46 protein-coding genes (2 of these 46 cut by a window edge) are annotated in these 57,671 nt (G+C 47.8%); 16 read left to right on the forward strand and 30 right to left on the reverse strand.

Annotation, left to right across the window (positions count from 1 at the left end; genetic code table 11):
- The 16 genes from HHL16_RS03150 to HHL16_RS03225 all read right to left on the reverse strand — a co-directional run.
- On the reverse strand, window positions 1-174 hold the 5' portion of the coding sequence (locus HHL16_RS03150) for a hypothetical protein (protein ID WP_240965748.1). Its footprint begins 1,215 nt before the window's first position; the window shows 174 of its 1,389 coding nt (coding positions 1-174); its start codon is at window positions 172-174; the stop codon falls past the left edge of the window.
- 224 nt (window positions 175-398) lie between these two features.
- Window positions 399-857 (reverse strand): hypothetical protein, encoded by a 459-nt coding sequence (locus HHL16_RS03155; RefSeq protein WP_169423689.1) that lies wholly within the window; start codon window positions 855-857, stop codon window positions 399-401.
- Window positions 858-875: 18 nt separating this feature from the next.
- The gene (locus tag HHL16_RS03160) at window positions 876-1,457 is read right to left on the reverse strand and encodes a DUF420 domain-containing protein (RefSeq protein WP_169423690.1); all 582 of its coding nucleotides are present in this window, start codon (window positions 1,455-1,457) and stop codon (window positions 876-878) included.
- A gap of 3 nt (window positions 1,458-1,460) precedes the next feature.
- On the reverse strand, window positions 1,461-2,276 hold the full coding sequence (locus tag HHL16_RS03165; protein WP_169423691.1) for an SCO family protein: 816 nt from the start codon (window positions 2,274-2,276) through the stop codon (window positions 1,461-1,463).
- 156 nt (window positions 2,277-2,432) lie between these two features.
- A complete protein-coding gene (locus HHL16_RS03170) occupies window positions 2,433-2,888 on the reverse strand; it encodes a cytochrome C oxidase subunit IV family protein (protein WP_169423692.1) in 456 nt (151 codons plus the stop codon).
- 36 nt (window positions 2,889-2,924) lie between these two features.
- A complete protein-coding gene (locus HHL16_RS03175) occupies window positions 2,925-3,602 on the reverse strand; it encodes a cytochrome c oxidase subunit 3 (protein WP_169423693.1) in 678 nt (225 codons plus the stop codon).
- 42 nt (window positions 3,603-3,644) lie between these two features.
- Window positions 3,645-4,205: a heme-copper oxidase subunit III gene (locus tag HHL16_RS03180; RefSeq protein ID WP_240965751.1), complete on the reverse strand. Its 561-nt coding sequence runs from the start codon at window positions 4,203-4,205 to the stop codon at window positions 3,645-3,647.
- A 17-nt stretch (window positions 4,206-4,222) separates the two neighbouring features.
- Window positions 4,223-5,116 (reverse strand): heme o synthase, encoded by an 894-nt coding sequence (cyoE, locus tag HHL16_RS03185; RefSeq protein WP_169423695.1) that lies wholly within the window; start codon window positions 5,114-5,116, stop codon window positions 4,223-4,225.
- Window positions 5,117-5,181: 65 nt separating this feature from the next.
- Window positions 5,182-7,005 carry a cbb3-type cytochrome c oxidase subunit I gene (locus HHL16_RS03190; protein WP_169423696.1) on the reverse strand — a complete coding sequence of 608 codons (1,824 nt, stop codon included), beginning with the start codon at window positions 7,003-7,005 and terminating at the stop codon, window positions 5,182-5,184.
- Window positions 7,006-7,043: 38 nt separating this feature from the next.
- Window positions 7,044-8,210 (reverse strand): cytochrome c oxidase subunit II, encoded by a 1,167-nt coding sequence (locus HHL16_RS03195; protein WP_169423697.1) that lies wholly within the window; start codon window positions 8,208-8,210, stop codon window positions 7,044-7,046.
- Between the two features lie 67 nt (window positions 8,211-8,277).
- Complete coding sequence (locus HHL16_RS03200; protein ID WP_169423698.1) at window positions 8,278-9,504, reverse strand: quinol:cytochrome C oxidoreductase; 1,227 nt, start codon at window positions 9,502-9,504, stop codon at window positions 8,278-8,280.
- 37 nt (window positions 9,505-9,541) lie between these two features.
- Window positions 9,542-10,240, reverse strand: a complete 699-nt coding sequence (locus HHL16_RS03205; RefSeq protein WP_169423699.1) for a c-type cytochrome — start codon at window positions 10,238-10,240, stop codon at window positions 9,542-9,544.
- A 17-nt stretch (window positions 10,241-10,257) separates the two neighbouring features.
- Window positions 10,258-10,845, reverse strand: a complete 588-nt coding sequence (locus tag HHL16_RS03210) for a DUF3341 domain-containing protein (RefSeq protein WP_169423700.1) — start codon at window positions 10,843-10,845, stop codon at window positions 10,258-10,260.
- A 27-nt stretch (window positions 10,846-10,872) separates the two neighbouring features.
- The gene (gene nrfD, locus HHL16_RS03215; protein WP_169423701.1) at window positions 10,873-12,324 is read right to left on the reverse strand and encodes an NrfD/PsrC family molybdoenzyme membrane anchor subunit; all 1,452 of its coding nucleotides are present in this window, start codon (window positions 12,322-12,324) and stop codon (window positions 10,873-10,875) included.
- Window positions 12,325-12,386: 62 nt separating this feature from the next.
- The gene (locus tag HHL16_RS03220; protein ID WP_169423702.1) at window positions 12,387-15,572 is read right to left on the reverse strand and encodes a TAT-variant-translocated molybdopterin oxidoreductase; all 3,186 of its coding nucleotides are present in this window, start codon (window positions 15,570-15,572) and stop codon (window positions 12,387-12,389) included.
- A gap of 62 nt (window positions 15,573-15,634) precedes the next feature.
- A complete protein-coding gene (locus HHL16_RS03225) occupies window positions 15,635-16,891 on the reverse strand; it encodes a c-type cytochrome (RefSeq protein WP_169423703.1) in 1,257 nt (418 codons plus the stop codon).
- 335 nt (window positions 16,892-17,226) lie between these two features.
- Here HHL16_RS03225 and HHL16_RS24935 point away from each other — a divergent pair, with 335 nt between their 5' ends.
- The 6 genes from HHL16_RS24935 to HHL16_RS03255 all read left to right on the forward strand — a co-directional run bounded on the left by HHL16_RS24935 (window position 17,227) and on the right by HHL16_RS03255 (window position 23,679).
- Window positions 17,227-18,180: a phosphoribosylglycinamide formyltransferase gene (locus HHL16_RS24935; RefSeq protein WP_240965754.1), complete on the forward strand. Its 954-nt coding sequence runs from the start codon at window positions 17,227-17,229 to the stop codon at window positions 18,178-18,180.
- Between the two features lie 57 nt (window positions 18,181-18,237).
- Window positions 18,238-19,005 carry a hypothetical protein gene (locus HHL16_RS03235; protein WP_169423704.1) on the forward strand — a complete coding sequence of 256 codons (768 nt, stop codon included), beginning with the start codon at window positions 18,238-18,240 and terminating at the stop codon, window positions 19,003-19,005.
- 9 nt (window positions 19,006-19,014) lie between these two features.
- Window positions 19,015-19,557: a hypothetical protein gene (locus HHL16_RS03240; RefSeq protein WP_169423705.1), complete on the forward strand. Its 543-nt coding sequence runs from the start codon at window positions 19,015-19,017 to the stop codon at window positions 19,555-19,557.
- A 169-nt stretch (window positions 19,558-19,726) separates the two neighbouring features.
- Window positions 19,727-20,908 (forward strand): dipeptidase, encoded by a 1,182-nt coding sequence (locus HHL16_RS03245; protein ID WP_169423706.1) that lies wholly within the window; start codon window positions 19,727-19,729, stop codon window positions 20,906-20,908.
- Window positions 20,909-20,918: 10 nt separating this feature from the next.
- Entirely contained in the window at window positions 20,919-22,082 is a 1,164-nt protein-coding gene (locus tag HHL16_RS03250; RefSeq protein ID WP_169423707.1) for a heparan-alpha-glucosaminide N-acetyltransferase domain-containing protein, read from the forward strand.
- A gap of 19 nt (window positions 22,083-22,101) precedes the next feature.
- Window positions 22,102-23,679 (forward strand): D-aminoacylase, encoded by a 1,578-nt coding sequence (locus HHL16_RS03255; protein ID WP_169423708.1) that lies wholly within the window; start codon window positions 22,102-22,104, stop codon window positions 23,677-23,679.
- A gap of 5 nt (window positions 23,680-23,684) precedes the next feature.
- Here HHL16_RS03255 and HHL16_RS03260 read toward each other — a convergent pair whose 3' ends face one another.
- From HHL16_RS03260 to HHL16_RS03285, 6 genes are all read right to left on the reverse strand, one after another.
- The gene (locus HHL16_RS03260) at window positions 23,685-29,459 is read right to left on the reverse strand and encodes an alpha-2-macroglobulin family protein (RefSeq protein WP_169423709.1); all 5,775 of its coding nucleotides are present in this window, start codon (window positions 29,457-29,459) and stop codon (window positions 23,685-23,687) included.
- Window positions 29,460-29,587: 128 nt separating this feature from the next.
- Window positions 29,588-31,579 (reverse strand): dehydrogenase E1 component subunit alpha/beta, encoded by a 1,992-nt coding sequence (locus HHL16_RS03265; protein ID WP_169423710.1) that lies wholly within the window; start codon window positions 31,577-31,579, stop codon window positions 29,588-29,590.
- Window positions 31,580-31,614: 35 nt separating this feature from the next.
- Window positions 31,615-31,977, reverse strand: coding sequence for a phage holin family protein (locus HHL16_RS03270; protein ID WP_169423711.1), 363 nt, complete (start codon window positions 31,975-31,977; stop codon window positions 31,615-31,617).
- Between the two features lie 65 nt (window positions 31,978-32,042).
- The gene (locus HHL16_RS03275; protein WP_169423712.1) at window positions 32,043-33,329 is read right to left on the reverse strand and encodes a pitrilysin family protein; all 1,287 of its coding nucleotides are present in this window, start codon (window positions 33,327-33,329) and stop codon (window positions 32,043-32,045) included.
- Window positions 33,330-33,331: 2 nt separating this feature from the next.
- Entirely contained in the window at window positions 33,332-34,570 is a 1,239-nt protein-coding gene (locus HHL16_RS03280) for a pitrilysin family protein (RefSeq protein ID WP_169423713.1), read from the reverse strand.
- 84 nt (window positions 34,571-34,654) lie between these two features.
- Entirely contained in the window at window positions 34,655-35,854 is a 1,200-nt protein-coding gene (locus HHL16_RS03285) for an aspartyl protease family protein (protein WP_169423714.1), read from the reverse strand.
- Window positions 35,855-36,052: 198 nt separating this feature from the next.
- On the opposite strand from HHL16_RS03285, the gene mqnC reads away from it, so the two are divergent.
- The 3 genes from mqnC (at window position 36,053) to HHL16_RS03300 (ending at window position 41,129) form a co-directional block, all read left to right on the forward strand.
- On the forward strand, window positions 36,053-37,177 hold the full coding sequence (mqnC, locus tag HHL16_RS03290) for a cyclic dehypoxanthinyl futalosine synthase (RefSeq protein ID WP_169423715.1): 1,125 nt from the start codon (window positions 36,053-36,055) through the stop codon (window positions 37,175-37,177).
- Window positions 37,178-37,260: 83 nt separating this feature from the next.
- On the forward strand, window positions 37,261-40,785 hold the full coding sequence (locus HHL16_RS03295) for a response regulator (protein WP_169423716.1): 3,525 nt from the start codon (window positions 37,261-37,263) through the stop codon (window positions 40,783-40,785).
- A gap of 56 nt (window positions 40,786-40,841) precedes the next feature.
- Window positions 40,842-41,129 carry a hypothetical protein gene (locus tag HHL16_RS03300; protein ID WP_169423717.1) on the forward strand — a complete coding sequence of 96 codons (288 nt, stop codon included), beginning with the start codon at window positions 40,842-40,844 and terminating at the stop codon, window positions 41,127-41,129.
- On the opposite strand, the gene HHL16_RS03305 is transcribed toward HHL16_RS03300, so the two are convergent.
- Together HHL16_RS03305 and HHL16_RS03310 are read right to left on the reverse strand one after the other, a co-directional pair.
- Window positions 41,092-41,787, reverse strand: coding sequence for a response regulator transcription factor (locus HHL16_RS03305; protein ID WP_169423718.1), 696 nt, complete (start codon window positions 41,785-41,787; stop codon window positions 41,092-41,094). The two genes, HHL16_RS03300 and HHL16_RS03305, sit on opposite strands and share 38 nt — an antisense overlap.
- Window positions 41,784-43,571: a HAMP domain-containing sensor histidine kinase gene (locus HHL16_RS03310; RefSeq protein ID WP_169423719.1), complete on the reverse strand. Its 1,788-nt coding sequence runs from the start codon at window positions 43,569-43,571 to the stop codon at window positions 41,784-41,786. The genes HHL16_RS03305 and HHL16_RS03310 overlap by 4 nt, the downstream gene beginning before the upstream one ends.
- Before the next feature lie 126 nt (window positions 43,572-43,697).
- Here HHL16_RS03310 and HHL16_RS03315 point away from each other — a divergent pair, with 126 nt between their 5' ends.
- The 4 genes from HHL16_RS03315 (at window position 43,698) to HHL16_RS03330 (ending at window position 47,721) form a co-directional block, all read left to right on the forward strand.
- Window positions 43,698-44,516 carry a GLPGLI family protein gene (locus HHL16_RS03315; protein ID WP_169423720.1) on the forward strand — a complete coding sequence of 273 codons (819 nt, stop codon included), beginning with the start codon at window positions 43,698-43,700 and terminating at the stop codon, window positions 44,514-44,516.
- Window positions 44,517-44,595: 79 nt separating this feature from the next.
- Window positions 44,596-45,345 (forward strand): hypothetical protein, encoded by a 750-nt coding sequence (locus HHL16_RS03320; RefSeq protein WP_169423721.1) that lies wholly within the window; start codon window positions 44,596-44,598, stop codon window positions 45,343-45,345.
- A 120-nt stretch (window positions 45,346-45,465) separates the two neighbouring features.
- Window positions 45,466-46,662 (forward strand): multidrug effflux MFS transporter, encoded by a 1,197-nt coding sequence (locus HHL16_RS03325; protein WP_169423722.1) that lies wholly within the window; start codon window positions 45,466-45,468, stop codon window positions 46,660-46,662.
- Window positions 46,663-46,695: 33 nt separating this feature from the next.
- A complete protein-coding gene (locus HHL16_RS03330; RefSeq protein ID WP_169423723.1) occupies window positions 46,696-47,721 on the forward strand; it encodes an LLM class flavin-dependent oxidoreductase in 1,026 nt (341 codons plus the stop codon).
- Between the two features lie 3 nt (window positions 47,722-47,724).
- On the opposite strand, the gene HHL16_RS03335 is transcribed toward HHL16_RS03330, so the two are convergent.
- The 5 genes from HHL16_RS03335 to HHL16_RS03355 form a co-directional block, all read right to left on the reverse strand.
- A complete protein-coding gene (locus HHL16_RS03335) occupies window positions 47,725-47,943 on the reverse strand; it encodes a general stress protein CsbD (protein ID WP_169423724.1) in 219 nt (72 codons plus the stop codon).
- A gap of 115 nt (window positions 47,944-48,058) precedes the next feature.
- Window positions 48,059-48,625 (reverse strand): hypothetical protein, encoded by a 567-nt coding sequence (locus HHL16_RS03340; RefSeq protein ID WP_169423725.1) that lies wholly within the window; start codon window positions 48,623-48,625, stop codon window positions 48,059-48,061.
- Between the two features lie 25 nt (window positions 48,626-48,650).
- Window positions 48,651-49,376: a head GIN domain-containing protein gene (locus HHL16_RS03345; RefSeq protein WP_169423726.1), complete on the reverse strand. Its 726-nt coding sequence runs from the start codon at window positions 49,374-49,376 to the stop codon at window positions 48,651-48,653.
- 37 nt (window positions 49,377-49,413) lie between these two features.
- Complete coding sequence (locus HHL16_RS03350; protein WP_169423727.1) at window positions 49,414-50,283, reverse strand: DUF4249 family protein; 870 nt, start codon at window positions 50,281-50,283, stop codon at window positions 49,414-49,416.
- An 11-nt stretch (window positions 50,284-50,294) separates the two neighbouring features.
- A complete protein-coding gene (locus HHL16_RS03355) occupies window positions 50,295-52,682 on the reverse strand; it encodes a TonB-dependent receptor (protein WP_169423728.1) in 2,388 nt (795 codons plus the stop codon).
- 184 nt (window positions 52,683-52,866) lie between these two features.
- On the opposite strand from HHL16_RS03355, the gene HHL16_RS03360 reads away from it, so the two are divergent.
- Window positions 52,867-53,772: an EamA family transporter gene (locus HHL16_RS03360; RefSeq protein WP_240965756.1), complete on the forward strand. Its 906-nt coding sequence runs from the start codon at window positions 52,867-52,869 to the stop codon at window positions 53,770-53,772.
- A gap of 259 nt (window positions 53,773-54,031) precedes the next feature.
- Window positions 54,032-56,281 (forward strand): PAS domain S-box protein, encoded by a 2,250-nt coding sequence (locus tag HHL16_RS03365; protein WP_169423729.1) that lies wholly within the window; start codon window positions 54,032-54,034, stop codon window positions 56,279-56,281.
- Window positions 56,282-56,481: 200 nt separating this feature from the next.
- On the opposite strand, the gene HHL16_RS03370 is transcribed toward HHL16_RS03365, so the two are convergent.
- Complete coding sequence (locus HHL16_RS03370; protein WP_169423730.1) at window positions 56,482-56,952, reverse strand: acyl-CoA thioesterase; 471 nt, start codon at window positions 56,950-56,952, stop codon at window positions 56,482-56,484.
- A gap of 400 nt (window positions 56,953-57,352) precedes the next feature.
- Between HHL16_RS03370 and HHL16_RS03375 the strand changes: the two genes are divergently transcribed.
- A protein-coding gene (locus tag HHL16_RS03375; protein WP_169423731.1) for an MATE family efflux transporter crosses the window boundary here: on the forward strand, window positions 57,353-57,671 show its 5' end (the start). It continues 1,106 nt past the right edge of the window; 319 of the gene's 1,425 nt are visible here — the first part of the coding sequence; its start codon is at window positions 57,353-57,355; its stop codon lies off the right edge, out of view.

Below are 57,671 nucleotides of genomic sequence, written 5' to 3' on the forward strand. Positions count from 1 at the left end.
ACGGGCCAGTTTCCTTTTCATTTTCTGCTCCTGCTTTTCGAGCCTTTTCAAAGCTTTTTCTGAACTGGCCATCAGCTTTTCTTCGAGCTCTGTAGATTTTTTTTTGATCTTATCCATAAAGCGGGAAGGAAAGCCAAGGATTTTACCGGACACACTGGTCTCATCCTGTGCCATTGCAGGCAGGCATAACATTAAGCAGATAGCCCAAAGCATATAACGAAATCGCATAAGACAGGTCATGAATAAAAGTTATTAAGCCGTTTAGGGGCGAGGTCTAAACGAATGACGAACAAAAAGTAATTCTTGTCAAAACTATGGTGGGCTGAGTAAGTAGCAGCGGGAAAAACAACCGGAAAAATCGTTTTTTTTCCCCTGTAAATATGCGGAAAAAAATGTAGTTAATCAAGAGATCCTGCACTGAGCCGAAGCAATACTGCAATATTATCTTTTCTCGGCATAAAGGCCAGTAATATCAGTAAATGTACAAAAGCCAGGGCAACAAATGAATAGTCGCCGGTTATGGCAAAAAATACAGCTGCCGCCAGTCCGGGAGAAAAGATCATTACCCACCAGAGCAGACAGGCACTGTGGTACATCCCCAACCGAAGCGCTTCACTCCCGTCGCTGTTGCGGGCCTGCATCAGCTTCTTTTTGAAGAGATTGAAACCGAGCACCAATCCGGCGATAGTATCCACTACTGCCACTACCTGCAATATCCGGTTCAACTCTGCATTACTGCTTACAGCCCCGGCCATACTCACATATGCGATGCCGCCTGCAAGCACGAAAAACAATAACAGCAGAAGAATAGTATGCTGTTGTTTCAGTTTTTTGAATATGGCGGAATTGTTCTCCATAACCGGCTGGTGTATCTGTTAATAATAAGGACTAATCAGGAGATATACAAGCACGCCTGTAATGGCTACATACAGCCAGATAGGCCATGTAATGCGCGCCAGTTTCCTGTGTTTCGGAAACTCGGCTGTGAGGCCGCGATATGCAGTGAAGAGAATAAAGGGCAGAATGATGCCCGCCAGGGGAATATGCGTGATCAGTATAACGTAGTAGACCATGCGAAGACTTCCGGCAAGGGATTTCTCATCGTCGCTCACAATATTATCGTGGTTGAGATCGCCGTATTTGGTATCGCCTGCAAAGAGGTGATGGCAGATATAGGAAACCAGGAAGAGCACACTCAGCACCATGGCCGTAATCATGATCTTCTTATGCAATTGATAATTCCCTTTCTTCACCGTTACGAAACCTGCAATCAGCAGGAGGGTTACTATGAAGTTGATCACAGCATTAGCAGTTGCAAACAAGTGCGGATCAAAGCCGAGATTTACATCGAGTGTAATTCTGTTCAGCAATACCACTGCAGCAAATACCACAAATGAAACAGTGAGAATAAGCACTCTTGCTTTCTTGTCGTTTTTCTGTAAAACCGGAGGCAGCATATATCAGGCGTTAGATTGTTTTTTGTTGGGTTTGCGCGTAATGCGAACGAAGACAGCCAGTATCACAATCGCAATCAGGTACACAGGCCAGAGGCCAAGCAGCTTGGCAAGTATGGGCGATTTCTCGCCTTTGTCTTTCTCCAGCATCAGCAGGGTGAGGTCTTCAGCGAGCTTGCTGAGTGAAGCATTGTCGAGGCCATTGTAGTAACCGCGGATCACTCCTCTCTTATCGATCATGATGAACTTCTCGGTATGGATGAATGCTGAATCTACCTGGCCACCATCCTGCAATCCGAGTTTCAGTTCGTTGAGTGCATAATCGTAGATGGTTTTCTTTGGACCGGTGAGCATCCACCACATATCGTGGTTCACTCCGTTGCGATCAGCATAGGCTTTCAGTACAGGAACTGAATCGCGTTCAGGATCTACACTGAACGAAAGCAGTTGCACAAAAGTGGTATCGATGCGTTTGGTGATGTCGCGGAGTTTGAGACCATCCTGGATCATCTTCATATTGCGGGTGAGCGCGGGACAGATGCTTGGGCAACGAGTAAAGAAGTAATTGGCGATGATGATCTTTCCGCGCATATCGTCCATTCTCACTTTCTGTCCGAGCTGATTGGTCAGTTCAAAATTCGCTACCTGATGCCAGATGGTATCGGAATGGAGTTTGCCGTTGATGAGTGTGTCTTTGGTATCTTCCGCATAGAAGTGTTTGGGCATGTGCAGGGTATCCGCACTGATGCCTTTTACCAGAAAGTAGCTCGCTACCGGAAGTATGAGCGCAACACACAATGCTAAGAGGGCTTTCTGACTCACCTTATTTCTTTTAGTTGCGCAAAGGTACCACAGGATTGGATGCAATGCCTATTCCGCCGCATTTAATTACGTATTAAATCAGGCAATTGCGGCTGCAAAAAGCAAAGGGCCTACCCGTGTGAGGTAAGCCCTTTTATTGAAATAAATTATGATCGGTTAGTGCAGAGCGCCTGGTTTCTCAGCCTCAGGAGCATGATTTGGTTTCAGGTGCTCACCGGGTTTGGTAACCTGTTTCATAGACTGCTCTTTGTAGAAAGGATCGTAGGTGTTCTTCAGGTTCTTGTAAGAGTTACCATCCCAGAGGAAGGCAGTGATGAACCAGATGAAGAGCAGGCAGGGAACCGCAATGGTCATCACCATGTTCTTGATCTCATGACCCAGGTGCATGAACTCTGCTACGATGTAGAAAGCTTTCGCCAGGGTGAAGATGATGTACAGTACGTTGAACCACAGTTTCAGGCTATGAAAATGCGGAGCGATGAACATACCCACTACCAGTTCGAGCACGGTAATGATCAGCAGCACCCAGAAAGTGCGCATTACTGCTTTCTTATCGAATCCGTGTCCATCCCCTTCGGCGTGCTTAGCCTTTACGCTTTCAAAAGTTTCCATAATATCTTTTTACAGTTGTAGGTTGATCAATGTTGTTTAGAACAGGTAGAAGCAGGTGAATACGAATACCCAAACCAGATCTACGAAGTGCCAGTACAGACCAGCCTTTTCGATCATCAGGTAGCTTCCTCTTCTTTCGAATACTCCGCGAACGGTCATTATCAGCATCACGATATTGATCACAACACCACTCAATACGTGGAAACCGTGGAAACCTGTAATGGTAAAGAAGAAGTTGGTGAAGTTGGTAGAAGACTGAGTTCCGTCGAAGTTCATGAACGGATTTCTTCCCCACCATGCACCCTGCTCATGAAGGTGATGCCATTCCCATGCCTGACAGCCGAGGAACAGGATACCTCCGATGATGGTTGCGATCATGTAGTTGATCACACCTTTTTTATTCTTGGCATGTCCTTCTCCTACCGCCAGTACCATCGTTACGGATGATGCGATGAGGATGAAAGTCATGATACTCACAAATACCAGGGGCAGATTAGCATGACCCATGAATGGCATTGAATTGAACACGTGGTTAGGGTCAGGCCATCCGTTGCTTGCAAAGCGAACGGTTCCGTAAGAGATCAGGAATGCACCGAATGTAAAAGCATCGCTCATCAAAAAGTACCACATCATCAGCTTTCCATACTCCACGTTGAAGGGACTTTTTCCCCCTTCCCACCATTTTTGCTTGCCTGCTACTGCTATTTGTGCCATGTTACTGTATTAGAAATGTTTAAGTGATATGCTTTCTTAAAATTATCTTTTGATCAGGAAAAAAACAAACAGGTAGATCCAGAGGAAATCTACAAAATGCCAGTACGTGCTGATCACTTCCACGGGTACTGAATTGTAGTTCCTGAATTTGCGGCTGAATGCTTTGAAGAACATAATCAGCAGGGCGATTGCTCCACCGAGTACGTGCACAGCATGCAGTCCGAAAATAATGTAAAGGAACTGACCTGCTCCGGTGCTGCCATTGAGAAAAACGCCACTTGCCTGCAGCTGCATAAATCCGATCACCTGCATTACGATGAACAGACAACCCAGTACTGCTGTTACAGTGAGTAATCTCCGGTAGCGGTTCATGCTTCTTTCCTTGAAAGATTTCAGGGCCATCTGCATGGTGAAGCTGCTGAGCAGCATCACGCCGGTTGAATAATAAAAGATCTGCGGCATTTCTACGGTCGACCATCCAGGTAAGCTACCCTTTACGATATACGCACTGGTCAAACCGGCGAACATCATAATGATGCTGCCTATTGCAATCCACAAGGTAAACTTGTGAGGATGTACTTTCTGTCTCTGCGAACTCACCATCTCCATTATTTACTTTTTTACAGTTTGTCTGCCAGCATTGCCAGATAAACCACAGGCAGATAAATATAGCTGCTGAACATCACACGTCTTGCAGCTTTGGCTTCCATCTCACGATACAGTCTGATACTTTGCCATACCATAAAAAGATTGGCCGCAAAAATAATCCAGAGGCTCATCATTCCGCTGATCTTGGCCAGATACGGCAGTATGCCGATCGGGATCAGCACCAATGAATACACAATGGACTGAATGGCTGAAAACTTACCCGGGCCTTCGGTCGATGGCAGCAGTTTGAATCCTGCAGTACTGTAATCCTTATGCGAGATCCAGGCGATAGCCCAGAAATGCGGGAATTGCCAGAAGAACTGGATTGCAAACAAAACCCATCCGCCGATGCCGAGGTTATCTGCACCTGCTGCCCAACCGATAAGGCAGGGAAGCGCTCCGGGTACGGCTCCCAGCAGAACAGCCATTGAACTGACTTTCTTCAGGGGAGTGTACATGAAAGCGTAGATAAACCAGCTTACGAGTGCCACTGCGGCCGACAAAATGTTAAAGAACGTAGCCAGCATTATCAGTCCGACAGACAAAGTAATGATGGCGAAAGCCCAACCTTCAGCTGCCGTCATACGGCCTGATGGTATCGGACGTTTGGCTGTGCGTTTCATCAACGCGTCGGTGTCTTTCTCCACAATCTGGTTCACTGCATTGGCGCTGCCTGTTACGAGCATGCCTGCAATAAAGAACTCCACTGCGCCCAGCCAGTACCACGAATCGAGTGCGATCAGATAACTGATCACCGCAGAGAACACTACCATGAAGCTCAGGCTGAACTTAATCAGCGCCATGTAGTCCCGCACCTTTCCACCAATGGAAGAAGAGCTGTTTTGCTTCACGGTTTCCTGCGTCATCGGGTTATGAATATTTTTTGATGATCACCGGAGAAGCGGAACTTATCCGGTGATCATTAATTGACTTAGTGATGGTTGCTCTCATCAGGGCCGATAGGCTCTGTCTGAGGAATGAAATCTCTTCCATCTTTGCTGTAGTCATACGCCCAACGGTGTACTTCAGGGATCTCACCAGGCCAGTTTCCGTGACCGGGGCGGATCGGAGTTGTCCACTCGAGGGTTGTAGCGCTCCATGGGTTGAGTGTGGTAACTTTTCTTCCCTTGAAAATAGAGTAGAAGAAGTTGAACACAAACATCAGCTGAACTGCGAATACGATGATAGCTACAGTAGAGATGAATTTATTGAGCTCAGAGAATTGTTTGAACGATTCCCAGATGCTGTAATCGAGATAACGGCGAGGCATACCCGCGAGGCCTTCGTAGTGCATTGGCCAGAAGATCAGGTAAGCGCCAACCAGGGTGATCCAGAAGTGGATGTACGCCATGGTGTTGTTCATGAAGCGGCCATACATTTTCGGGAACCAGTGGTAGATACCGGCGAACATTCCGAAGAAGGCAGACACACCCATTACAATGTGGAAGTGCGCGATCACGAAATAGCTGTCGTGCAGGTGAATATCCAGAGTAGAGTTACCAAGGAAGATACCTGTAAGACCACCGGAGATGAAGAGGCTCACGAAACCGATAGCGAAGAGCATACCGGGGGTGAACCTGATATTCGCTTTCCACAGGGTGGTAAGCCAGTTGAACACTTTGATGGCAGAAGGAACCGCAATCAGCAGGGTCAACAGTACGAATACCGATCCGAGGAAAGGATTGAGACCTGTTACAAACATATGGTGAGCCCATACGAGGAACGCCAGGATAGTGATAGCGAACAGCGAAACCACCATGGCCATATAACCGAAGATTGGTTTGCGGGAGTTCACAGAAAGCACTTCCGATGCGATACCCATCGCCGGCAACAGGATGATATATACTTCGGGGTGACCCAGGAACCAGAACAAGTGCTGGTAGAGGATGGCACTACCGCCTTCGTTAGGCAGGGCACCTACACCCGTGATGTAAATGTCGGAGAGATAGAAGCTGGTTCCACCATGACGGTCGAACAGCAGCAGAACGAAACCAGACAACAGTACAGGGAACGACAGGATACCGAGTACGGCAGTGAAGAACAGCGCCCAGATAGTGAGCGGCAGTTTGGTCATGCTCATACCTTTGGTACGCATGTTCAGTACAGTTGATACGTAGTTAAGACCACCGAGCAGTGAGCTCACTACGAACATAGCCATGGCAACGATCCACAGGTCCATACCCGTTTTGGAACCTGGTGATGCCGACCCCAGTGCACTGAGTGGCGGATAAGCCGTCCATCCACCGGAGAAAGGTCCGGTTTGAACAAACAGTGAGCTCATCATCACAACACTGCCACCGAAGAAGAACCAGTAGCTGAGCATGTTCATCATGGGAGATGCCATGTCTCTTGCACCGATCTGCAGAGGAATAAGGAAGTTGGCGAAAGTTCCGCTCAATCCACCGGTCAATACAAAGAATACCAGAACGGTTCCGTGCATTGTTACCAGTGCGTAATAATTTTCAGGAGAGATCTTTCCTCCTTTAGCCCATCTGCCCAGGATATCTTCGAGCCAGGGGAAAGCCTGGTCCGGATAACCTAACTGCAAACGGAACAATACTGACATCAGACCTCCGATCATTGCCCAGATCATACCAGTGATCAGGAACTGTTTCGCGATCATTTTGTGATCCTGACTGAAAACGTATTTGGTAATGAACGTTTCCTTATGGTGATGACCGTGATCATCTCCATGATGCACTTCATGAGAATGGGCTACCTCAGAATGGCCGTGCAGTGCTGCTTCGTTGCTCATGATAATTCTATTTTAAAAACGGGTATTAACTGGTTTCATTAATTGTGGGCCGCTGCAATAGCTGGCTTCACTTCTTTTACTGCAGCTGCTACTACCTTGGCTGTATCAGCGGTTGGTTGTGCAGGAGCTCCTGGTGTTGCAGCAGGCTCAGGTTTTGGAAAAGCAACTGCATATGCAGGCTTTTGTTTGGCTTTCCAGAGAATGAACTCTTCTTTGGTTACCACTTTGATCAGTCCCTTCATAGAGTAGTGACCGTTTCCGCACATCTGGTCGCAGGAGATTTCGTACTCAAATTTCGGATTTCCTGTGATCTTCTTCATCTCATCAGTAGTGTACTGCGGAGTGAACCACATGGTAGTGGGAGTTCCGGGTACGGCATCCATTTTGAGGCGGAAGTGAGTGAGACCTACGTCGTGTACTACGTCGCGGCTGTTGATAACCAGCTTAACCGGTTGACCAACCACCATGTACATCGCATCGTTGGTTACGATATCGTCGAAAGTTGCAGGATCGGCTTTGATTTCAACAGAACCTGCAGGGTTACCGTTATTGTCGTGCTTAACGATGGTAGTATCCATCCAGGTCATACCGAGCTGGTTGTTCTTTCCTTCGTCGATCATGCGGAAATATTTTTTACCGAAAGTGTTATCAGCACCTGGGTAGCGGTAGATCCATCCGAATTGTTTACCGGTGATCTCGATTACCAGAGAGTCTTTGGGAGCATCGCCGGTGATACGGAACCAGTAGAACAGACCAAAACCAACCAGAATACAAAGTGTAATGGCAGGAACGGTAGTCCACACAATTTCCAGTTTGTTGTTATGCGGATAGAAGAACGCGCTTCTTTTAGAACTGTATTGGTATTTGAATGCGAACCAGAACAGGAGAATCTGTGTTATAATGAACACGATACCAGTAATGGCGATGGTAATGTAGAGCATCGTATCGATGTTCTTACCATGCTCTGATGCTGCGGGGTGCGCCATCAGGGTTTTGTCGAAAAGTAGGTGATTGCACCACCATACGCCGAGAAGCCCCAGTACCAGGAATACCACCATCAGGAATGCATTGACCTTATTACTTTGCTCGAAAGCTTTCTTCTCGCCTTTCAGCACAGAAACATACTCGCTGGCCTTGGCAATCTGAAACGTAATCAGGAAGCCCAGTGCAAGGATCGTTAAAAGAAATATTCCGGTAGTTGTCATGATCTATCAATAAATTTTATTCGAACAAACAAGTTTTACTTCTTGAACTATACACACAGTTTACTGATCAGGTATGGTGTATGATACTTTCTTTTATCAGTGGGTGATTCTTCGCAATCAAAGGTGTTTTGCTCAGCGCTCTTCCCACAGAGAAGATGATCAGACCTACGAAGCCGGCTGCAACACCGAAGTCGAACAGGTTGAGAGGAACATGATCTTTTTCCACGCTTGCGAATACCATCTGATAGAAATCGAACCAGTGGCCTACCAGTATCACTATTGCCATCATAGCAATGGTTGTATAGTTTCTCTTGGATCCACGACGCATCAGAATGAGGAATGGAGCCAGGAAGTTGATCACAAAGCTGAACCAGAATACTCCGGTGTATGCACCGCTCTCATGGTCGGTAGTGATACGCGAACGGAAGTAAACAGTTTCTTCAGGAATGTTTGCGTACCAGATCAGCATGTACTGAGAGAACCACAGGTACGTCCAGAAGATAGAGAAGGCAAACATGAACTTACCAAGGTCATGCATATGCTCTTCGTTGGTGTATTCGAGGTAACCCTGATTTTTCAGGTATACCACGAAGAGTACGATTACTGCCATACCAGCAACGAATGTGCTTGCGAAAGTATACCAGCTGTACATAGTAGAGTACCAGTGAGCGTCGATGCTCATCAGCCAGAGCCAGGGTACAGTGCTCATTACAGTAAGAGCGAACCATACGATGAACACAGCTGCCCATACGGTATTCTTGAAAAGATATTTGCGTGCAGACTCAGTGCTTGAAGGAGGATTGTTTTCCAGCTCAAGATTCAGTTTGCGCATTTTAGCACCCAGAACAATCCATCCGATGAGGGTGAGGAGCGTCCAGATGATGAAAAAGCTCTTATTGAGGAATCCTGATTTTCCTTCCAGGATCTTATCTCCGTGAGGATGCAGCCAGTGGTAAATATGAACGTCGGGAATAGTTACCAGGCAGATCAGGATGATCACAGTGATGATACCGATAGGAATCACTGCGGTTGAAATGGCCTGCGTTACTCTTCCGAAAGAAAGCTGCCAGCTGCCCCATGCGAGCGTAGTGGCACACATGAAGAACATAGACGCATTTACTACCAGTAAAAAGTAGACGCTATTTTGCAACAGAGCTGCCCAAAACCTATTGGTGTGTTCCCCGGTTCCATAGAGCAGGAAGCCGATAATCACCGACAGCACACCTATTCCCATCAGGGCTAACGACCAGGTTCTGTATCGCTTCGGTATCTCAAAAAATTCTTTACTAGCCATTGTCAACAGTTTATAATTTCAATGTGTCTCTTGTCAGTTATTTTTTAGCAGTTGAATCGGTTGCTGGTTTTGCAGCTACTGCGCCGGCAGCTGGCTTTGCAGCATCAGCAGCAGGTTTTGCTTCTGCAGCAGCGCCGCCATTGGCTTCAGCCTGCTTTCCCTTGATATAGCTGATCACCATCCAACGCTGTGTAGTGCTGAGTTGTGATGCATAGCTGCCCATCATGTTCTTTCCGTAAGTAACGGAGTACATCATCTGACCAGCAGGCATGCCTGTGTAAGTTGCGTTGCTGATGAGGTTGGCAGGAGCAGCAATGTAAGGGCCGTCGGTGCCATCAGTTCTTTTGTGAAGAACGCCCTGACCATCGAGTTTAGCTCCATGGCAGATACCGCAGTTCACCAGATAGAGGCGCTCAGCTTCTTTATGCTGATCAGGTGTTAGGGCAGTGATTGGGTTGGCAACCGCTTTGGATGCTTCGTAATTCACTGTTTCTCCCTGTTTGTCTTTCGTGATTGCGAAAGGAAACAGTTCACCTCTTTTGATAGTACCGGGCACGGGTTTGGCATTGTAATTAATGCCGAGTGCCTTGAAGGTATCCAGCGGAGTATAAGATTCAATGGCCACGCTATACGCCATGTCTGGCATATAAGCTCTACCGGGCTCTCTGCGCACATCGCTACAACTCCAGGCTACAATTGCCAGTACTAAAACAGCTATGATCGATAATTTTTTCATCGTGCTCAATATTCGAATTATGCTGAAACGGTTTCGTCTGAATATAACTTTTGTTCTCTGTCGTAGCGACCGAGCCACCAGCCCGTCTCTGCGATCTGAGTATTCACATCTTCTGCTTTGAGGGTGTTGAGGAACCCGGTGATCTCTGATTCATCAGATTTTGGAGTAACCTCAATTACCATTACCATTTTGTCGTCGGTAGCTCTTGGGTGGAAGTGGTGCTTCCTTACGAATGGAGCCAGCTGACAGAGGTAGCAGAATGTGAGTACCATACCTACGGCAGCACACAATACTGTGAACTCGAACATGATGGGGATCCACGCCGGCAGTGCGAAGTGGGGCTTACCACCGATGTTCAGCGGCCAGTCCTGAGTAAAGATCCAGGCGATGCAGCTCAGTGCGATAGTGGTACCGGTGATACCATAGATAAAACCGGCAGTGTGAATGCTTGTATCGCGGAGGCCCATTGCCTTATCGAGACCGTGAACCGGGAGCGGAGTGTATACATCGTGCAGTTTGTATCCGATCTTCCGCGCTTTCTTCACAGCGTCGAACACTTGCTCTTCTTCGTTAAAACAACCAACTACAAATTTTTTAACAGCCATATAGCGACTTTGTATAAGTTAACCTAATTAGTGATGTGCAGCGTGCACTTCGTGAAACAGTGAATCAGCGCTTTCTTTTTCTACGTGACCCATTTCTTTCTTATAGCTCTCACCTGATTTCTTCAGGATATGCTTGATCTCAGCGATCGCAATAACCGGGAAGAATTTAGAGAACAGGAAGTAACAGGTGAAGAACAATCCGAATGTTCCGAGATAGAATCCAACTTCCCAGATGGTTGGGCGGTAATAAACAGCCCAGCTGGATGGGATATAATCACGGTAGATAGATGTTACGATGATCACAAAGCGCTCGAACCACATACCAATGTTCACGATCACAGACATGAAGAAGGTAACTACGATGTTTCTTCTCAGTTTGCGGAACCAGAAGATCTGCGGAGAGATTACGTTACAGGCCATCATCAGCCAGTAGCTCCATCCGTAGGGGCTGAAAAGATCCAGCCTGTTCTTCATGAACGCATAACCTTCATATGGGTTTTGACCATACCATGCGATGAACAGCTCAGTGAGGTAAGCGATACCTACGATTGAACCCGTAAGTACGATTACTTTGTTCATCACCTCGATATGCTCCATAGTGATATAATCTTCCAGTGCCAGTACTTTTCTGGTAACGAGCAACAGGGTTTGTACCATCGCGAAACCAGAGAAGATCGCACCCGCTACGAAGTAGGGAGGGAAGATGGTAGTGTGCCATCCTGGAACCACTGAGGTTGCGAAGTCGAAGGATACCACCGTGTGTACAGAAAGTACGAGTGGTGTACTCAAACCTGCCAGTACCAGAGAGAGGCTCTCATGACGTTGCCAGTGTTTGGTTGAACCGGTCCATCCGAAGGCGAGCAAACCGTAAGTGAGTTTTCTCCATTTCAGTTTGGCACGGTCACGGATTGTTGCGAAGTCAGGAATCAGACCTGAATACCAGAACAACAGTGATACGGTGAAGTAAGTAGAGATCGCGAATACGTCCCACAACAGCGGAGAGTTGAAGTTAACCCACAGCGGTCCGCGGGTGTTGGGGTAAGGCAGTACGAAGAAGGCCATCCATACACGACCCATGTGCCAGATCGGGAACTGACCCGCACACATTACGGCGAAGATGGTCATCGCTTCCGCAGCGCGGTTCACACCTGTTCTCCATCCCTGACGGAACAGCAGGAGGATCGCGGAGATCAGTGTACCGGCGTGACCGATACCTACCCACCATACGAAGTTGGTGATATCCCAACCCCATCCAATGGTTTTATGCAGGTTCCACTGGCCAACACCGTAAGTAACCTCACGGTAAATTGAATACACACCGAACAGCAGGAGTGCCACGGAGATCACGAAACCGATCCACCATGCACGGCTGGGGGGCGCTTCAATAGGACGCACAATATCTTCCGTTACCTGGTGATAATCTTTTGAACCATCCACCAACGGGGCTCTTACTTGCGATTCGTACTTGAATGATGCCATTTGATATAAGCTTTAAGCTATTAGCGTTTAGCTTGAAAAATTTTTATTCCTGTTCACTTCCCTTAGTGCGCTGGTGCTGTATGATGCTCAGCTGCAGGGGTTGCTTCTTCTTTTTTGAACACTTCGCCACTCAGGTGACCTTCGTTTGCGATCTCGTGTGAGTTGCGCACTTTAGCCAGGTAGTTGATGTTTGGCATTACGTGGATCTGCTCCAGTGCATGGTACAGACGCAGGCCATTCTCTTTTCTAACCTTGCTGATTTCGCTTTCAGGGTTGTTGGCGTTACCGAATACGATCGCATCGGCAGCACAAGCCTGCTGACAAGCAGTTTTGATATCACCATCTTCCAGAGGACGGCCGGCTTTCTTAGCTTTCAGCTTACCTTCCTGAAGACGTTGTACGCAGAATGAACATTTTTCGATCACACCACGGCTACGTACTGTAACGTCTGGGTTCAGTACCATGCGGGTGAGCTCATCGTTCATCATCAGCACCACATCATCCAGTTTGCCTTCTTCAACGAGTGGCTTCTGGTTGTTGGCAAAGCTGTCTGCTCCGGTGTAGTCGGCCCAGTTGAAGCGACGTACTTTGAACGGACAGTTGTTGGCGCAATATCTTGTACCGATACAACGGTTGTAGGTCATTTGGTTGAGACCTTCGCTGCTGTGGTTGGTAGCTGCAACCGGACAAACGTTCTCACATGGAGCGTTATCACAGTGCTGGCACAACATCGGCATGAATACGGTCTGTACGCTATCCGGATCGTTGGGGTTACCGCTGAAGTAACGGTCGATACGCAACCAGTGCATATCGTGGAACCTTGCTACTTCGTATTTACCCACTACAGGGATATTGTTCTCAGCGTTACAAGCTACCACGCAGGCGCCGCAACCGTAACAGCTGTTGAGGTCGATGCTCATTCCCCATTTGATGCCTGGGCGATCGTGAACAGGGTAGAGTGTTCCTTCTTTCTCGTAGTTCTCCAGACCACCCCAAGGAGCCAGTTCTTTAGCTCTTGCATTGAGGATCTGCTTAGGATCTTTTTTGAACTCGTCGAGTGTAACTTCTTTCACTACTTCGTGACGGCCTTCGTAGCTGTTGTGGTTCTGAACCTGAGCGATCTTGTAAGTTTTGTCGAGGTTCTTCACTTCTACTTTATCAGTAGCAGCCCACTCTACAGTGGTTCCGTTATATGACAGTAATGGATAAACGTTGGTACCGAGCGGTTTGCCTTCCATGTTCACCACTGCTCTTCCGATCTCAGATGCACGTCCGTAACCAACCGCTACTGCGATGGTGTTGGATTGCATACCTGGGATAACCATGATAGGCAGTTCAACTTTTTTGTTTCCGATGGTGAGTTCGAGTACAGGCTTCATTACTTCTACCTCGTACTTGTCTGCTCCATGGCTGGTGCTCAGGTCGATGCCGAACATCTCTTTCGCCATCGTTGTGCCGATCATGGCATAGTTGTCCCATGATACACGTGTGATAGGATCAGGCATTTCGAGCAACCATGGGTTGTTGCCTTGTTTACCATCACCGATAGCTACTTTCTGATAGATCACTACTTCTACTTTACCGGCTTTCTTCATTCCGGCAGCAGCAGTGAGTGCAGCTGCAACAGCAGCGCTGTTGAAGGCAGCAGCAGCAGGTGCGATAGCGGTTTCGATTACGCCATCCTGCAGTGCTTTATTGTAATTGTCTGCGCTTCCGAGTTTGGAAGTCCAGTAATTTTTGAAGTATACATCATACGCAGTTGCGTTGCCTGCCCATTTCAGGAGTGAATCCTGCATTGGTCTGGTTTGGAACAGCGGATTGATGGTTGGCTGGATCATGCTGAACTGACCAGCTTTGAATTCTGCATCACCCCAGCTTTCGAGGAAGTGAGGAGCAGGCAGAACGTATTTGCAGCCCTTGGTAGATTCGTCCAGTTTCTCGTTGAAAGAAATGGTAACCTTTACGTTGTTGAGGGCTTTTTTGAATTTCTCGCCATCGAAGTATTCGTAAGCGGGGTTCACTCCGGCAATGAGGAGAGCACCTACTTTACCACCTTCCATGTCGGATACCAGTTGCGCCATTTCAGCGTCGAGGCCCTGATGTGTAAGGATGGGTGCAGCGAAGTTGATGGTGGTACCGTTAGCGCCGATCGCTTCGTTGATGGCGTTTACGATGATCTGAATATTTACATTGTTGCTTCCTGCAACTACCAGGGCTTTGCCTTTGTTGGCAACCAGGTCAGCTGCTGCAGCTTCGATGCCTTTTTTCAGTTTGCCGTCTACACCGGCAGCGCCTTGTCCGTTGATAGCGCTGAGCAGCGCAGCTGCTACAACACCAGTTTCGGAAGGGCGGTGAGTATAACGTTCGTCGGCGTTTGAACCGGTGAGGCTCATCATGCTCTCGAACTGATAGTGTTTGCTGATGTCGGGATTCTTCTCGTTCACCTTTCTACCGGCACTGTATCCACGCTGGAACTCAACAGGGCTGAGCCATGTAGCGAGGAAGTCGGCGCCAAGGCTAACGATCACTTTAGCATTTTCAAACTGATAAGAAGGAATGGCTTTCTTACCGTAAGTGGCTTCGTTGGCGAGGATCACACCGCTGTAAGAAGCAGCATCGAACTGCACCTGACGGCTACCTGGATACTTAGCGAGGAATTCGCCGATGATCTGTTTGGTAGAAGGTGAGTTGATGGTGCTGGTGAGCAGTACAATGGGAGCACCATTGAGTGCAGCCAGTTCGTCCATGATCTGCTTGTCGATCACGTCGTATGCCACCGCGGTTCCTTTTGCTTCGGGATTACGCAGGCGGGCAGTATCGTACAGGTCGAGTACAGAAGCCTGCACTCTTGCAGTAGTAGCACCTTTTGTGTGAGTGCTCAAAGTATTTCCTTCGATCTTGATCGGACGACCGTCGCGAACTTTGGCAACTACGGGAATGGCTTCACCACCGGAGATATAGGTGGTTGCATAGTAGTCAGCAACTCCGGGCACGATATCCTGCGGTCTGTTCACATAAGGAACAGCTTTTCTTACAGGAGTTTCGCAGCTTGCGGCAGCCATAGCAGCTGCGGTGCTGAACCCTAAATATTTAAGAAAGTCTCTGCGTGATGCATTGGCATTGGCTAGTCCTTTGTCTGCAGCACCTTCAACCGGCAGGTCTTCGTTGAATTCGTTCTCTGCCAACTTTTGATGGGCCTCACTGTGATTGAGCTCTGTGAAACTCTGCCAGTACTTTTTTTTAGCCATTTATATTCAGTTTGAAAAATTTGGAAAAAGGGGCGTTAGCCGGTTCGCTATTTTTTAGCTGATTAATAGTGACATTTCTGACACTCGGTACCGCCGATATCACTTACGGTTACACTGTCTCTTGTCTTGTTCTTGATCTCGTTGTGATATTTCTCGTAAATGCTGTAAAACTTGTTGTCTACGAAATCAACTTTTGTTTCACGGTGGCAGTTTACACACCATCCCATGCTCAGTTCAGCAACCTGCTTCACTTCGTGCATATTGTTGATTTCGCCGTGGCAGGTCTGACACTGCACTTTACCAGCTTTTACGTGTTGTGCGTGGCTGAAGAATACGTGGTCAGGCAGGTTGTGGATCTTAACCCATTCAACAGGTTTGCCTTCGCTGGTATATTCTTTCTTCGCTGCATCGTATCCTGCGGCAGCATGTACTTTCTTGATTTCTGCGGTAGCATCCAGCTCAGTACCATCTTCTTTGTAGATAGGAGCACCAGTGTACTCTGTGATGGTCATGTGGCAGTTCATACAAACATTCACGGAAGGAATGCTCGCCTGTTTGCTTTCCATTGCACCACCGTGGCAATACAGACAGTTGATCTGATTGGTTCCGGCATGCACTTTGTGAGAGTAGAAAATCGGTTGTACCGGCTCGTAGTTCTTTCTGCGGTCGAGACCGATCATTCCTTTGCTTACGAATACACCACCAATCACAAAGAGAATAACTGTGATGAGTGCGATGTAAGTTTTATTTCTGTAGAAAGGGATTGGCTCGTGTGAAGGAAGACCGTCTTTATCGTCTGCGAGTTTTTTCAGATTGCTGTTAACACCCAGCATTACGAGTGCTACAACGGCGAGGATCAGGGTAAGAACACCATAAAGGATCATGTTGTCCGATTCACCCATCTTACCATCGGCAGGAGTATTACCACCACCTGCAGCTGCTACCGGCGCTTTGTACTCGCGTACATATTTCAGAATCGCGTCGATCTCTTCATCTGTCAGGGAAGGGAACACGTTCATCGGCGTTTTACGCCAGTCGTTATACAGCTTGGTGAAGTATGGATCTCCTGAAGCCAGTACTGCCTGGTTGTTTCTAATCCATGCATGGAGCAGCTTCTTATCTTTTACGCGGTCTTCAACTCCTTTCAGCGCCGGACCGGTCAGATCTTTATCTACCTTATGACAGGTACCGCAGTTATCGTTGAACAATTTCTGCCCGTCTTGTGCAGAAAGTTTGTTTCCAAACGACAATAACGTAATCAATAAAACACTGAGAAGGGTCCCTCTGGCAATTGGTCTTTGTACTCCTTGGTCAATCATATCAGTTGAATATGACGAGATTATGTGGAAAAATTTCCTGATTTGGCTGCAAAAATAAGTCAGGATTCTAACAAAATATCAACATAGTTAAAATTTTTTTAAGCCAGTCCTGGCGCGGGTTTCAGCGGATTTTTTCCGCCTTGTTCAATGTGTCATGACAGAAATGTCATGTTTTTGTCACCCCAATTTGGGGAGGGCCCCGTTGTGGAAAACCTCCGGTAGTTATATCTTAAAAATCATCATATTAGAGCATCTCTACCGGCATTTTGCCTCCATTCCCCGGATTTTCCGCTTCGCGATTTCAAAATTGAGCAATTTGCTGCACTTTTGCCCTCATGTTTCAAAGGCTTCAACAGAAATGGAAAGTCAACGGCTGGAGATTACTCCTTATCCTCATCACCTTCGCTACCGGCGGAAGCCTTTGCGGCTATCTCGGTCGCTTGATTATCAGTCAGCTAAACATCGGTCAGCCCGTAATACGTATTATTATATATATAGTGATCGTAACGATCCTCTGGCCTTTCTGCGTAATCCTGATCAGCATCCCCACCGGTCAGTTCAACTTCTTCAGGGCATATCTGACGAAAATGGGACAACGAATGGTCGGGAAACAACCCGCCACCGCCGATCGCGCAGAAACCAGCAGCAATGAGGAGAATCAGAATAAACTTATCATGAGCCAAAAAGAAAATAACACTACTTCCACTCCATTCCGCATCGCCATCTTTGCGTCCGGAGCAGGATCCAATGCCGCTAAAATTATCGAGTACTTCAAAGGAAAACCCGAAACCGAAGTTGCACTCGTTGTCTGCAACAAACCCGGTGCCGGCGTTCTCGGCATCGCCCAAAAGGCCGGAATCCCCACCCTGCTGATCGAAAAGGAGCAATTCTTCCGCGGTAATGGCTATGTAGATGAACTGCAACACGCCAATATCGGATTTGTAGTACTGGCTGGCTTCCTCTGGAAAGTTCCCACCTCACTCATTCAGGCATACAGCGGAAGAATAGTGAACATCCACCCCGCCCTTCTTCCCAAATATGGTGGCAAAGGCATGTACGGAATGCATGTACACAATGCAGTGATCGAAGCCAAAGAAAAAGAAAGCGGCATCTCCATTCATTTTGTGGATGAAGTGTACGATCATGGAGCTGTGATCTATCAGGCCATCTGTACCATCTCCGATACCGATACGCCGGATATGCTCGCACAAAAAATTCATCAGCTCGAACATGCACACTACCCCAGAGTAATTGAAGAAGTGATTGCAGGTTTGCAAAAACGCAGTTAAATACAACAATCCCCCGTTAAAGATCGCTATCTTGCTCCTGCACACAATCTAACAAAATTGCTAAGGGCCGGACTGTTCATACTACTTACATTTATCTGTACTATTAGTCTCAACCATGCCTGGGCGCAACAGCGGTTCAAGGTAACAGGAAGGGTTTTCGATGTAACCAAACTGGTACCACTACCCTCCGTAACCGTGATGAGCACCAACGGCCTCGGAACTACTACCGATTCTCTCGGCCAGTATTCCATCGGTGTTTCTGAAACGGATTCCATCTGGTTCTCGTATCTGGGTAAACCCACACCAAAGTATCCGGTGAAGAGCATTCCGAATATCAATCAGTTTGAATTATCGTTGCACGTAAGCGTTACCAACCTTCCGGCAGTGATAGTTAAAAGTCCCAACTACAAGATGGACTCACTGCAGAACCGGCTCGAATATGCCAAAGCTTTCAACTTCAGAAAGCCCGGACTCAGCCCCAGCGTAAACCCCAATGGCGGAGTGGGAGCCGATCTTACAGAAATCATTTCCATTTTCCAGTTCAGAAGAAACAAAAGAATGGCCGCTTTCCGCGACCGCCTTATCCGCGAAGAGCAGGACAAATATGTGGATCATAAGTTCAGTCGCCCGTTGATTGTAAAGCTCACCGGCCTCAAAGGAGAAGAACTGAACGCCTTCATAGAGCGATACCGCCCCGAACTCTGGTTTGTGAATACTGCTACCGATTACGAAATGGGCATGTATATCAAGAAGTGTTTCGAACGATACCAAACCAGCAAAAAGAGCGATATTCCTGTTCACACAGGAGAAGAACCATCAAACTAATTATACTTCATGGACCAACTGAATCTCGGTACCGGCACCCGTTTGCAGCATACGCAATTCGGGCCCGGCGTAATCACCGGCGTTCGCTACGCCACGTATCTCATTACCTTCTTCAATCACGGAACAAAAGAAGTGGATAAGAATGATCCCAATCTCGACGAGATCATTCCCGATAACGTTACCGAAGAAATAGAAACGCATAGCGATGCAGAAAAATCATTGCTCAAAATTCTTCGCCTCTGGAATGGCTTCAGCGAAACCGTTCCACTTGGCGACAGATGGAAAGGAGGAACCATGTTGCTCCAACCCGCCGACAAAACCCAGAAACCCAAAGAAGTTCCGGTAGAGGTTTTCTTCCATAAGATTGTGATGCTGCGCGACAGGCTCCGTGTGCTGGAGCAACAGATCAACGCACACAAGATCATGAGCGACGAAGACAAAGTAAATCTTCAGCAATACATCACGCGCATCTACGGCACTCTCACCACTTTCAACGTATTGTTCAAAAACAAAGAACAATGGTTTATCGGAGAGAAAGGAAGCGCTGAGTAAACGACATCCGTTACAAACGCATTTACCCCTGTTGCAAGAGTTTGCGGCAGGGGTATGATATTTCCGGGAACCGCGCGCCTGCTCCGTCTGCCTATTTTTTCCTCTGGTCACAATTGAGTAGTCTTTCTTGCAGCACTTGATTATATTGAATGACCAACAAGACCACGCTATGAGAAAATCGTTCTTTTTCTTTTGGATACTTTTTGCATGCCACCAACTTTCAGCACAGGGATGGAAAGATCTTCATTTCAAATCCATTGTGGTAGACACTCACAACGATATCCTTACCACTGCTTTTGAAAAGAATCTCAGCTTCGATAACGATCTCAAAGGCAAAACGCATTCTGATCTAAAGCGATTTGCCAAAGGCGGCATCGATGTTCAGATATTCTCCGTTTGGTGCGATGGCAGTTTTGGAAAAGGAAAAGGGTTCGCACGAGCCAATCAGCAGATCGACACGCTCTATGCTGTTCAGCGCCGCAATCCCGGCAAAATGATGATTGTTACCAATTCCACCGAACTGCAACAGGCCGTAAAGTCCAACAAACTCGCAGCCATGATTGGCGTGGAAGGCGGCCATATGATCGAAGACCGCATCGATTATCTCGACAGTCTCTACAAACGCGGCGCGCGCTATCTCACGCTCACCTGGAACAACTCCACCTCCTGGGCCAGCTCTGCTCACGATGAAAGCAAAGGCAAATCACCAAAAGGACTGAACGATTTCGGAAAGGAAGTAGTTCGTCATATGAATAAGATCGGCATGCTCGTAGATCTCAGCCATGTTGGCGAGCAAACATTCTGGGATGCCATCAACACCACCACACTACCCGTAATTGTTTCGCATAGCTGCGCACATGCGCTCTGCCCCGTATTCCGCAATCTCACAGACGATCAGATCAAAGCCGTTGGAAAGAATGGTGGAGTGATCCACCTCAACTTCTTCAGCGGATTTGTAGACAGCAATTTCTTCAAAAAGATACGTGCATTTGAATCGCGCCATCGCGCAGAGAAGGATTCATTGCAGGCTGCAGGCAACAGCGAAGAAGTTATATCAGACATGCTCGCCACAAAATACCCTTCGGAAGTGAATCAGATCCGTGCACCCTTTTCCTTACTCTTCGATCACCTGGATCATATTGTGAAGCTGATCGGTACAGACCATGTTGGATTGGGTTCGGATTTCGACGGCGTTACATCTACGCCGCAAAAGCTGAACGATGTAACAGACTTTCCGCTCATCACCAAAGAACTGATGAGACGCGGATACACCCATCAGCAGATCAGCAATATACTCGGAGGAAATTTCCTGCGCCTGCTTCAATCTGTTGAGCAGGGCGCCAAACCATAAACCTGATCTTATGCAACCCATAACACAATCACGCAGTCGCATTGCCAGCATCGATATTTTGCGCGGCATCATCATGGTGATCATGGCGCTTGATCATGTGCGCGACTACTTCACCATTGCACGGTTCGATCCCACAGATCTGAGCCAGACCACACCCGCCATGTTCTTCACGCGATGGATCACACATATCTGCGCACCTACTTTTATGTTCCTTGCAGGTACGGGTTCATTTCTGTATGGTGCGAAAAGAACGAAACCTGAATTATCGCGCTTCCTTTTCACGCGCGGACTTTTTCTGGTGATCCTGGAATTTACACTGGTAACACTGGCCTTGCAGTTCAACTTTTCGTTCAATCTTCTCATTGCATTGGTATTCTGGTCGATTGGCATGAGCATGATTTTTCTTGCCGCCATGATCTGGCTGCCGAACAAAATATTATTGGCCGTGAGCCTTCTCATGATCCTGCTGCATAACACAACAGATAATATTTCGCCGGAGTCATTCGGTTCTTTCAGCTGGCTTTGGAACGTGTTGCATGTAAGGGGATTTATTCCTTTCTCTGAAACCAGTGGACTGGTGATCGGGTATCCTCTCATTCCATGGATCGGTGTGATTGGCGCGGGATATGCATTCGGACAATGCTTTCTGTGGGAACCGAAAAAAAGAAGCAGGTTCTTTGTTCAGCTGGGGCTTACGCTTATAGGTCTCTTCATTCTTGTACGCGGACTAAATGTGTATGGAGATCCAATGCCCTGGACCACACAAAAATCTTCACTCTACACATTGCTGTCGTTTCTCGATACCGCCAAATACCCGCCATCACTCAGCTTTCTGCTGATGACTATCGGGCCGGCCATCTTATTGCTTGGACTGTTGGAAAATGCAAAAGGAAGCTTTGCAAACTTCTTCAGTGTGTATGGCAAAGTGCCGCTGTTCTATTTTCTGCTGCACTTTTATCTCATACACCTTATCTCGATCTTCGCCGGTATGGCACAGGGTTTCAAAGCAACCGACTTCCTTCATATTTCGGATTCGTATCCGAAAGAGTATGGGTTCGGACTGCCCGGCGTGTATCTTTTCTGGGCATTGATTGTACTGCTGTTGTACTATCCATGCAAGTGGTACGGCAATCTCAAAGCACGCAGTAAAAATCCATTATTGAGTTATATTTGATCAACACGTATTGCAGCTTATGAAACTATCCGCCACTCTTATGATGCTGATGCTGGCACTCGTTGCGCATGCACAGCAGGTTTGTGATATCCTCATCAAAAACGGGAAGATCATCGACGGAACCGGCAACTCATGGTTCTACGGAGATATTGCAGTGAAGGATGGAAAGATCATTGCAGTTGGAAAACTTACTCAATTCCAATCTGCCAATACCATCGATGCAAAACAGCAGGTGGTTGCACCTGGGTTCATCGATGTACATGGACATATCGAAGGAGGCATTTTTACCACACCCACTGCCGACAACTATATTTACGATGGCGTAACCACCGTGATCACCGGCAATTGCGGCGGCTCTGCCACCGATCTGCGTCGTTTCTTCAGCAAGGTAGACAGCACACATACTGCCATCAATGTAGCATCGCTGGTTGGTCACAACACAGTGCGCGAACAAATAATGCAACGCGATAACCGGCTCAGCAGTGCAGACGAACAACAGCGCATGGATCAACTCGTGGAGCAGGCCATGAAAGACGGAGCCGTTGGTTTATCCACCGGTCTCATCTACATCCCCGGAACCTTCGCCAATACAGCCGAAGTTGTGAGTCTGGCCAAAGCAGCTGCCCGATACAACGGCGTTTACGCTTCACATATCCGCAACGAAGAGAACAGTGTGGTGGATGCCATCAACGAAGCCATTCAGGTGGGGAAAGAAGCAAATATCCCCGTGCAGATCTCCCACTTCAAAGTGAGTGGCAGAGCCAGCTGGGGCAAATCAACTACCACCATCGAACTGATCAAAGAAGCAAGGAACTTAGGATGGGATGTAACCATCGATCAATATCCTTACACTGCCAGCAGCACCAATCTCGGTGTGCGCCTGCCCGACTGGGCGATGGCCGGTACGCAGGACAGTGTGAATGCGCGACTTCAAAATCCCATCATCCGTGCACAGATCAAAAAGGAAATGCTGGAGCAACTCGCAAAATACAAATACAAAAACTACAGTTATGCCGTAGTGGCCAACTATCCCGCAGACAGCAGTTACAATGGCAAGAGCATTTCCGAAATCAACAAATTGCTCGGACGAAAACCGAAGCCGGCATGGGAAGCAGAAACCATCATGGAGATGATTGCCAAAGGCGGCGCGCAGATGGTGTATCATGGCATGCATGAAGATGATGTGAAGTACATCATGCAATATCCTTTCTGCATGGTGGGAGCCGATGCCGGCATCCCCGTCCCAGGAAAAGGAATGCCACATCCAAGAGGTTATGGTTCCAATGCGCGTATCCTCGGAAGATATGTGCGCGAACTGCAGGTGCTCTCTCTCGAAGAAGCCATCCGCAGAATGACTTCACTGGCCGCCCAAAAATTCCAGCTGCAGGATCGTGGACTGCTCAAACCCGGACTGGCTGCGGATATCGTGATCTTCGATCCGGCTACAGTTACCGACCACGCAACTTTTGAACAACCTCACCAATATTCAACCGGTTTCAGCTACGTAATTGTAAACGGACAAATAACCATGCAGCAAGGCAAACATACCGGCGTTCGCAATGGGCATGCGCTCTATGGTCCGGCGAGAACTAACTAACATGCTTACCTGATATTTATTTTCTTCATTCCTTCTCTTCCGAAAAATACCGGGAAGTACATCGCACAGGCTTTTGCCGGATTGAGATTGTATTTACCTGAATACCTCGGAAGCAGCGACACTGAGAATTCATACACACCAGGTTTGAGTTCGCTGCAGAACAACGATACTTTGTTAGTGAAATACTCTCTGTTCACTTCGTTATTTCTCCAGGGTTGCTCTTTGCTTTGATAGCTGCATCCTGCAGGGATGTGGATCTCCAGCATCACATAACTGGCATCAGCTTTCACGCGCACGCGTATGGAGAGCGATACCGGCTGTCCGGCTTTGAGTGTGGTAACCGTGTCGCGGCCCTGAATGAACACAGAGCTTACTTCAAAGCTGCTATCCACTTTTGCAGGATTGGGATTCCACTTTTCCTGATAGGCTGTAAAATACACCGGCGATAATCCTTCCTTGGTAATTTTCAGCGCTTCGCGATTGTTCAGTTTTGTGGTGAACGGGAATGATCGGGTGGTTTGTTCGCGGTCTCCCTGTTTTACAGTAAGGGAGGCAGGTTTGCCAGTGGCTTCATGTTTCAATATTTCGGGAAGGATGGTTTCGAGTATCAAAATAGATTCGTAAGTGTTGCGCCAGTAACCGGTGCTTCTTTTTTCGAGGAAGTAACCACGGATCTTTTTCAGCCAATCTTCGTGTCCGCCTGCTTTGCGCAATATGCGATACATCAATACTGTGTTCTGAATAGAGTTGTCGAAGAACTTGTAGCCTTCTTCTCCCCAGTACATATTTCCGAAAAGCGTGCGACGATGTTTGTTCAGCAGACTATCCGGAATCTGTACCGTTCCGAGTTGCTGTTGCAATGAAATCAGCAACAGGTTATCGTGCAGGCTTGGATATTTGTTGTAACGATGTAATGAATCTATCCATTTGCCGTACTCTATTTTTGAGTCCAGCTGAAGCAGGGTTTTCATTACGGGTACTGCAGCAGGAATATCTTTTTTAGTGGATTCAAGACTATACACGAGATAGTCTTTTACCAGCTGTTTGTTGAAGCCGGAACTGAATCCTTCCTGCTCTGCAAGCAGCAGGGCTTCCACCACATGCTGTGTGATCCATAGTTCGGGACGCATGCCTTTCCACCATCCCCATAACCCTTCAGAAGATTTTGCCTGATTGAGTTTTGAGATCAGTTCATTGATTTGCTTGTTGTAATTGAATTTCATGCCCTGCATGGCATACACTTTCTTTCGCATCAGCAGCGCTTTCAGTTTTGAGGCAAGTTGTTCATTGCATCCGTACTGATACAGCCACACCTTTTCTATTTCATCGTCGAGGATGGGCAATGCAGAAGACTCAGCACGCACCGTTACTTCAGAGCCTGCAGCTGGTTGCCAGATGAATGATGTATCGCTGTCTAGGCTGGCAAATATGCCATTGGCTTCGTTCACCCCCTGAACAAATACCGGGAGTTTTCTTTCTTCTCCATCGAAATAACCATCCGGCGCAAGCACGGAGTAAGTGAGTTTCATGGTATCGCCGGAAGCCTTTACCATAAAGGAATCGATGCGATTGTTTGTTACATCGATATCTGCAACTGAAACGGGCTGATCGTTCAGCAGAAAGCTGCGTTTCAGTTTTTTGCTCTGAGCTGTATAGTTGAGCGTTTTGCCGATCACCTGAATTTCATCGCCCGCAACTGCGAAGTTGGGAAGATGTATGGTGCCACTGATGGCTTTGAATGCGTGAATATCTGCGCTTGCCAACCCGGAATGGCGATCGCCTGTTACAGCAATGGCCCATGTTTTCCATCGGGTGATGTCGTCGGGAAATGTTACGTCGGCTGATGCTTTCCCCTGATGATCTGTGCGAAGCTTTGGCAACCAGTACACATCGTCCCTGAATTTGGTGCGGAGTGAATTGCCGGGCCTTGCCTCGGCAACATCTCCGATGTTATCTTTCTGTACTTTCTTTGTGGTAATTAATATCACACCTTCAGCAGCTTTTGCTCCGTAGAGATTGGTAGCTTCAGCTCCTTTGAGGACCACTACATTTGCAATCATGGAAGGATCCATGTCTGCGAGTTTTTGTGATACAGGAATGCCATCTACAAGTACCAATGGACTTTTAGAATCAGTTGTCGCTGCAAATTCCATGATAGAGACCGATGAAGTCTGAACACCCGCTAATGCATAAACTGCTTCTTTCTTCTTTGATATGCCGTAAGCAGTCACCACCACTTCATTCAGAGAAAGCTCACTTTCAGTCATTTTAATTTCATAGAATGCTTGTCCGGAGATGGGTATTGTAGTTTGTTCAAACCCAAGAGCCGTAACCACCAATGTTCCTTTTGACGGCACACGCAAACTGAAATTGCCTTGTGCATCGGTTACTGTTCCAAAGGATGTATTCTGAACAGACACCGTTGCGCCAATAACAGGGCCATCATTGCTGTTGACCCTTCCGATAGCAAGCAGGCTTCCTTCATCGAGATTAAAGAACTGCCGGTTGAAAACCATTTTGATGGAATCCTCGTTCCGTGGGACTTCCAGGCCTTCGTAAGCAAGCGCCTGATTATCGATAAGACTTGTTACTGATTCACTCAACTGACTTTTACTCAGTATCGTTGGCTTGCCTGTAAGGCAGTAATTGAATCCGTTTGCACGCACCAGAATATTCTCTTTTACGAACCACTGTCCTTTCTTCATAAGGCCCATAATGCGGTAGAGTCCGGGTTGCAGATAGCCAAGGTCTCTTTCTCCACCTTTGTAGACATTCATAAAATCGGGATCATCATTTCTGAACAGCAGGATATTTTTCAGAAACAGAGTGTCTGTATTTTCAGTTTCTCCGATGCGGATCAACAGTCTTCCATACTTATTCCCTGAAAGCGTTTTGTTTTTGAACAAAGACTCTTTGATGCTTCGTGCATCCAGAAAAGCTTCCCAGAGACTGTCGATGGTGGCGCCCGTTACAGCCCTGTCGCCGATAGAGTAACGATGGCGCTCTTTCGTAAGAATATGGTTGTACATTTTCTGACGCGCTGATGCTTCCTTCATTTTTATCAGGCCGGGAGTGATGGTGTACACGTAATTTCCTTCCGGCGTGAAAGGCTGGCTGAATATGCCTTTTACGTTCATCGTTGCATTGGCGCCTGTAAGCGGACCAACGAATTGCTGCGAAGGCGACCTTGACCATTCCGAAGTTTCGTAATTCATCAGGAGGTAACGACCGTTTTGCTGAATCCAGCTGAAGCGTCTGGTATTGGGGAGGTTCACCCACATCATGTATCGATCCCAGTAGAATTGTTCTTCAGGAGTGAGCGTCTCAGGCATCTTGCGGATCTTAACCAGTCTGTTGCTGGTATCGGCATTGATGCTGATGATGGTTTTCATTTTGGGTTGAACAAAAATGCTGTCTGTGCTGATGAGTTTATCTGCAGTTCTGATGCGGATGATATGGCTGCCCGGTGATACCTGAAAGCTGTACTGCTGCCATTGACCTGCATCTTTGAAGAAGTAAGGTTCATCATCGATATAAAGCATCTGCACTTTCTGCAAAGCACCGTCGAGCACAACAAATGGTGCCACTTGCGTTACTGAATCGGAAACGGATTCTCTGTTGATGTAAATATTTTTCGGGTAGAGGAATTTGTAATATTCGATACTGTCGAGGCCCAGACGACGGCTCCATTTTTCCCAGTTCAGCGGATGATGTCCGTAAAAAGATACCCGGTCTGTTACTTTGTAATTGTTTCCTTTTTTTCTTGCAGCGTATGGCTTGTTGTACGAAGGCACTTGCGGATCTTTCAGATCTTCGAACTTTGCAGTAACGCCATACAGGGTGAGATCCGCATCCGGTACGGGTTTGCCGGCAATATCCTTTACTTCCACATTAATGGTAGCACGCTGTCCGGGGTAAATGAACTCCGGTTGATTTACCGCAATGCGCAGCGTCTTTGGCATGTAGGTTACAGTGTACTGCTCTTCGAGCAACCTATTTCCGCTGATGTATTGAATGGATACATGGTAAGGTTTCGATGAATGTGTTTTCACTGCATATCGAAGTGCATCTGCTTTCCCCTGTGCTACCGCTTTGTTTCCCTCGAATATGGTATACCAGGCAGGAAGCTGCAACGGATTGTGCAGATCGATAAAAACACTGTCGCTGGTTCTGCGCGAAAAACACCTAATGGCTTTCTGATTCACCTCAGGAACGATCTGCTCTTCAAACCCCTCCGACCTGATGATGTATCGATTGGCAAATGGATGCACAGGAATTACAGCGGGTAACTGAATAATGCGCTTCTCCGCTGTGTCTTTTCCACCGGTAGTCATTATCAGATCGGCTGTTGCGGCAACAATGCTGCCGCCTTCCATCATCTTAATGCGTATACTGTCCTGATCTTCTTCTGCAAACAGTACCCGCTTTCTGCCGTCGTAACTGAGATACAGGTTTTCAGTTTGCCGTTCATTGTTGCTGTTGTTGAAAACGCATTGGATTGAATAGTCGAATACGGCCTGGGGAAAGATGCTGTCTGGCAACATGATCTTTGTTTCGCCCACTGCATCGAGGGGTTGCTCCCATGTCCAGAGTGTATCGCGAATGAACATCTCAGGCTGCAGGAATTTTCTGATCTGTCCGGAACGGATCACTGTCAGAGAAACCCTTCCATCCATTACGGCAAGATCATTTTCATCTCTGGCTTTGCAGATCACAGACACCGGATTGCCGGGGTTGTGATTTTCCTTATCCGTTCTGGCATTGAAAGTGATGGCTTGTAATTCATATTCTTCATACACGATTTTTCCGCGCATGAGCACTTTGCGTTTCATGGCATATTCATCGTCGTCGAGATCGCCATCGTACTCATCCAGATTGTATTTGCGGCTGCTGAGTTCTTCGATGGTAATGAGGTAATCATCATCGAGGTCGAGATCGAGGGAGTCGTTCAGTACAAAACTGTATTCGAATCCGCCGGGGCGGTAAGGATGGATAGTGGCGATCACCGTATCAGTCGAAAAGCCGTCGTCACTGATGCGGACGATCATCGGGCGGTCTACAGGTTTGCCGCTGGCAGTAGTGATCCATGCTTTCAGTTTCACCGTATCGTTGATCTTGTACTTCGGTTTACTGAACACCATAAAGCCCCGGAATTTTTTCTCGTGTTTGGTGGGATCGTCAAAAAAGTATTGATTGCCTTTGTTGCTGTTTCTTCTGCCATAGCGGTGCTTCTTGCGAAAGAGTTTTTTCAGCCATGGCTGCTTCATGGGGTTTTGCAGATTGAAGAAATGCAGGGTATTCTGATGGTTGATCTCAACGATACCTTTTTTTGTTGCATGCGCGATCTTATACAAACCGGTTGCTGCATCGAGATTTATTTTCTTCTTATTGAGAAACACCTGCGCATCTGTTACAGGCTCGCCCTTGCTGTTATGCAGAAAGATCAGCAGATCATGATAGTTGGGAATTATTTTCCATTGGAGGTCGTCGGAGTTGTACAACTGATACCAGAATTCATCGGCTAATGTTTTTACGAAAAGGTAATTGCCCGGAGGCAGTACCGGCTGAACGCCATTAACAGGAAATGAATCGACCAGCTTATGCAGCCATGATTCATTGAATTCGTTCATTTTTTTGGCAAAGAGTACACGCGAAGTGGAATTGTCGATCCGGTAAATATAGGTGTATGCGCTATTGCGGCTACTGCCGGTTAGATTTTGTTGGGATTGCAGCTCACTGGTACAAATGAGTAGTAACAGAAACAGGTAGACCGGTCTCATACAGCAGGTTTATTGTGGGATGCCTCCATTTCGGGGATTACACAAAGGCATTAAAAAAACCTTCACATAATTTTCCGACACAATGAGCATCAGCAATAACGGAAGCTGCATAAGATAGTTTCACTCCATCAATAAGCCAGTAACTTTTCGACGTATTGGTGTAGCCTTGATTTTGCGAGGAAATTATTTTCGAGTTCGATGCTGAATGGAATGGGTGTGTCGAGCGAAGCGCATCTCATTACCGGAGCATCCAGCGATTCGAAACAATGCTCAACGATCCATGCGCTGATCTCGCCTCCGATTCCGCCAATGAGCGTGTCTTCGTGCAGCAACAGCACTTTGCCTGTTCTGATCACCGACTGGCGGATGGCTTCGTAATCCAGCGGCAGCAAGGTACGCAGATCGAGTATGTCGAATGATGTTTCGGGATGAGCCGCTGCATACTGGGTTGCCCAGTGCACGCCGCTTCCGTAAGTGATGATGCTTATCTCAGACCCCATCTGCACCTGACGTGCTTTGCCGATGGGCGTTTCGTAGTATGAATCCGGTACTTGTCCACTTACACTTCTGTACAATGCTTTGTGCTCGAAGAAGAGTACGGGATTGGGATCATTGATAGCTGCAATCAGTAATCCTTTTGCATCTTCGGGTGTAGAAGGATACACAACTTTCAATCCGGGAGTATGCGTAAACCAGGCTTCATTGCTTTGTGAGTGGAATGGACCGGCGCCTACTCCGCCGCCTGTTGGCATTCTGATCACCACATCGGCTGCATGGCCCCAGCGGTAATGGATCTTGGCCAGGTTGTTCACGATCTGATTGAACCCTACGGATACGAAATCGGCGAACTGCATTTCCACCATGCTCTTGAAGCCTTCGAGGCTCAGTCCCAGTGCGGTTCCGAGAATGGCGCTTTCGCAAAGTGGCGTATTGCGCACGCGGCTCCTTCCATATTTCTCCACAAAACCTTCGGTGATCTTGAAGGCACCGCCGTATTCTGCAATATCCTGCCCCATGAGTATGAGGTTGGAATGATGCTGCATGCTCTGATCGAGTCCCTCTTTCACGGCGTCGATCAGCCGAAGTTCTTTTTTGTTTTCATCATCCACCAGACTCACATCGGGAACGTCAGAATCCGGAACGGGTGCATACACGTCCGCCAGTTCTGTTGCTGTGCTTACGTGCACCGGAGCTGCATTCTGTGCAATGGCCAACTCCATTTCGATATAGTCCCTGATGTCCGACTTTATCTTATCTATTTTTTCCGGCGTGATATAGAACTGATCGAGCAACCACTGTTCGTAGTTCTTCAGCGGATCTTTCTTCTCCCATTGCTCGAAGAGATGTGGCGGAACATATTTGGTTCCGCTGGCTTCTTCATGCCCGCGCATGCGGAAGGTCATCGCCTCGATGAGATATGGTTTCTGTTCGCGGATGCAATAATCACGAACGCCTCTGATGGTGTCGTAAACGGCAAGAATATTGTTGCCGTCGATCTGAACGCCTTCCATGCCGTAGCCTTTAGCGCGATCGACGAGGTTTTCGCATTTGTACTGTTCGCTCGCCGGGGTGCTGAGTCCGTAACCGTTGTTCTCGATCACGAATATCACGGGCAGACCCCATACAGCAGCAGTGTTGAGTGCTTCATGGAAATCCCCTTCGCTGGTGCCGCCTTCACCGGAGAAGGCGAGCGAGACTTTCTGTTCCTGTTTGAGTTTTGCGGCAAGCGCAACGCCGTCTGCGATGGCGAGTTGCGGACCCAGGTGGGAGATCATGCCACAGATATGATGGTCTTTTGTTCCGAAGTGAAAGCTGCGTTCGCGGCCATTGCTGTAGCCATCCTGATTGCCCTGCCACTGTTTGAACAGTTTGCTGAGTGGCATATTGCGCGAAGTAAAAACACCGAGGTTACGATGCAGCGGCATTATCCATTCATCGGATTGCAGCGCCAGTGTGGCGCCTACGGCGATGGCTTCCTGCCCGATTCCGCTGAACCATTTGGAAATTTTACCCTGCCTCAGCAAAACCAGCATCTTTTCTTCGATCATGCGGGGGAGCAAGAGGCTTCTGTAGAATTGAATCAGTTGGTCATTGCCCAGGTCTTTGCGATCAAATTGCATACGGCGTACAAATAAGTCAGGTGAAAATGTAAGGATCATTGGTCCCGTTCATTCCGCTGAACATTGTCTTCTTTGTACAACAGGGACGTTGCAATCGACAAGAGCAGGGAGAAGAGAAGCGCCCACCAGAATCCATCCACTACAAATCCGGGAACCACTTTTTCTGCGAGCAATATCATACAGGCATTGATCACAAATAAAAACAAGCCGAATGTAACGAAGGTGATGGGTAATGTCAGCAATATGAGAATGGGTTTCAGAATGGCATTCAGTATTGCCAGAACAATGGCAACGATGATGGCCGTCCAGAAATCTTTCATATGTACACCTGCTTTCAGGATATACGAAAGCCCAAACGCAATGATGGAGGTAACAACTACCCGCATGATAAATTTCATAACTACCAATTTACATCCGGCAGTTAAGTTACCATTTATTCCGATACGCGCTATCGCTTCCTGATTTAAATCACCACGAGTTCGTAGAAATCGTCGGGTTGCAGGTATTTGTTGGCCAGGTCCTGCAATTCGGCTGCGGTTACGCTTCGCACCGTCTGGAGGCTCTGGTAGAAATAAGCTTCATCCACACCGCTAAGGATCATATTTTTCCAGCGGCCGATCACCTGAAATGGTCCGTCGAGATCGCCGAGTACCGTTCCGATGATGAAGTTGCGGGTCATCATCAGCTCTTCGTCGTCGATAGGCTCTTCGCGGAGAAGGGCCAGCTCGTTGTACACTTCTTTGATGGTGTCTTCGGCTACATCGCGGCCGGCTTCGGTAGTGATCATCCAGCCACTTTCGTGAACGAAGTTCAGCAGGTAACTGTAGATGCCATAGGTATACCCTTTGTCTTCGCGGATATTGCCCATCAGTCTCGATCCGAAAAATCCTCCCAGCACATTGTTCAGCACCTGCGCTTTCTGGAAATCGGGATGGTGACGGTTAGGGAATGGACGCAGCAAACGGATCGCTGCCTGCACGCCATTCTCGTCGTTGATCACGCGATACTTCTTCTGAACCGCCGGCTCTATTTTGTGTTCGATGCCCACGATGGTTTCGCGGTGATTGCGCAGCGGCAGTGTTCCGAAATATTGTTCGAGTGTGGGGATCAGGTCTGCAGGAAGTTTGCCTGCGGCAAAGATCACACAACGGCCCTTGCGGTAGTACTCATCGTAGAAGGCTACGAGGTCTTCGCGTGTGAGCGCTTCATAATCTTCGGCATTGTTGTATTTGCCGTATGGATGTTTGTCTCCGAAGAGATAGGAGTCGATCAGCCGGCCCGCAACGAATTCTCCTTTCTGGAGATTCACTTTCAGGCGTTGCAGTGAATTCTGTTTGTAGATGGCCAGCTCTTCTTCGGGGAAGGTGGCATCGGTGATCATCTCTGCAATAACGGGTATCAGCGCATGCACGTGCTTGTTGAGGCAGTGCAAAGTGATTTCTGATGTTTCGCTGTAGCAGCTGCGGTTTACGTAAGCACCGTAATAATCGAAGTGCTCATTTATCTCAAATGCAGTTCTGCCGGAGGTTCCGTTCTTCATCAGAAAATTGGTGCTCGCGGCAAGGGCTTTCTTCTTTTCGTACCAGGCACCTGCATAGAACACCCAGTTGAGTTGCAGGGTGTCTTCACTGCCCATGTTGAGATGATATATTTCCACGCCATTGCTCAGCACATGGTGATCGCAACGGGGCAATACCAGTTCAAAGTCCACAGCATCTATTATTGGAGGAGCGATTGTTCTGTTCGGCATAATTAGTGTTTACTGAAATAACAAAGGGTACTGCTGTTGTTCACATCGAAATACTTGCGGCTGTAGTGGAGCACATCGTCGACGGTTACGGAGAAATATTTCTCGCGGTCGCTGTTGAAAAGTGATGGGTCGCCCAGCAGTTCGTAGAAGGCGAGGTTGTTGCAGCGCGTCATCACACTCATGTCTTCGAAGGCAAGCGCTGATTCCGTTTTGTTCTTTACCTTGGTCAGCTCTTTTTCGGTTATGCCTTCGCGTTTGAGCAGATCGAGTTCTTCTTCGATGGCGCGTTCTGCGTCTTCCATCTTCACCCCTTTTACGAGTTTGCCTTCGATGGTAAGCAGGCCTTTATCTACCGTTCCGAAATGGTAGCATTCGATATTGCTGAATAGTTTTTTCTCTTTTACCAGTCGCTGAAAGAGACGCGAAGATCCGCCACCACCCAATATTTCGGTGATGAGGTCGGCTACATAGTAACCATGGCTCAGGCGATTGTCCATATGCCATACTTTGTAAATGGCATCGAGCGGAACATCTGCATGAACCTCCATTCTGCGGGGTTCGGTCTGTTGCGGCTCTTCCGCAATCTGACGATCGTATTTCTGTCCGGAAGGAATATCGCCAAACCATTTCTCCGCGAGTTCGCGCACCTGTGCAGTTTTTACTTTTCCTCCCACTACCATAATGGCGTTGGATGGATTGTAATGCTGCTTAAAGAATGCTTTCACATCTTTAAGAGTAGCGTCTTCGATATGGGATAATTCTTTTCCGATGGTCATCCAGCGGTAAGGATGTTTTGTGTAGGCCATTTCGCGGAGCTTGAACCATACATCGCCGTAAGGCTTGTTGATATAGTGCTCTTTGAATTCTTCACTCACCACTTTACGTTGCACATCCAGGCTTTTTTCGCTGAAGGCGAGCGAAAGCATGCGATCGCTTTCGAGCCAGAAAGCAGTTTCGATATTTTCGGCCGGAAGCTGAACGTAGTAGTTGGTAAGATCGTTGCTGGTATAGGCATTGTTTTCGCCGCCTGCCATCTGGAGGGGCGATTCGTAATCTTCGATATTGATGGAGCCACCAAACATAAGGTGCTCGAAGAGGTGTGCAAATCCGGTCTTTTCGGGATTTTCGTCTTTCGCGCCAACATCGTACATAATGTTCACAACAGCCATTGGAGTGGTATCATCTTCGTGCACTATCACCCGCAGGCCATTGGACAGTGTGAACTTATCAAATTGTATCATGAGTCGATTCTTCTTTTAGCTAAGGAGCAAATTAACGACACAAAGTACAAATTTGAAGAAGGGATTGTTCGAAAAGCTTCGATATTAGCGTCCGGTAAGGATATTTTTCACTTTAAGGGTGAGAACAACGGGTGCATTTCCTCTCATCACCAGCACTTTCAGCTTTTCTCCCGGCGATTGCAGCAGATTTTTGTAAGTCTGGATATTCTTGCTGAAGTTGTTGCCTACGGCCACTACCACATCACCGGGCAGAAATCCAGCGGCTTCTGCGGGCGACCCCGGCATGATGTCCACTATCTGGATCTCTCCATCCAGCAGATACATACCCAGTCCGGTATAGGAATAATCGAAGGCATCTTTGAAATGCGAGTTGGGCGTCATGAATATTTCGCGGCGCTCATAATTGATGATGAGGTTGAACCGGCGAAGCAGATCGTTGCCCACCAGCCCGCCGAGATATGGGTAAGATGTTACGTTGTATTCATCTTCAAATATATAGGTAGGCACATTCCGGAATTTGAAAGGCCCCAGCTTCACCTGTTTGATAACGCCCTGGCGCATCGGCGCTTTTCCTCCCAAACCCTCTGCCTGCGTGGCATACCAGCGGCGGCGCGGTTTTACAACGGAGCTATCCTGCACAAAATCGGAACTGAGCAGCAGGCACATGCCGGCGCCGGTGTCGAAATAGAACCGGCTCAGCACATCTCTGTCGTCTCTGATCTCCGTTTGCAGAATGGGGATGTTCACCAGCAATGTCTTCAGCAAAAACCCGCCCTTGGGATATTTGAGCGATCCCCTGGTGAGCACAAAAATCCTTGAACTGTCGTAATCGATTTTTACAATGTAGCGGTTGAAGAAGCTGTAGCCGATAATGCCATCGATCTTTTCTCCGTAGGCGCTGGTAAGTACCGTATAATCATTAACGTGGAAATTCAGGCTGTCTACTTTGAGGCCGGGCAGATGCAGGGCTTCGTTGTACACAAATTTCACCTGTCTTACGCCGGCGATGCCGCGAATGGTGCGGTCGCTCAGTGTAGAATTGATCTTCAGTTTGTCTGTAGTGGTTGAATCGAGCGAAATGCCTCCGCTTCCGGTATCGAGAATAAAATTGAGTGTATCCGGATAATTTCCCACCTTGGCCTTGAGGGTGATAATGCCCCCGGTAAGGAGTTTGAAAGGAAATGAAGTGATCTCTTCTGCGGCTGGTGGCACAAAAATCTCCTGGGCAGGGAGGGTTGTCCTGATAAGGGTTAACAGCAACGCAACAGTCAATAGGCGTCTCATGCAGCTAGTTTAATGAATCTCTGTAACCCGGCGAACCAAAATCTATGAACAGCAGCTTGCGTCGTATACATAACATGCATGCTGGTATGGGATTACAGGCTTCCAAAGTAAGTTAATAGTTTTTACCGTAAAAAGCTATGGCGATGAAGTAAAAAAAATAAGGGCTGAATGCGTACTTTTGCAGGTACAATTGAACATATGCACCTACATGATTTGTATCAGAAGGCCCTGAATTTTGAATTCCTCAGCATCGAGGAAGGAATGATGGTTTTTGAAGAATCGCCTCTCTCTGAACTGATGTTCGTAGCCGATGAAATGCGCAAGAAGCAGGTTCCACACGGAAAGGTAACCTGGCAGATCGACCGCAATGTGAATACCACCAACGTATGTATCGCCAACTGCAAATTCTGTAATTTCTATCGCATCCCCGGCCATGCCGATGCCTACATTACAGATATCGACACCTATAAAAAGAAGATCGAAGAAACCATCCGCTGGGGCGGAGACCAATTGCTGCTGCAAGGCGGCCATCACCCCGCACTGGGCCTTCAGTTCTATGTAGATCTCTTCAAACAACTGAAGCAGCTCTATCCAACAATCAAACTGCATACGCTCGGGCCACCCGAAATTGCACATATCACCAAACTCGAAAAATCTACTCACCGCGAAGTGCTCACAGCACTCAAAGAAGCAGGGATGGACAGTCTTCCCGGCGCCGGTGCGGAGATTCTCGTAGATCGTGTTCGCCGCCTGATCTCCAAAGGAAAATGCGGATCGCAGGAATGGCTCGACATTATGGCCGAAGCACATCAGCTCGATATCACCAGCTCGGCTACCATGATGTTCGGTCACGTTGAAACTGTTCGCGAAAGATTCGAACACCTGGTGAAGATCCGCGAAGTGCAGAGCCGTAAACCGGCCGATGCCAACGGATTCCTCGCCTTCATTCCATGGACCTTCCAGGATGTTGACACCCTGCTCACGCGCATCCGCGGTGTGCAGAACCTCACCACGCCTGACGAATATATCCGCATGATCGCCATCAGCAGAATTATGCTGCCGAACGTGAAGAACATTCAGGCATCATGGCTCACTGTAGGCAAGAAAACTGCGCAGATCTGTCTGCATGCAGGCGCCAACGATTTCGGAAGCATCATGCTCGAAGAAAACGTGGTGAGTGCGGCAGGAGCGCCACACCGCTTCACCTACAAGAGCATTCAGGAAGCGATCAGAGAAGCAGGATTTGAACCTCAGCTCCGTACTCAAAAATACCAGTTCAGGGAACTGCCGACTGTGATCGAAGAACAAGTGATCGATTACTAAAGCAGGTACGCAGTTTTCAAATTAAGCCGTTATATTTACGGACCGGTTAAGGCATGTTTGGTTGCACAATAAACCAATTTCTTATGCCAGCACGCTTGCCTTCTTCCCCCTACCGTAAACCGCTGCGTGTTAGCCTGGCCGTATTGGCTTTGGCGTTTCTATGCATTTTTCTGTGGAGATCGCTGATCAATCCGCCCGATCACGGATACGGCTACCTGCTTTGGCTGGCCGGCGCACTCGCCTGCCTGATATTCATTATCGTAGATCTGATAGCAGTATATCGCCGTCAGCAATCTTCCGAGGCATTGCAGCAGAAATCCATCAACGCGCTTTCCTATGCCATGACCTTTGGATGGATGGGCAGCTGGAAAATGAATTTCCACACCCACGAAGTAACCCTCAGCAAAGAGTTCATGCAGCTGCTCGGCGAAGACCCGAAAGAAGTGACCATGCCCTTCAGCAGCTATATGCAGCAATACATCTTCCCCGACAATCATGAGAACATGAAATCGCTGCTGCTGCAGGCCATTCAGAACCGCGGGAATTCCGAATACGAAATGTCTTTCGATCACCCCGTTCGCAGAAAGGATGGCAAAACCATGCACATCTTCGTTCGCGCCCGCGTAATGAACGAACACGAAGGCTTCGGCATCGCCAAAGACATTACCGATCTCAAACTCACAGAAACCCTGCTGGCGCTGAACGAAAAAAGATTCCGCCTGCTGGCAGAATACTCCGAAGACATTATCTCCGAACATAAGCCCAACAGCGAATTCGTGTACATCTCCCCTTCCGTTGAAAAGATCCTCGGCTACAGGCCGGATGAAATGGAAGGCAGGTCGGTACTGGAATTCCTTCATCCCGAAGACATTCACAAGTTTGCACCTACCACCCAATATGTAGATTCGCTTACCTCGCGGGGCAACCTCATTGTGCGCTACCGCATGCGTACTATCACCGGATCTTACACCTGGCTCGAAAGCATTGTGAAACCCATCATCAAAGACGGCAGGGTAACCGGCGTTATCTCCACTTCGCGCGATATCACCGAAAGAAAAATACATGAAGATGAAGTGAAGCAGACCAAAGACCTGCTGCGAACTGTGATCGATTCCACCCCCGACTGGATCTTCATCAAAGACACCGAATTCAAATTCGAGCTGGTTAATTACGGATTCGCCAATGCCATCAATCGCGAACCCGACGATTTCATCGGCAAGACCGATATCGAGATGGGCTTCCCCGAAGAAGCCGTACTCGGCGATAAAGCCAAAGGCATTCACGGCTTCCAGCAGGATGATGCGCAGGTGATGCTTACCGGCAAAAGCAAAATGGTGATCGAAGAATCTTATGTGATGAATGGAAGACGCATCACCATGAGCGTAGCCAAAGTGCCCATCTTCGATGCCGACAGAAAAAAAGTTACCGGCGTACTCGGATACGCACACGATATTTCGCTGCTCAAAGATGCCAGCGAAAAACTGCAGCAGGACGAAAAGCTCCGCCAGTCGCTGGCCCATGCTTCGCATCTGCTGCTCAGCAATGCCAATCTCGAATCTGCCATCGGTGAAGCCATCAAACGCATGGGGCAGGATCTCGAAACAGATCATGTAGAAGTGTTCACCAATGAGCATCTCAAAGAAACCGGCGAATGGAGATGCACCCGCCTGCTCACCTGGAAACGCGTAGCCGACGAAGTAACACAACACCGCAATGCAGTAGAGGTCATTTCTTTACTGCCCGACTCCCCGGTGTTTTTGCACCTGAACAGCCGCAGGATTTTCCATGGCGAAGTATCGCAGATACAAAGCGATTACATTCGGGAGTACTTCAAAAAAGAAGGCGTTCAGTCCGTTGCGGTGCTGCCCATCTTCAATCAGGATTTCTTCTGGGGACTGGCCGTATTCAGGAATATGAAGACCAAAAAGACCTGGACGGAGTCTGAGCTTTCCGCACTTCAATTTTTCAGCACCACACTAACAGCTGCGGTTGAGCGAAAACAAATGGAACAGTTGCTGGTAGAGGCCCGAAATCTCGCCGAATCGGCCAGTTTTGCCAAGAGCAATTTCATGGCCAATATGAGCCATGAGTTGCGTACACCCATGAATGGCATCATCGGTTTCACGGATCTTGTGCTTACCACCAACCTGCATCCGGTGCAGCATGAGTATTTGCTGAATGTGAAGAAATCTGCCTACGGTCTTTTGGAGATCATCAACGATATTCTTGAGTTCTCGCGCATCGAATCGGGCAAACTGCAGATCGATCACACACCGTTCCCGCTGGACGTGCTGGTGCAGGAGTCTGTTGACATCCTCACCGTGAAAGCGCACGAGAAAAAACTCGAAGTGATCTGCCATATCGATCCCGATCTTCCTTCGCAATTCATGGGCGATCCCACACGCATCCGGCAGATTCTGGTAAACCTGTTGGGCAATGCCATCAAGTTCACACCTTCGGGCGAGATCTTCATTTCGGTGATTGTGGGCAGAGGCATTCATATGGAGAATGGCAAACGAGTGATGAACGTGGTGTTATCCGTGCAGGATACCGGCATCGGCATTTCACCAGAACAGCTGGCCCGCATTTTCGACAGTTTCACACAGGCCGATGTAGCCACCACCCGCAAGTATGGCGGAACGGGGCTTGGGCTCACCATATCGAAAAGTCTGGCAGAAATGATGGGTGGCGAACTCACCGTTGCCAGCGAACTCGGCAAAGGCAGCACTTTCAATTTTCAGGTGCCGCTCGAAGTGGCCGACGAAATGCCGCATGCCGTAGGCGAAGAAAAACCTCCATTGCGCAAAGTACTGGTGATCGACGACAACAACACCAACCTCTGGCTGCTGCAGGAAATACTCCGGCATTTCAATATCCCCTGCGAAACGGCGGATGGTCCGCGCGAAGCATTGAAAATTCTCGACCGCATTCAGGAGAGCGGCGAACAACTCGATCTCATCATCACCGATCATCATATGCCCGAAATGAATGGCATAGAGCTGGTGCAGGAAATGAGGAAACGTATCGAAGGGCTTTCTCAGCCCACCATTCTCATGCTCAGTTCCATCGAGAAGAACGAGCATCAGGAACGGGCCACCGAACTGGGCATTCAACGCTTTCTCACCAAACCGGTGAAGATGCAGGAGCTCTACAACCTCATCTGCTCCATCTTCAACACATCGGCTGAGCAACCAATACAGATTGTGAAACCCGATCAGAAAAAATACTACAGCAATGGAGCCGCCATCATGGTGGTGGAAGACGAACCCGTGAATATGATGCTGATCACCGAAGTATTGGGAAGAATGGGTTTCAAAGTATTGCAGGCAAGCAACGGAAGGGAAGCCATCCATATGCTGGAGCGCGCTGCGCCTGCGCTGATCTTCATGGATGTGAACATGCCCGAAATGGACGGATATACAACTACCAGGCATATACGAAATACGCCGGGCCCGAATCAGGAAGTGCCCATCATTGCACTTACGGCAGATGCCATGGATGGCGATAAAGAGAACTGTCTCCGCAATGGCATGAACGACTATCTCTCCAAGCCCTTCCAGCTCGAAGAGTTGGTGGAGTTGCTGAAAGGCCGGAGTCTGCTCTCCTGATGGCATACAACGGATAGGTCAGCAAATGCGTCTTATGATCCAAAATCATTCAGCCAATGAACAGATCCAACCAGCCTTCGCTCACTATCTGTCTGGTAATGGACCTTTTAGGTTATCTCTCTTACGCCATTCCTGTACTCGGTGAATTGGGTGATATTGTTTGGGCGCCGATTTCTGCACTTATCTTCTTCAGATTATTCGGAGGATGGAAAGGCGCCTTCGGCGGATTGTTCAACTTCATCGAAGAGCTGCTGCCCGGTCTCGATTTCATTCCAAGTTTTACATTGATGTGGATGTGGCAGCGTTTCAACCTCCCACAGCAAACCGGTATCCAACGCCCTTGATGGTGATGATACTTAACTGATCATCGTCTTTGAGATAACTTCTCAGCTTGGTGATGTACACATCGAGGTTGCGGGAGTTGAAGAAAGAATCGTTCCCCCAGAGCAGGTTGAGAATTTCTCTGCGATCGATAATGCGGTCTTTATGTGTGTAGAGCAGTCGAAGCAGTTCGCTTTCGCGGAAGCTGAGCTTTCGCTCTTCGCTGGCAGAACTCAGCGTCTGCCGCACAAAATGAAAACTGTATTTGCCGATGTTCACCGACTCCGATTGTTCGGGTGCGGGCTTTGCAGGCCTTCTCGATTTCAGCACATTTTCGATGCGCACAATCAGTTCTTCCATGCTGAAAGGCTTGCGGATATAGTCGTTGCCGCCAACGGAGAATCCTTTCACCAGATCGTTGGTCTGCGTTTTTGCCGTAAGAAAAATGATAGGGATTAAAGCATCGATTTCGCGGATGGCAGTGGCGAGCGTAAAGCCGTCAACGCCGGGAAGCATCACATCCAGCACACAGACATCGGGCTGCAACAGGCGGAAAGCCTCCAGCACATTGGCTCCGTCGCTTTCCATCACCACGTGATAACTCCTGCTCTCCAGGCTTTCTTTTACGATCTTGCCCAGAAACAATTCATCTTCTACATACAATATTTTGATGGCGTTCATATGTTTCGGGGTAATTGAATGATGAATTCACTGCCCTTGCCTGGCGTACTCTCTACTTCTATCTTTCCTTTGTGGCGTTCCACTACGTAACTCACGTAACTGAGCCCAAGACCGTATCCTTTTACATTGTGCGTATCGCCTCCCGGCACTCTGAAGAATTTCTCGAACACTTTTTGCCGATATGCAGCAGGGATGCCGATACCGTTATCAGAAACTTTCAGTTCAATGATATCATTTATTCGGTTAATGCTTACTGTTATAGCAGGATCTTCCTTGCTGTACTTCAGTGCATTGTCGAGCAGATTGAAAATCACGCTGGTGATATGCATGCGGTCTGCATTGAGGGAGAGATCATCTTCACTGCAATGCAGATTCACCGTGGCATGGAATTTCTCGAATTGCAGTCGCATGCTCGAAATCACTTCCTCCGCAAGCTGAGGAAGATCGAATATTTCCATCCGGAGTTCCACCTGCTGTTTCTCGAACATGGAGAGTCGCAGCACTTTGTCTACCAGCAACGAAAGCCTTTGCAGCTCGCTGCCGCTGATATCGAGGTATTCCTGTGTACGGCGGGGATCGTCCATGGCATGAAAACTCTTGAGCGCTTCTATAGCCACACTTACTGTAGCGATAGGCGTTTTAAGTTCATGCGTGATATTGCTGATGAGATCGTTCTTCATTTGAGTGAGCCTGCGTTGTTTGATCAGACTGCGGTACAGCATTACAAAAGAAAGAATTGTGATGGCAATCAGCAATACCGATAATACAATCTGTGGTGCAAGTTTCTCGGAGATGTACTGAAATGCATTGGTGAGTCCAAACCGGAGATAGTATGGTTTGCTGTATCCCAGCGTTACTTCATTAGATCGTGTGGGGTCTGTTGGCTCGCCGGTTGCACGAATGCTCAGCGAATCTTTAACTACTTCAAACCGAAGCTTACCGAAATTCTCTTTGATCAGCGCCTGCCTGAAACCCGATTCCAGTTCGGCTACAGAAATGGTATCGGCAATGGAGTCTACGCGTTGCAGCAGGTTTTTGAAACTGCCGTCTTCCATCATTCTCGACAAGAGCAGGTACTCTTTGGGAGGGCCTTTCCGGGTCACTCTGATGGAGCCTGAATCTGTACGAACGAGCTGTTCTCTCATCACTTTACTAACATCAACGATGCTGCGAAAATGACTATCGGGAGTTCGTTGTTCCGGCATCCGGAACATCACATTATCGCCACGCGTAATGCTGACGGCCACAATAGAGTCTGGCCCTTTATCAACAGTAGTGAGTACCGCTTTGCCAGGGGCACTCAGGCTGATGGATCGGATTCTTTCGGGTTTGATGGAGTCCAGCGGCAAATCGCCACTCCACGAAAGTGAATCGAGATTGCCATCTGCATTTGCTTTCACTACAATCTGACGACCGGGTACAGGTCTAATGAAAATCTTTGGCTTTTCTGCCTGCTTCGCAGGAGCAGCAATAACAGCACTCTTTTTGGCGGGAAAACTTTTGCTGACAGTATCTACAACCACCGTTCTGAATGGTGAAGTACTCATCGGGGACATTTCTGCCAGCCTTGAAGTAGTTCCGAAAAACTGCATATTCGTGTCAACCTTCAGCTTTTCTGCCTGCAGTTTGTAAGCGGCAGATCTGAAGATGGCATTGGTACGGATCTTCAGCGTCTGTTCTTCTTCACGATAATTCTTGTACATCCAGAAACACTGAAACGTAACGATGGCAAGAATTGCCAGCACCATCAATACCGCCGCGATATGGATCCTTCTGCCTGTCATCTCTTACAAATGTAGCAGATTCGATCATCCGCAAAGAATTGCATTAACCTTAATTAACATTAATCCAAACTCCGTTAACCTTGGTCGCTGATGCGATGCTATAGCTTTGAATCAAATCTTTTTCACATGAACAGAATTTTCGCTTCTGTGCTTGCATTGGCAACGTTGATGATGATCCGCAGCGCACAGGCCCAGACCAATACCCCACTTACCAAAGGCCGCATCGTGTACGAACAGCTGAACAAAGGAGGAAAAGCAAATGTGACCATCAATGGTGTTCAGCAAACCTTCGACCGTCCGGACAGAACACAGAGAATGGAACTGCTCTTCAACAGCGATGAAAGCCTTCGGCGCATGCTCGAATCGGACGAGAGACCCGAAGCCGAAGTTTCTCAGCCCGGTGGCGCCTCTTTCAGAATGGTATCGGCTTCCGGTGCAGAAAATATAGTGTACAACAAATTCTCCACGCAAAAGAAAACAGAGCAGCGCGAAATGGTGGGCAAGAAGTGGCTGATCGAAGACAGCATCTCCAAAAACAACTGGAAACTCACGGGAGAATCCAAAACCATACTGGGCTATACCTGCCAGCAGGCCACCACACAGGCTGTCATCAAATCCATGCGCATGCAGCTGAACAATGGGCAGATGGAAAGAACAGAATTCCCGGACACCGTGAAAGTAGAAGTCTGGTTTGCCACAGCTATCCCTGTTCCCGGCGGTCCCGAATATCAGGGACAACTGCCCGGCATGATTCTCGAAGCCAATATCCGCAACGGACAAACCGTTTACAAGGCCGTGGAAATTTCTCCTAAAGTGAAGGAAGAAGACATCAAAGAGCCAAAGAGCGGCACCAAAGTAACACAGGCAGAGTTCAGAAAACAGGTGGACGATCAAATGAAAATGATGATCGAAAGAGGCCGTCCCGCGCGAAATGCCGCTTTTTGATGATGGTTGATTTTTATCCATTTAAAATATTTCTCATGGAGTAGTTATTGCTGTGCACTATTTTAGCAAAAACTACTTCATGAGATCCCTTCTCACCTTAACCCTTCTGATCGGCTGTGCATGCAGCGCTTTTGCACAGACAGACACCGTAAACGCTAACACCCATAACCTCGCAATATCGCAGCTTCCCGAAGGAATATCCCGCTACCTTGTGTACAATGTAGACAGTATCAGCGGGCAAGCCACCAACTCAGATCTCTGGGAGCGATCCATCACATATGGTAAGATAACCAACACCAATCAGCCCGTTATTTTATTCGAGTGGAAATGGTTCCGCAACGAATCATTGCACCGTCACACCAAGGCCATCGCCGACAGAAGGAATCTTGCCCCCATTTCAGAAGTGGTGCTGTTTAAGAACTACGCGTACATGGGTTACAAATTCGCCAATGGATTGCTCACTACCGATACCACTGTTGCAGGAAATCGCGTGAACAAAAATTTCAGGGTAGCGCTGAATCCTCCGGTGCTCAACTGGGAGATGGACATGGAGACTTTCTCAACATTGCCCATCAAAGCGGTTGCACAAAAATTTGTGATCGCCTTTCTGGACCCGGCCAATCCTACACCTGGCTACTACACATATGAAGTTGCAGCATCGGAAGAGCTGGCACTGAACAAAGAAGTAAAAGTAAAATGCTGGGTGTTGAAGATCCAGTACGGAAACGGAGCTTATGCACTCTTCTGGATCAGTGCGCAGTCTCACGAAGTATTGAAGATGAAAGAATATTTCAACGGCACGTACCGCTACAAGGTGAAGCTCTATTAAGCTACTTCACATATTATCATAACATGAAGCCTTCGTAATTGTTAAAAATATCTGAACCATTTCACAGGGAGGATGTTAAACCTTGCCGCGCCCTTAAAAAACCATCACGCGGCTTTGTTTATGACTGGGAAAAGATACTACCTAACTATATTGATACTGGGGTCTTTAACGGCCATCGTGCCATTCTCCATAGATATGTACCTGCCGGGCTTCAAAGCCATTGCAGGTGAATTGAAAACAACAGTGCCCGATGTGGCGCTCAGTCTCAGCAGTTTCTTCATCGGCGTTTCTGTTTCACAATTGTTCTATGGCCCGCTGCTCGATCGCTTCGGCAGAAAGCGCCCGTTATATCTTGGCCTCACCATCTATATTCTCAGCTCCATTGCCTGCGTAATTGTAGGATCACTGGATGCTCTGATTGCACTCCGGTTTGTACAGGCCATCGGCGCCTGTGCCGCGCAGGTTGCTGCATTTGCCATGGTACGCGATATCTTTCCGGTGGAAGACAATGCAAAAGTATTCTCCTCACTGATGCTGGTGCTGAGCGCATCCCCATTGATTGCACCAACAGCTGGCGGATACCTCATTGCTCATTTCGGATGGCATGCAGTATTCTTTGTGCTCGCTGCCATTTCGCTGATTGTGATGATTGCCGTTTGGAGAGGATTGCCCGAAAGCAGTAAACCCGATCCGAACTATTCCCTGAAACCCGCTTCCATTCTGGGCAATTACTGGGAAGTGATCAGGAACCGGCAGTTCTTCACCTATGCTTTGTCTGGCGCCATCGGATTTTCGGGACTCTTCATTTATATATCCTGTTCTCCTTCTGTGTTTCTGGAATTCTACAAAGTATCCGAGCAAACCTATGGATGGATCTTTGCACTGCTTGCATCGGGCATCATTCTCGCAACACAGACAAACAGGCTGGTGCTTAAATATTTTTCGAGTGCACAGATCATTCAGGGAGCACTGATCACACAAACTATTTTCGGCGTGCTGCTCGTATTGGCCACGTACAATAATTGGATCGGATTACCCGGCATGCTGGTGTTGTTGTTCCTTTTCCTGGCCTGCGCCGGTTTTGTGCTGCCCAATTCGTCTGCGATGTGCATGCAGCCTTTCACGAGAAATGCAGGCAGCGCTTCAGCCCTGATGGGTGCATTGCAGATGGGGATCGGATCGCTGGGATCGTTTCTGGTGAGCAGATTCCATGGCAACAGTCCACTTCCAATGGCAGCAGGGATGGCCATCTTCGCAGCGGTTGCATTAACCCTTCTCCTCACAACCAGCAAAAAGATACAGCCCGTTACCGCATAAACATTTCACTCATTCACCTGTTATTGAAAAACTATGCAGTTGAAATTAAGTGTACTGGACCAAACACCGGTCCGTAGTGGAAGCAATCCTGTAGAAGCGCTGCAGGAGTCGGTAGAGCTGGCAAAACTTACAGACCAGCTTGGTTATACGCGATACTGGTTATCCGAACATCATAATACAAATACCCTTGCGGGCTCTGCACCCGAAGTGTTGATTGCAAGGCTGGCCGCAGAAACAAAACGCATGCGTTTCGGATCTGGTGGCATCATGCTGCCCAATCACAGCACTTTGAAAGTGGCGGAGAATTTCAGATTGCTCGAAGGATTGTTTCCGGAAAGGATCGATCTCGGCATCGGACGCGCTCCGGGTGGCGACCGCTTCACTTCCAATCTGCTCAATCCTGCCAACACGTTTGATCCGCAGGAGTACGTGCAGCAGATCAGAACATTGAAAGCCATGCTTTCAGACAAAGCAGTACCCGAAAATTATGAAGGGAAAGTAAGAGCTATGCCCTTTGTTGATACCAAACCAGAACTCTGGATGCTCACTTCGAGTGGCGAAAGCGCCTACCTCGCCGCACATTTCGGAATGGCCTTGTCGTTTGCGCAATTCATCAATCCACTCGGTGGACCGCAGGCAATGGATGCTTATCGCAATCGCTTTGTGCCTTCAGAAGAATTGAAAGAGCCGCTGGGCAATGTGGGCATATTCGCTTTTGTTTCAGACGACGAACAAAAGGTAGAAGAAGTGCGCAGCATTATCGACTTCAGATTACTGAGCTTCGAAAAAGGGCGGTACGACATCAACCCTACTTACGCGCTCGCGAAAGCATACAACTATTCTGTTGAAGAATGGCAACGCGTTCTCTTCAACCGCCAGCGCACCGTGGTGGGCAATCCCGATCAGGTGAAGCAGCAACTCGAAGAACTGGCCACCTCCTTCGGTGTGAACGAAATTGTGATCTCTACATTTACCGAGCATAAAGCAGACAGGTTCAGAAGTTATGAACTGCTGAGCAAGATGTTTGCATTGCAGCAACAGACGGCGCTGGTGCAATAAGCATCAGCCTGCTGCTGCATCGTTGTTATGCGAAATGCTCTCGATATAATTCTTCACTTCTTCCACCGACCTGTGCATTTTTGCTGACAGCCTTTGCAGCAGAGCATCTTCTTTGCCCGGCTCATACTGCAGGTCTTCGTCGGTGAGCTGCACATTTCGTTCCTTGATCTTTTCTTTCACTTCCTCCCAGGATGCTCCTATGTTCAATTGAATGTTTGTCATATCAATTGGTTTTAAGAATACACCGCAAAGCATATGCCCGCCTCCCATTGTGAAGCATGCGCATAACTGCATGAGCGAGAACAGCTATTTTGGAGGATGAGAAAAACCGCCGCAGCTATTGCAGCTGGGCAAAGGAAAATGTGTGTTTGTAAACCGATAGCGGATGGACGAGTTCAAGAATATCTCCCGCCATTTTTTCTGTGTGCAGGCTTTGTATCACCACTGCCGAGAGCAGGCGTGTTGAAGCCGGACGAATATTCTCCACTTCGAGTTTCCCTTCGGGAAGCAGATAAACAACCGGAATAAAAAGACAGGAACGTTTTCTCTCCGGGTAAGGAAGTTTCATCAGTGGGCAGCCTTCTTTGTGCGTGCAGATGGAACAGTAATTGTGGGTTTTTGAAGAAAGAGTGGAGGCCGCCTGCGCGCCCCCACCCCTTTGGAGCCGGTCTATAAAAAGTTCATGATCCAGGTTCACTAAATCTTCCACTGTGTGCAGGCTGTAAACAACCTGGTTGATCTCAAGATAGTATTGATCTTTCTTTTTACCCTTATGCTCTACGTATCTCCCATAGTACCGGCTGGTAACTTTATCTTCCCATTCATGCCTGTGCCAGAGCACCGATGCGGGCATGATCTTTTGTACGAAACGACAGTAGCTGATCAGTCTGAATCTGATTTTCATCTGAACAAAAGTTGAATGCTGAACCTCAAATCTTGCGCACCCTTCCAGAACCCGTTACATGCGTTTTCACGGATGAGGGATTGCCATCATACTCAATATCTCCGCTGCCCGAAATGGATGCGTCCAGAGATTCCAGCGCTTTCGATTTGATGTCTCCCGAGCCGCTCACGTTTGCTTTCAGCTTGTTCACGTTTACGGGGAACATATCGAGATCTCCACTTCCGTTGATAGAATAAAAGCCTTCCGGAGCAGAGCCGCCCAGGCAACGAATATCACCTGAACCGGATACTTCGGCGAATAACTGGCCAGTTGCCGACACACTTTTCACATGCAGGTTTCCCGATCCGCTCACTGCAAGTTTGATATTATCGCCATTGAGATTGCTGCTCATGTGCATATCTCCCGATCCGTCGAGCAGCAGCTCTCCGATGGTTGGAGCGCTTACGCGAATGATGATCGGATCGTGATGTCCCACGCTCTTTCCTTTCTGGAACCGGAGGTTGAGGCGACCACCTTCAACCGGCGAATCGAGAATGTCGAGAATATTCTGCTGCGCCTCGATGGTGAGACGGTGCGGCCCCTCCTGCGTTACATACACGGTTCCGTCGATGCCCGAAGAAATGCCGTAGAATGCCGATACCACTCTTTCTTCCTTCACAATGGGACCGGAGCCCTTCACTTTCTTACAGGATATCGTTCCGTAACTGCATACTGCCAGCAGCAGGGTTAATAACAGATAGTTGCTTTTCATAACTGATCAAAGGTTTAATGTAGTGTTTGAAAAATACCTATTCGATAATTTCTGAAAGCTCTGTTTCCGACACCGTTCCAAACCATCCGAGAATCTTATTCTTGCTGTCTGCTTTGTTCGACTTCATATTGTAAGGCACGTTCGCCAGCACTTTTGCAAAGAGTCCACCATTCGATAATTGCTCGGTGAGCATGTTGATGAATTTGTGATCTTCTTTGCTGATGCCGCGCATCACCACTTTTACAACATCGCCTTTCTGGTAAGGTTTTTTGCCGGAAGTAATGCCTTCGCGAAGCGGAACGATGAAGTTGAATCCGTCGCTGTTGGCATCGTCATAATATGCGCCATCGATGCTCCACATTTCGTTCACGTTCTGATTAAGTGATCCGTTGAGGTAGGTGCGGATCCAGTAGTAATCGGTTTGTCCTCTCAGATCCACTGCATAGAACTTGGCGTAGTATCCTTTTTTCTCATCACCTTTTTCTTCTTTGTATTCGTAGGTGATGGAATCCACCGGCGCTACGCGGTTCAGCTTATCGGTTGCTTCAAAAACTTCGCCCTGCCAGTTTATGGTGAGCTTGTATTCGTGGCCGATTACTCCGATAGCCACACCTGCACCGGGATTGTGACGGTAAGCGCCGTTGCTGAAATTGAAATTGTATGTTTTGTTGAGCGTGATATCGGTCAGCGTCATCTGTGCATCATCGATCACAGGAGGCGTTGAGTTATCGAGATATCCTACTGCACGCTGGAATTTGATCAGCTGCTCACCCGGTTTGTTGGTGATCCATGCATCGATATAAGGAACAGGTTCTCCTGCAGGCACTTTCAGGTCAATCACTTTTTCGCAGCTCGCAAATAAACCTGCCGAGACAATCGCAATTATATATAGACTTAATTTTTTCATTGCTGTAGATTTTAGAATTTGAAGTTCCAGGTAATGGAAGGAATGATCGATCCGAGAATGCTCAGACGTACTGCTTCTCTTTTTGCAGCATCATCTTCATTCTGTCTGAAATAGATGGTGTATGCGTTCTGACGTGCGTACACGTTGTAGATACCGAATACCCATTCCTGCTTCATGCGTTTGCCCTGGCGACCTTTCATGGTGGCAGCAATATCCAGTCTGTGATAAGCTGGCAATCTGAAATTATTACGTTTGCCGTCTGTGTTGTATGGGATGGGAATACCCTGGATATCCAATTTCACATTCGGATAGGTAGCTGGTGTACCGGAACCGTAGTTGAAGTTGGCGCTCACGCTCCATTTTGTATTGAGCTCGCGAGTTACTGCAAGGTTCAGTACGTGAGTGCGGTCGTAGCGGTTGAGGAACCAGTCGTTGTTGCTGATGCCTTCTGTTTTGCGGTAAGAACGGCTCCATGTGTAGTTGATCCATCCCTGCCATTTGCCGGTTTCTTTCTTCACTTCCAATTCAACACCATAAGATTTGCCTTTGCCTGTAAGAAGGTCTGCTTCTACCTGCGGGTTGAGATCGAGTCTGGAGTTGTCGATATAATCGAGCACATTCGACATTCTCTTGTAGAATACTTCCGCAGACAATTCCACATTGAGGAATTCGGGAACCGATACCACACCTACTGAAACCTGATCGGTTACAGACGGATTGATATTGTTGGTGCTGGGGAAATACAGATCCACCGGTGTTGGTGATGCTGTATTGCTCAGCAGGTGCATGAACTGCGAAGAGCGTGCATAACCAGCTTTGAGGTAAGTATTCTTTTTCAGTTCATAGCGGATAGAAACGCGTGGCTCCAGATAAGTCCAGTCTGCAACTTTCTTTTTCTTGCCGCTGCCGTCTCCCACTATTTCTTCGTAAGCAAGCGGTTTGCGTGTATTGGCAACTGTATCTCTGAAATGATAAACAGATGAGTTGCTGAGGTATGCGTAGTAGTTCATACGAACACCGGCCTGAACGGTGAGGGCTTTGCTAACCTTCCAGGTATCTTCGAGGTAGGCTGCTGCTTCTGCTCCGTATCTGCGAACAAGATTGATCTGTGCTTTGTTGCCATCGTCGTCCATGATTCCTTTTCCGGGGAAAAAGTTATACATGGTGAAAGACAAACCTGTTTTCAGCTGGTGCTTGCTGCTCACATACCAGGTAAGTGATGGCTTGATGCCATAAGTTTGAATATCTGATTTCCAGCTGTACGACTGCTGCTTGGTGTCTTTCGCTTCTGTATTGAACTTAAGGCTATAGTCGTATTTAGAATAGTACACGCTGGTATTGAGGAACAACTTGGGAGTAAAGAGGTGGTTCCAGCGAAGCGTGGTGGTCATATTACCCCAATCCATATTCGCTTGTTTGGTTCCGAATACATCTCTTCCGTAGTAGCCGCTGAGATAAAGGGTGTTCTTATCGTCGAGCTGCCAGTTGCCTTTTGCAGTAAGGTCGTAGAAGTAGAACTTGTTGTCGCGCTCTTCTTTTTTACGAGCAGGTTTGCTGAGGATGTCGATATACGATCTGCGGCCTGCAATGATGAATGATGATTTGTCTTTCTTTAATGGTCCTTCGATGCTGATGCGGCTGAAGATGCTGCTGATACCGCCATTCACCGACAACTTCTGGTTGTTACCGTCTTTCATGCGGATGTCGAGCACAGAAGAAGTTCTTCCGCCGAACTCCGAAGGGAATGCTCCTTTATATAAAGTAACATTCTTTACCGCATCGGGATTGAACACGGAGAAGAAGCCGAGCATGTGCGAAGAGTTGTATACCGGCGCTTCGTCCATAATGATGAGGTTCTCATCTACGTTACCGCCGCGCACGTTGAAACCATTGGCGCCTTCACCTACCGATGTGATACCGGGCAGTGTGAGCATGGCTTTCAGTACATCGGGCTCTCCCAGAAATGCCGGGATCTTTTTGATCTGTCCGATGCTCATCTGCTGAATGCCGAGTGCAACAGTATTGGTGCGGCGCAATCTTCTTTCGCCGGTTACCACTACTTCGTCCAGATTGCCAGCCGATGATTTCATCTGCAGATCAAGTGCCTGATTATCGTTAAGGTCTATTTCTTTTGTAATTACCGCGAAGCCTGCATAGGTGGTGGTTAAAGTGTATTTGCCTGCAGGCAGGGAGATGGAGAAGAATCCATATCCATTGGTTTGAACAGTGGCATTGCCAGGGTTTACATTGATAGTGGCATTGATCAGAACTTCACCATTGGATGCATCTTTCACATAGCCGCTGATGGTAAACTTCTTTGATGGTTGTGCAAAGCCGCCCAATACTGTGGTTAGCAGGATAAGTATAACCGAAAGTATCCGGATCGTCGAACGTATCATAAATTGATTGTTTAGGTGAATATGACAACGAACAATTGGTTTTCCCCTACACGGGGTCCCCTGTTTTGAAAAAATTAACAAATATCGTTCAGGGTGAGGTAAACGGGATGCAATCACTACTTAATATAACATAGGTCGTATTTTATTTACTTTTGCATCCCCTTAGCGAACTAAACTGAAGAAAATGACTATGGAAGTGACGATGAAAAATGATAAATCGAGAGCCCTGCTCTTGTTTTCCGCGGGTGTTGCGTTCGCATTTCTCTGGGCTTCGGCAGCCGCTGCTACCAAGCTTGGACTGAAATCCGCACAACCGTTCGTTATATGTGTGGCGCGATTTTTCCTCGCGGGTGTGATAATGCTCTTTATTTCGCATGGTATTCTGCGCAAGCGGCTCCCTTCAGGTAAAGAATGGAAACAGCTGGCCATCTATGGCTTTCTCAATATTGCCTTGTATCTCGGATTATATGTAGTGGCCATGCAGAATGTTTCTGCCGGATTGAGTTCCATGAGCATCGCCACCAATCCCGTACTGATCAGTTTAATCAGTGCGCTGCTGTTCAGGCAACGCATCAAAGCTGCCACCTGGATAAGTCTGCTGCTTTGTTCACTGGGTGTATTGATTGCAGCATACCCTTTATTGCAATCGAGTTTTGCCACTCCAACCGGATTGATCATTCTCTTCTGCAGCATGCTCAGCTATTCGATCGGTGTACTTTATTTTTCAAAACAACAATGGAATGATCTCGATGTAATCACCATCAACGGATGGCAGACCCTTCTTGGCGGTATTTTCATTCTTCCATTTGCTGCATTCACCTACGACTCTTCGCTGAATCATTTCGATCTGCGATTTACCGGTTCCATATTATGGTTAGCCATTCCCGTTTCGATTGTGGCCGTACAGATCTGGTTATTTCTGTTGCGCGATAACCCTGTAAAAGCATCGTTCTGGTTGTTTCTTTGTCCGGTGTTTGGGTATCTGATCGCCAATGTGGTGATGCAGGAACCCATCAGTGTTTATACAGTAACCGGTCTGGCCCTTGTTATTGGTGGACTTTATCTGGTACAACGGGCAAAGAAGGGATGATCTGGATATTACATATTAATAGTACCGTATATACTTTTTTTACATCTTTTTTATACCGGTAAGCTTCTACCATAATCACAATATTTTGGGTATATTTGGAAACAAGCTCTGATAGCAATTACTCCATACCAGCCCATCAGCTGAGACCTTTTTTTAAGCCCCGAACAATAGTTGTTCTGATTGTAGCATCAGGTTCCTGAACTAAATCGTGTGCTGTCTCTGGCAGCAGCTAATCATTATTATTAACTACCAATTAATCATGCGAACTGCGTTGATCAGCTCTGGCATTCCAGGGCAGGCCCGGCATTCATCGCGTACAGCCACTGCTGCGCAACAGCACCTGCTCGATCAGGCAGATAACCTGTTGGCATTGGTGGAGCATATAGAAGGTCTTGTATGGAGCATCGACCGCAATATGCGCTACGTGATTCTCAATGCGGCTCTCCGCAAAAAAATTCAGGAAGTGCTGGGCGTGGATGCCTCACCGGGAGACAGCATGATCGATCTGCTCGGCATGCTCGATCCTGCTAAAAAAGCCGAATGGGAAAGGATCTATCAGAATGCCTTTAAAGGCAAAGCCCATCGCATGATCCAGAAATTCATCCTTCAGAACAAACCTACTTTCTACGATATCTCCATCAATCCCATCAGAAAGGGAAATACGGTTATTGGTCTCAGTTGCTATGCACACGACGTAACCGAAAAGATCACCTACGATGCCCGCCTCAAAGCCAGTGAAGCACATTTCAGGGCATTGATCGAAAACAGCACAGACATTATTGTTGTACTGAATAAAGAAGGGCAGATCATTTACGGAAGCCCGTCTCTTCAGAATCACTTTGGCATCTCTCCCGAAGAATACCTGCATACCATCGGCTTCGAATATGTTCACGAAGATTACCGGAATGAGGCCATGCAGAAGTTTCAGGAAGTGATGAAGAAATACAACAAGCAGGTATTTCTCCGAACCAAAATAGTTCGCAACGATGGCGCTACCATTATTGTAGAAGGCGTTGCCACCAATCTGCTGAACAAAGATGAGATCAGTGGCATCGTATGCAATTTCAGAGATGTTACGGAAAGAATCGAAGCAGAAGAAGCCCAGAAAGCAATCGACCTCAAATTCAAAGCGCTGATCGAAAACAGTGCAGACCTCATTATGATGGCCAATGCTACCGGACAGTTCACTTATGGTTCTCCTTCCGTGAAGAAGTTGCTCGGATATGCTTCAAAGGATTACATCAATAAGCATGTGTTCACATTCATACATCCGGATAGCGTGCCCGATGCGCAGCAGCTCCTCGGAGGGCTGATGCAGAACCCCGGCAAATCGATGACCATCTACCTCACGCTGCTGCACAAGAACGGCAAGCCTGTTCAGGTGGAAGGCATTGCCAGCAATTTTCTGCATGTTCCCGGCATCGAAGCGCTGGTGGCCAATTTCAGAGATATCACCGAACGAAAGAAAGCGCAGAAACGCATTCTCGAATCGGAAAATCTGTATCGAAATCTGTTCAACAAAAGTCCGCTTCCCATCTGCGTTTGCGACGCAGACACGCTCGCTTTTCTCGAAGCGAATGAAGCAGCAGTAAAACATTATGGGTATTCGCGAAAAGAATTTCTGTCGATGACAGCTTTCAACATCGCTTCACCTGAAGATCATTCATCCCTGAAAACATTGTTGCAGTCTGGCAAAAAGCCCAGTGGCGACAGATTGCTGCGCAAGCATATCAGAAAGAACGGAGAGATCATGTATGCAGAAATCATCAGCCATGTTATTACGTATCGTGGCCGTGAAAGTTATATGATCCTCGCCAACGACATCACCGAGAAAGTGAAGCTGCGGCAAGATCTGGTGGAAGAAAAGATCCATCGTCAGAAGGAGATCATGAAAGCCAGTATCGATGCACAGGAAAAAGAACGGGAAGAGATCGGAAGAGAGATGCACGACAATGTAACGCAGATACTCACCACCGCAAGGCTCTGTCTCAGTCTGGTGGCAGATACCACCAATCCCGATCCGATGATCACGCGCAGCAGCGACATCATTGCCGTGGCTATCGAAGAGATCAGAAAACTATCCAAAGACCTTACACAAAGTTATCATCGCGAAGTAGGATTGCAGCTTTCGCTCGAAGATCTTACAGACAGCATCCGAACAGCCGGACAACTGCAGGTAGATTTCAAATTCAATATTGCCAACGAATACCAGATAGACGACAAACTGAAGATGACCATCTTCCGCATTGCACAGGAGCAACTGAACAATGTGCTGAAACATGCGAAAGCCAGGCGGGTAGCTATTTCGGTTACACAAGAGAGTGACAGCATCCTGCTGAGCATCGATGATGATGGCAAAGGCTTCAACGTGCGCGAAAAAAGGAATGGCATTGGTTTGCAGAACATCATCAACCGCGCCGACCTCTTCAATGGAAGAGTAAAAATAGAATCATCGCCAGGCAAAGGTTGCCAGATGAGCATTCATTTCAAATTACCTGAGCCGTTGTAACCAGCACCAGTCGGGCAGTTCCAATTCGTTTCGGAGTGCCCGGTCGCTCGCGTTTCGCGAGTAACTTATATTTCTTTGCCTCCGGCGAAGTATTGTGCCTCACGGCGCGGAGTCGCCAGAGGCGACCTTCATATTCCTCACTCGCCAGAGGCGAGCGAGGGCGGCTCCCGAAGTAAATGTAACAGGCCTTCAGACGCAGCTTAGGCAATGCTGCGCAGCTCTTTCACTCGCGCGCTCATCCCCGCTTCGATATTCACTTCCGTCATGCCCACTTTGGGAGCAAGTTCCATGAACTCAGGAGTATGATCTTTTCTCTTTCCGGTTTTCGGATCGATACAGGCGAAGCGGGTCCACAGGATGGCTTTGAGATTGGTCTCCGACTCGTCGAACATCAGCATTTCAACAATCAGCATATTCGATGTTAAACCAATAATGGTGGAAGTAATGCACACTTTCTCTGTGTAGAATGCCGGGCGCAAGTATTGAATCTCATGTTCTCTCACCACCCAGGTAATGCCCTGCTTCAGAAAATCAGGGAATAAGATGTTGAAGTTTTCTCTCAGATGATCTTCCCGCGCATTGATCATGTAATTGAGATAGCTGGCATTGTTCAGGTGCGCATTGGGATCACAGTCTGAGAACCGGATAATGTAATAACTCTTGAGTTCCATATGATGTGAGTTGACCATCGGGTGAATTTCCACTAACAGCCGGAGATTTCAGCTGTTCGTCCTTTTTCAGCGCCGAAGGGATGTCAAATAGTTTGATTATTGCATAAATGTAAGCATCGCAAAGCTGCATACATAACATCATTGTTCAATAAAAGATCGGTGAGCATAAAAAATTATCTGAGGTTACAGGCGAATGATTGGAGGCATCGATATGAAATGCTATTTTTGGCATACACACTCCAGTTTATGAAGTACTAACATCGTTCCGCTGCTTGTTGCTATAACATTCCCGGAACATTCCAATTACTGCACATTTTTTTCTGCCCCATTGCGGGTGGAATTTCCGTGACCTCATTTATTGATCCTGATTCACTCATTGTAAATTTTACAAGGAAACCTTATGTCGTTTGAAACCAACCAGACCACAACAACAGAGCTGCCTAAAAAACCGGGCATATTCGAAACCATAAAACATGCGCTCAGCAGCGAGAACAAAGATTTCACGCAGGGAAGCATCCGTAAAGGTGTGATACTGCTGGCCATTCCCATGATTCTTGAAATGGTGATGGAAAGCATTTTCGCACTGATAGACATTTATTTTGTCGGCCATATCGAAGGGCAGGAATCGCAGGCCGTGAGTACCGTGATGCTCACAGAATCTGTACTGATGGTACTCTATTCTGCAGCCATGGCGCTGAGCATGGGCGCCACGGCCATCG

The sequence above is a fragment of the Pseudoflavitalea sp. G-6-1-2 genome (genome assembly GCF_012927185.1).
In the GTDB taxonomy this organism is placed as follows: Bacteria; Bacteroidota; Bacteroidia; order Chitinophagales; family Chitinophagaceae; genus Pseudobacter.

Excerpts from the sequence above, each read along its gene's own strand:
- HHL16_RS03275 (WP_169423712.1), bottom strand. The coding sequence starts at position 33,329 with ATGCCGAACAGAACAATCGCTCCTCCAATAATAGATGCTGTGGACTTT.
- HHL16_RS03285 (WP_169423714.1), bottom strand. The coding sequence starts at position 35,854 with ATGAGACGCCTATTGACTGTTGCGTTGCTGTTAACCCTTATCAGGACA.
- HHL16_RS03180 (WP_240965751.1), bottom strand. The coding sequence starts at position 4,205 with ATGGTGAGTTCGCAGAGACAGAAAGTACATCCTCACAAGTTTACCTTG.
- HHL16_RS03280 (WP_169423713.1), bottom strand. The coding sequence starts at position 34,570 with ATGATACAATTTGATAAGTTCACACTGTCCAATGGCCTGCGGGTGATA.
- HHL16_RS03365 (WP_169423729.1), top strand. The coding sequence starts at position 54,032 with ATGCGAACTGCGTTGATCAGCTCTGGCATTCCAGGGCAGGCCCGGCAT.
- HHL16_RS03325 (WP_169423722.1), top strand. The coding sequence starts at position 45,466 with ATGACTGGGAAAAGATACTACCTAACTATATTGATACTGGGGTCTTTA.
- HHL16_RS03210 (WP_169423700.1), bottom strand. The coding sequence starts at position 10,845 with ATGGCTGTTAAAAAATTTGTAGTTGGTTGTTTTAACGAAGAAGAGCAA.
- HHL16_RS03315 (WP_169423720.1), top strand. The coding sequence starts at position 43,698 with ATGAACAGAATTTTCGCTTCTGTGCTTGCATTGGCAACGTTGATGATG.
- HHL16_RS03355 (WP_169423728.1), bottom strand. The coding sequence starts at position 52,682 with ATGATACGTTCGACGATCCGGATACTTTCGGTTATACTTATCCTGCTA.
- HHL16_RS03300 (WP_169423717.1), top strand. The coding sequence starts at position 40,842 with ATGAACAGATCCAACCAGCCTTCGCTCACTATCTGTCTGGTAATGGAC.
- HHL16_RS03245 (WP_169423706.1), top strand. The coding sequence starts at position 19,727 with ATGAGAAAATCGTTCTTTTTCTTTTGGATACTTTTTGCATGCCACCAA.
- HHL16_RS03260 (WP_169423709.1), bottom strand. The coding sequence starts at position 29,459 with ATGAGACCGGTCTACCTGTTTCTGTTACTACTCATTTGTACCAGTGAG.
- HHL16_RS03295 (WP_169423716.1), top strand. The coding sequence starts at position 37,261 with ATGCCAGCACGCTTGCCTTCTTCCCCCTACCGTAAACCGCTGCGTGTT.
- HHL16_RS03225 (WP_169423703.1), bottom strand. The coding sequence starts at position 16,891 with ATGATTGACCAAGGAGTACAAAGACCAATTGCCAGAGGGACCCTTCTC.
- HHL16_RS03320 (WP_169423721.1), top strand. The coding sequence starts at position 44,596 with ATGAGATCCCTTCTCACCTTAACCCTTCTGATCGGCTGTGCATGCAGC.
- HHL16_RS03330 (WP_169423723.1), top strand. The coding sequence starts at position 46,696 with ATGCAGTTGAAATTAAGTGTACTGGACCAAACACCGGTCCGTAGTGGA.
- HHL16_RS03350 (WP_169423727.1), bottom strand. The coding sequence starts at position 50,283 with ATGAAAAAATTAAGTCTATATATAATTGCGATTGTCTCGGCAGGTTTA.
- nrfD (WP_169423701.1), bottom strand. The coding sequence starts at position 12,324 with ATGGCATCATTCAAGTACGAATCGCAAGTAAGAGCCCCGTTGGTGGAT.
- HHL16_RS03155 (WP_169423689.1), bottom strand. The coding sequence starts at position 857 with ATGGAGAACAATTCCGCCATATTCAAAAAACTGAAACAACAGCATACT.
- HHL16_RS03160 (WP_169423690.1), bottom strand. The coding sequence starts at position 1,457 with ATGCTGCCTCCGGTTTTACAGAAAAACGACAAGAAAGCAAGAGTGCTT.
- HHL16_RS03340 (WP_169423725.1), bottom strand. The coding sequence starts at position 48,625 with ATGAAAATCAGATTCAGACTGATCAGCTACTGTCGTTTCGTACAAAAG.
- HHL16_RS03255 (WP_169423708.1), top strand. The coding sequence starts at position 22,102 with ATGAAACTATCCGCCACTCTTATGATGCTGATGCTGGCACTCGTTGCG.
- mqnC (WP_169423715.1), top strand. The coding sequence starts at position 36,053 with ATGCACCTACATGATTTGTATCAGAAGGCCCTGAATTTTGAATTCCTC.
- HHL16_RS03175 (WP_169423693.1), bottom strand. The coding sequence starts at position 3,602 with ATGGCACAAATAGCAGTAGCAGGCAAGCAAAAATGGTGGGAAGGGGGA.
- HHL16_RS03250 (WP_169423707.1), top strand. The coding sequence starts at position 20,919 with ATGCAACCCATAACACAATCACGCAGTCGCATTGCCAGCATCGATATT.
- HHL16_RS03360 (WP_240965756.1), top strand. The coding sequence starts at position 52,867 with ATGACTATGGAAGTGACGATGAAAAATGATAAATCGAGAGCCCTGCTC.
- HHL16_RS03345 (WP_169423726.1), bottom strand. The coding sequence starts at position 49,376 with ATGAAAAGCAACTATCTGTTATTAACCCTGCTGCTGGCAGTATGCAGT.
- cyoE (WP_169423695.1), bottom strand. The coding sequence starts at position 5,116 with ATGACGCAGGAAACCGTGAAGCAAAACAGCTCTTCTTCCATTGGTGGA.
- HHL16_RS03370 (WP_169423730.1), bottom strand. The coding sequence starts at position 56,952 with ATGGAACTCAAGAGTTATTACATTATCCGGTTCTCAGACTGTGATCCC.
- HHL16_RS03190 (WP_169423696.1), bottom strand. The coding sequence starts at position 7,005 with ATGAGCAACGAAGCAGCACTGCACGGCCATTCTGAGGTAGCCCATTCT.
- HHL16_RS03200 (WP_169423698.1), bottom strand. The coding sequence starts at position 9,504 with ATGGCTAGTAAAGAATTTTTTGAGATACCGAAGCGATACAGAACCTGG.
- HHL16_RS03195 (WP_169423697.1), bottom strand. The coding sequence starts at position 8,210 with ATGACAACTACCGGAATATTTCTTTTAACGATCCTTGCACTGGGCTTC.
- HHL16_RS03305 (WP_169423718.1), bottom strand. The coding sequence starts at position 41,787 with ATGAACGCCATCAAAATATTGTATGTAGAAGATGAATTGTTTCTGGGC.
- HHL16_RS03270 (WP_169423711.1), bottom strand. The coding sequence starts at position 31,977 with ATGAAATTTATCATGCGGGTAGTTGTTACCTCCATCATTGCGTTTGGG.
- HHL16_RS03220 (WP_169423702.1), bottom strand. The coding sequence starts at position 15,572 with ATGGCTAAAAAAAAGTACTGGCAGAGTTTCACAGAGCTCAATCACAGT.
- HHL16_RS03335 (WP_169423724.1), bottom strand. The coding sequence starts at position 47,943 with ATGACAAACATTCAATTGAACATAGGAGCATCCTGGGAGGAAGTGAAA.
- HHL16_RS24935 (WP_240965754.1), top strand. The coding sequence starts at position 17,227 with ATGTTTCAAAGGCTTCAACAGAAATGGAAAGTCAACGGCTGGAGATTA.
- HHL16_RS03205 (WP_169423699.1), bottom strand. The coding sequence starts at position 10,240 with ATGAAAAAATTATCGATCATAGCTGTTTTAGTACTGGCAATTGTAGCC.
- HHL16_RS03265 (WP_169423710.1), bottom strand. The coding sequence starts at position 31,579 with ATGCAATTTGATCGCAAAGACCTGGGCAATGACCAACTGATTCAATTC.
- HHL16_RS03310 (WP_169423719.1), bottom strand. The coding sequence starts at position 43,571 with ATGACAGGCAGAAGGATCCATATCGCGGCGGTATTGATGGTGCTGGCA.
- HHL16_RS03170 (WP_169423692.1), bottom strand. The coding sequence starts at position 2,888 with ATGGAAACTTTTGAAAGCGTAAAGGCTAAGCACGCCGAAGGGGATGGA.
- HHL16_RS03240 (WP_169423705.1), top strand. The coding sequence starts at position 19,015 with ATGGACCAACTGAATCTCGGTACCGGCACCCGTTTGCAGCATACGCAA.